A 57236-nucleotide genomic window follows, 5' to 3' on the forward strand; every position below is an offset into this window, starting at 1 on the left:
GACCGTAAAAGCCAATGCCCCGACAAGTCGGGGCATTGGCTTTATTCGCTGCGAACTGAGTTTTCACACGGTCTGATGGATGGCCCTTGTGCGGCGTGCCACCTCTTCAGGTGCCGGAGCGCGGGTACCCTGAGCCTAGGCGAAGGGCCAATGGGCAGGGCGCGCCGCACAGGCCCGCAGCAAAGGACCACCCCCCAACCTGAAAACCACCGATGCCCATGAAAAAAGCCCTGACACTCACGCATCAGGGCTTCTCTCGTCACAGCCTCGACATCATTCCAGCCGATCACCCACGTGCAGGATCTTCATGCCATTGGTGCCACCGATCGTGTGGTAGGTATCACCTTTGGTCAGGATGACCCAGTCACCGGGCTCGACCACACCGCGCTTGAGCAGCTCGTTGACGGCGGCCTGGCTGACCTCGCTGTGCGGCATCGACGACGGATCGAAATCCACCGGGTACACGCCACGGAACATCGCGGCGCGGGCCTGAGTGGCACGTTGCGGCGAGAACGCGTAGATCGGCACCGAGGAACGCAGGCGCGACATGATCAACGGGGTGTAACCACTCTCGGTCAAGGCGATGATGGCCTTGACGCCCTTGAGGTGGTTGGCCGTGTACATGGCCGCCAGGGCGATACTTTCGTCCGGGCGGGTGAACTCGGTGTACAGGCGGTGGCTGGACTTCTTGCCGGTCGGGTGCTTTTCAGCGCCCAGGCATACACGGGCCATCGCCTGCACCGCTTCGATGGGGTACGAACCCGCGGCGCTTTCGGCCGACAGCATCACGGCGTCGGTGTTGTCCAGCACGGCGTTGGCGACGTCCGATACTTCGGCACGGGTCGGCATCGGGTTCTGGATCATCGACTCCATCATCTGGGTCGCAACGATCACCGCCTTGTTGTGGCGACGGGCGTGCTGGATGATCTTTTTCTGGATGCCAATCAGCTCGGCGTCGCCGATTTCCACGCCCAGGTCACCACGGGCAACCATCACCGCATCGCTGGCCATGATCAGGCCGTCGAGGGCTTCGTCGTCGGCCACGGCTTCGGCGCGTTCGATCTTGGCCACCAGCCAGGCGGTACCGCCGGACTCGTCGCGCAGCCGACGGGCGTATTCCATGTCGGCGGCGTCACGGGGGAAGGATACCGCGAGGTAGTCGACTTCCATTTCCGCGGCGAGCTTGATGTCGGCCTTGTCCTTTTCGGTCAAGGCTGGCGCGGTCAGGCCGCCACCACGGCGGTTGATGCCTTTGTGGTCGGACAGCGGGCCGCCGACCAGCACCGAGCAATGCAGGGCATCGCCGGTCGCGGTTTCGACACGCATCACCACGCGGCCATCGTCGAGCAGCAGCTCGTCGCCCACACCGCAGTCCTTGACCAGGTCCGGGTAGTCGATACCGACGACTTCCTGGGTGCCTTCGGTCAGCGGATGGCTGGTGGAGAAGGTGAATACATCACCGACTTTAAGCTCGATACGCTTGTTGGCGAACTTGGCGATGCGGATTTTCGGGCCCTGAAGGTCACCGAGAATCGCCACATGCCGGCCGTGCTTGGCCGCGATTTCGCGAATCAGGCGCGCGCGAGCCTTGTGCTCGTCTGGCGTGCCATGGGAAAAATTCAGACGGGCGACATCCAGGCCAGCCAGAATCAACTGTTCGATCACTTCCGGCGAGTTGCTCGCAGGGCCAAGGGTGGCAACGATTTTTGTACGGCGAACGGTCATGCACTGACTCCTTTATTGAAGCGCAGCGCAAGGCTACTCCTCAATCGCCCTGTAGTCATTGTTGTGCTGCACTACGAGGCAATGATTGTGATGATGGATGTGGGCAACAGCGATTGACGCGCCATTATGGCTGAAGTTTTTCCCGGGTGAGTCGATACACTGCCAAGTACAGGAGAACCCTCATGCGCCTTTTTCTCGTTTTTGCCGTTACGCTCAGCCTGGTTGGCTGCACCCGCTATGCGATGAATACCCATCTGAACAAAGCCTATCAAGCTTACGACTCGGGTGATTGCGCGACTGTGACACTGGAATTGTCCAAGGTCGATCGCGACAGCCGCGCCCGTCCCTACGTGTGGCCGGAAGTCTCGATGCTGCGGGGCCAGTGCCTGGAGCGTCAGAACCTGTTCATCGACGCCGCGCAGACCTATCAATACATCATTACCCAGTTCCCGCAGAGCGAATATGCCTACCGTGCCCAAGCGCGGCTGGTAACGCTGGAACAGCTGGGGCACTATCATCCAGGCAGCAGCCCGGTACAAGTCCGACCAGTGGCGTACTAGACAGCTGCATTGGCAGATGGCATTAGGCTAGCTATACGCTAGGCTCTATATCGAGGATGCATTGAATCCGAGAGGGCACTTTTCGGTGGGCCGCAGGGTCCACTTTTCTATTCAGACCCCAACACAGTGACTCGAGCATGTTTATCGAACGCCGAATCGAACGACATCAGTTGCCGTATTTTCTGAAGGTCTTCAACCGTCATACCGATCAGCCCATGGGTTACCTGGGCAACGTGTCGGAAACCGGGCTGATGCTGATCAGCCAGTTACCGTTGCTGGTAGGGCCCGAGTTCGCCCTGCAGCTCAAGGTGCCTGGCAGCGATGGCAGCCTGCAGCTCATCGATCTGGATGCTCATTGCCTGTGGTCTCATGAAGATGCGACCCCCGGCAACTACGATTCCGGTTTCAAGCTGGTGAGCACGCCGCCGGAATACGACCAGTTGGTCAGCGCCCTGCGCGGATATTTCAGCTTTCGCCCCATGAGCGCCTCGGCCTGACGGGCGCTCGTTGCTTGGCTCACAGCAGTCCGGCTTTCTTCCAATTCAGATAACGGCTGATCAGCCCGGCTCCGAGCTCGGCTGGCCGGGCGTCCATGAGCGCTACGCCGTGGGCCTTGAGGCTGTCGTTGAGCATGTCGCGCTGTTGCAGATAGTCCACCGCGCCGCAGTAGTCCAACGCCTCCTGCCAGGTGTGCAGCGGGGCCTCCCTGATCTGGTCCAGTACGCCCTCGCGCAGGCTGGCCACCAATACCCGATGGTAGCGACCGATCTGCTTCACGGCGGTGAGCAGTTGTTCGTCGTCTTCGTCGCCGAGATTGCTGACCAGGACGACCAGCGCGCGACGGCGTTGGTGCTGAAGCAACTGACGGGCGGCCTCGCTGAAGTCGGCCTGATGGCGCGAGGTGTCGAGGTCGTGGACGGCGTCGAGCAGGATGTTGAACTGGCGTTGACCTTTGCGCGGCGGCACGAAGCGCGGCGGCTCGCTGGCGAACGTCAGCAGACCGACCGCGTCGCCCTGGCGCAACGCCACATGGCTGAGCAGCAGGCAGGCGTTGAGGGCGTGGTCGAAATGGCTGAGGCTGTCGTCCTGGCTGCGCATGCGCCGGCCGCAGTCGAGCAGGAAAATGATCTGCTGGTCGCGCTCGTCCTCGTATTCGCGCACGATCGGCCGGCTGTGCCGCGCGGTGGCTTTCCAGTCGATCTGGCGCAGGCTGTCGCCGTCCCGCAACTCGCGCAGTTGATTGAACTCCATGCCCTGACCGCGGCGCGGTTGCTGGCGCACCCCCAGTTGATTGAGCCAGCTGTCCACGGCGGACAGGCGATCGCCTTGCAAGCCGGCGAAATCAGGGTACACACGCGGCTGATCGGCCAGTGGCAGCACCCGCGCCTGGCGCCAGAGCCCCAGCGGACTGCGAAGCTCCACCTCGCAGTGGCTGAATGGCTGAGGGCCGCGTTGTTGTGGGCAGATGCGGTACCCCAGGCGAGTGGATTGGCCGGCCGGCAAGGTCACCGCACGGGGCAGGCCCTCGAACCGCAGGCCGGCGGGCACGTGGTCGAAGACGCTGACGTGCACCGGGCTTTTGCCGGTGTGTTGGAACGTCAGCTCGATTTCGCTCCAGCGCGCCAGCGCCAGGCTCGCCGGCACCTGGCGGCTGGCGCTGGGCGACGGCAGACGCATCAGGCACACGGCATCCATCAGCGCCGCCAGCAGCATTGCCGCCAACGCGGCCCAGGCGATCAGGTCTAGCGTAGTTTCAGCCATCCAGTCCAGGGCCTTGGCCAAGCCCATCAAGGTCAGCGCCAGCAACGGCACGAGCAACCAGGCGAGCAGCCGGCGAGCGGGTCGGATCAGCATGAGTGGTGCCTCACACCCGCGGCGCCGGCACTTGATCGAGCAACTGCTGCAAGAGCTGATCGACCTCCATGCCGTCGATCTCCAGCTCTGCCGACAGCCGCACGCGGTGGCGCAGTACCGCCAGGGCACAGCCCTTGACGTCGTCCGGCAGCACGAACTCGCCTCCGCGCATCAGCGCCCGCGCCCGGGCACCCCGGACCAGGGCGATGGAGGCGCGCGGGCCGGCACCGAGGATCAACCCCGGCCAGGTGCGGGTGGCGCGGGCCAGGCGCACGGCGTAATCGAGCACGCGCTCATCCATTGGCAATTCGCTGGCCAGGCGCTGCAGGATAGCCACGTCCTTGGCCACCAGCACCTGACGCACCGGCTGTACATCGAGCATGTCGGCGCGGGTCGAGCGGGTGACCTGGCGGACCATGGCCAGCTCCTGATCGGCATCGGGGTAGCCCAGGCGCAACTTGAGCATGAAGCGGTCGAGTTCGGCCTCGGGCAGCGGATAGGTGCCTTCCTGCTCGATGGGGTTCTGGGTGGCCAGCACCATGAAGGGCTGAGCGATAGGCATGGCCGTGCCTTCGAGCGTGACCTGGCGTTCCTGCATGGCCTCGAGCAGGGCGGCTTGAGTCTTGGCCGGCGCGCGGTTGATTTCATCGGCCAGCAGCAGGTGGGTGAACACCGGGCCCTTGCGCAGGTTGAATTGCTCGCTCTGGCGGTCGTACACGGCATGGCCGGTGATGTCGCTGGGCATCAGGTCGGGGGTGAACTGGATGCGCGCGAAGTCGCCGCCGAAGCAGCGTGCCAGCGCCCGCACGAGCAGGGTCTTGCCCAGGCCAGGGACGCCTTCGATCAGTACATGGCCGCCCGCCAGCAAGGCGGTCAGGACGTCATCGATCACGGCATCCTGGCCGATCAGCACCTTGCGCAGTTCGTGTTGCAGCGCATGGATACGCTTGGTGGCGCGTTGACGCTGCTGGGCGGCGTGTTCTTCTTCGGTTTCGGGGGCGGGGGGCTGCGCGGCCGGGGATTCGCCGCCGGAGTTATCCACAGCGTCTGCCGCCTCCGGTGGCGCATCGGCCGCAGGCGCGCCCGCTTCTGCGTCCAGGTGCTCGTCGGTGCTGGCCTGGTGGGTACCCACGCCAGCTTCGGTCAGGTGTTCGGGGTGCTCATCCTGTACGGCGCGCTCGCCGGGCTCATCGTGCTCGTCGAGGGGGGGCATGCGATCGTTGGTCATAGGGTATTCCTGATGCGTTGCAAATAGCCCACTTGGCGGGTGAAGTCGCTTTGGGACATTTTTTGCGCCGGACGCGGGCGCAAGGCCTGCCCCACCGCGCTGGGCGTTTCGCCGGTCAGTTGCGCCAGCGCGTGCCATTGTTCGGCGATTGGCAGGCGTTCGAAACCGGGGTGGCGCCGCCGCGCGCGGCGCAGGATATCCTGTTGCAGGCTGCGCAGCAGGCGCTGATGGCCGCCGTGGCGGAGCATGAATTCGGCGCTGGCGTGCAGGTATTCACGCAGTTGTCGACGGGCCAGGGGCGCGGGCTGGCGAACCGGGCCATGGCGGGCGCCGCTGTACCAGGCGAACAGCAGCAGCCATATGAGCAAGAGCGTCAGGGCCTGCGGGAAATATCGCCACAGCTGGCTGGCCAAGGTGTCGTGCTCGGTCTGATAGATCAGCGCCACGTCGCGGTTCTGATTGAGGTACCAGAGCAGCCAGGCGTTGTCGTAGCGGATGAGCGCCGAGTTGCGCCACAGATCGGCATCGGTGACGACCGTGATCAGGCCCGCGCCGTAATCCAGTTGCATCAAGTGGGTGGAGTCGCTGCTATTGGCCCACGAGCGAGTGATGTCGGTGGGATCTTCGAGGTGAAACGCCGGGTTGAAGCTGAAATAGGCGGGCGCCTCTTCGTTGTCCAGATACAGTTTGGTCAGGCGCGGATAGGGATCGTCGGTCGGCTCTGCGGGCGGCAGCGTGCGGGTCTCGTACTGGCGCAGTTGCAGGCGGTCGAGCAGCAGGTCGTCGCTGCGACCCTTGCGCGGATCCCAGATCGCCTCGGCAACGAACAACAGGCGCCCGCCCTGGCGCACCCAGGTCAGGACCTGCTCGACCTGGCGGGGTGTCATGCGGCTGCGATCCCCTAGTAGCAGCAGGCTGGTAGTGGCCGCTGGCAGGCGCGGCAGGATGTCGAGGCGGTTGGCCTGGTCGACCCGCAAGCCGCGCTGGCGCAGAAAGCTCTGCGCCGCCAGATAGGGATTGGCGGCCACTGCGGGGTCGGCGCCCTTGTCGATGGTTTCGCTGTAGCGCTCCAGATGTCGCGCCAGATAGATGCCCAGCACGAGCACCGCCACGGCGAGCACCAGCGTGGCTATCAGGTAGCGCGGCTGCAAGCGCCTCACGGAACCACTCATGCAGGTGGCCTCTCATCCAATGCTGGCGGGTCGAACAGCAGGCGCCAATCGACCAGCAGTTGCCGTTGCTGGTCGAGCGGAACGGGCCGGTGGCCATAGGCGAGTGCTTGCCAATGCCGGGTCAGGCGGCGGCTGAAGTCTTCCAGGGCCGGCTGTCGCAGGCGGGCGATCTGGGCGAGGACCTGGCCCTCGGTGTCCGCGCCGCGCAGCACCAACTGATGATCGGTCTGCAGGCGCGACAGCAGCCCGCGGTACAACAGGCTCAAGGCTTCCCGTGGCTGGCTGGCCCACAACCGCTCGGCGGTGCTTGCGATGTCTAGGGGCAGCACGCTGTCAGGCACCGTCACCTGATGTCGCAACGGGCTTGCAGGAGGAGGTTGCTGGCGTTTTGGCTGCAGCCGGCTGACCAGGGTGGCCAGCCATTCTCGACGGCGCCACAGCAGCAGGATCGCCAGCGCCAGCAGCAACCCCCACAGCAGCACCTCGACAACCTTGGCCAGCACTTGCGGCCACGCGGGCAAGTGGGAGGGCGGCATCGTCGCCGCGGCTTCGCTTGCTTCGCGCGGCTCAGTGTTTTTCCAGCGCCAGCGGTTGACGGTCTGCATGTTCTTGAACGGTGGCGCGAGCACGATGGCCTGCGCCGCCTGCCGCGCCGCCTGGCTGGTCAAGGCCTGATGCAGCAGGCGCGGGCTTTGCGGGCCGGCGACAGTAACGGCTGGGGCAAGGGGGGCTGGGGGCGTCTGTGTCGGTGTCGGTGTCGTGACGGGCGCGGGCAGCATCGACGGCGGCACCGTCATCAGTGGCACCGGGTCGGCCCAGGCGTCGTGCGTCGGAACCGTCAAGGCGCTCAACACCGCCAGAGTGGCGAGCAGGGCGGCGATTTTGCTGGCGCCGCTGCGCAGACGCTGGCGCAAACGCCGGAACTGCAACTCGATGTCCCAAGCTTCCAGTACCGTGCGCCGATTGAGGTAAAGGGTGAAGCCGCAGGCGACGTAGATCGGTTCCCAGATCAGCAGGATCAGCACATAAAAGGCGTTGCGCAGATGGATCAGCCAAGGCGCTTCGACATAGTGCGCATCGAGCAGCAACTGCTGGTCGGCGAACGAGCTCAAGGTGTGGGGCGTGAGCATGTACAGCAGGCCCACGGCACCGAGGCCCAGGACCAGTTCCAGATGAATGCCCACCAGCGTCAGCCAGCGCGCGGCGCCGCCGTTCTGCCGGCGCAGCACCGCCAGGCGGCGCAAGCGCTGCTGGCCGCCGAGGCCTTCGAGCTGCAGCACCGGCAGGGTGAAACTGCGGCTCAGGCTCAAGCGCCGCCAGGTCAGGCTGGCCAGCAATTGCGGGCGCAGCAGACGCAGCCACTGGCGTAAAGCCTCGGCAAGGCTGGGCGCCGAGCCGAACAGCGACTGCGCGAGGATGTGCAGCGGCAAGCGTTCGAAGGCCGGCTTGAGCCACCAGATGAGGATGATGACGATGCTCGGATGGTCCCACAGCAGCAGTGTCAGCAGCGCGTACAGCGGGACGGTGGCGATCGCCCAACTGCTCAGCAACAGCCGCCAGTGGCGTGCGGCAAGCAGCACGCCGAGGTCTATGGCTTCCCAGGGATTGCGCGGGCGGATGACCAGGGTGGTTTCATTCAGCTGCATGCGGACCTCGGCCGGCACGGCTCAGATACACCGCCAGCAGCAACCACAGCGTACCCCCCACGGTATATTTGAGTGCGGGTGCGATGGCGGTCTTGGCCGACCAGTAGGCTTCGAAGAACGCCGCCAGCAGCAACATCAGCAAGGCGCCGTAGACCAGTTGCATGCTGGCTTTGGCGGCAGTGCGCAGCGCTTCGCCGCGGGTCAGCTGGCCGGGGGCGACCAATGCCCAGCCGATGCCCAGCCCGCCGGCGCCGGCCAGCACGATGGCAGGCAGTTCGAACGCACTGTGGCCGATCACGAACGACCAGAACGTCTGCCCCGAACCGATGTGCGTGAGGTGGCCTGCGGCGGCGCCGATGGTCAAACCGTTGAACATCAGGAAAAACACGCTGCCCAGCCCGGCGAACAGGCCGCCGGCGAAGGTCTGGAAGGCGATGCCGACATTGTTCATCACGTAAAAGCCGAACATCTGCCAGTCCTCGCTGGCGGGGCGCTCGGCACCCAGGCCCAGACGGCTCGACTGCGGATCGTACTGATGTTCCATGGCGCTGACCTGAGCCGGGTCGAGCAGGCTGTAGACCTGCTCCGGCCAGAAATATATCCACAGCGCCGAGCCCAGCAGCGTCAGCCCCAGCAGCAGGCCGGCCAGCAGAACCAGGCGCCACTGGCTGCGCACCTGACGGGGGAAATCGGCCAGCACGAAGGCGACTATTTGCGCACCGACCCGGCTGCGGTGGCGATAGAGCTGGCGATGACCACGCAGCGCCAATTGCTCCAGATGGTCGATCAGGCGGCTGCTGTAGCCGCGCGAACGGGCCAGTGCCAAGTGCTGGCACAGGCGACGATAGTCATGGCTGAAGCCCTCGCTGTGGGCACTGCGGGCCTTGCCGCTTTCCAAGGCGTTCAGGCGCAGGGTGAAGGCTTGCCAGAGCGGCTGGTGGCGTGTTTCGAAGGGCTGCTGCTTCATGTCGGCCCCAGCAGGCCCTGCGCCAGGCCGTCGAGCCGGGTGCGGGCGAGGGATGCCGAGCTGACGCCCAGCGGCTCGGCCAGAATGATTGCCAGCTCGTCGGCGCGGGCCCGGCTCAGTTGCCCCTGGCGTTCGGCGAAGCCGAGGATGGCGCGCTGGTCGGCGAGGGTCAGGCTAAAGGTCGGCAGCAGTGGCGTGGCGGCAAGCCGGGGCGGTACCGGGCTGGGTGGCCGATCCTGATAGACCACCATGCTGCCCGCTGCCAGATCGCCCAGGCGCCGGAAGGCCGGCTGATACAGGCAGCACAGCGCGCCAAGGCAATAGCCGATGGGCAGCAGGTCGACCACGCGCAGCAGATTGCGAATCAGCGAGGCCGACCAGCCGATGGCGGTGCCGTCCTCCATCACCACGGCGAGCTTCATCCACTGCTTGCCGGGTGTACGTCCCTGATTGAGCACTTCGAACAGCACCATGTACCACCAGTTGAGCAGAAACAGCAGCAGGGCCCCCAGGCCCATGCCAGACTCCCCGAGCGCGCGCAACAGGAAGAACATGCCGATCAGCAGAGCGCCGCGAATCAGCAGGTCGAGGCTGAAGGCGATGGCTCGGACCACCAGACCGGCCGGCCTGAGGATCAAGTCGATGCCCTCTGGTGTTTCCACCGCCTGGCGGGTATCCAGGGGCAGCGTTGCATTCCTTGGCGTTGCTGAAGTGTGGGGCATCGGAGTCTTGGAGTCTGCGGATAGGGCACTCAAGTCACCGACGATACCCGTCTGCGCGTCCGCTGCCCAGCCCGCTGGCCCCGTAACCGGGCAAAGCCTAGAATTCCCGCAAACTTTGTACAGGACCACCCCGTGACCTCGAGCATTTTCTGGTACGACTACGAAACTACCGGTATCAACCCTCGCAGCGACAGGCCGTTGCAGGTGGCGGGTATTCGTACCGATGTCGACCTCAACGAAATCGCTGCCCCGGTCAATCTCTACTGCCAGCCCAGCGACGACATCCTGCCCCACCCCATGGCCTGCATGATCACCGGCATCACCCCGCAGCGCCTGGCCGAGTCCGGGCTGGGCGAAGCCGAGTTCATGACCCGGGTGCACGCCGAACTTTCCGCCCCGGGAACCTGTGGCGCCGGCTACAACACCTTGCGTTTCGACGACGAAATGACCCGCTACAGTCTTTATCGCAACTTCTTCGATCCCTATGCGCGAGAGTGGCAGGGCGGTAACAGCCGCTGGGACCTGATCGATGTAGTGCGTACTGCCTACGCCTTGCGCCCGGACGGGATCGAGTGGCCGCAGCACGAAGGGCGCGTCAGTCTCAAGCTGGAACTGTTGACGGCGGCCAATGGCCTTGAACACGGCCAGGCTCACGATGCGCTGTCGGATGTGCGGGCGACCATCGCCATGGCGCGGTTGATACGCGACCGGCAGCCGCGTTTATATCGATGGCTGTTCGAGTTGCGCAGTAAACACAAAGTGCAAGAGCAAATACGCCTGTTGCAGCCATTGGTACATATTTCCGGCCGCTTCTCGGCGGCCCGCCATTACTTGGGAGTGGTATTGCCACTGGCCTGGCACCCACGCAATCGCAATGCCTTGATCGTTTGTGACTTGCAGCTGGATCCGCAGGGCATTTGGCAAGACAGCGCAGCCTCTTTGAAAGCGCGCCTGTATACCCGTCGCGAAGACCTGCAAGAAGGGCAGTTGCCCGTGCCCTTGAAGTTGGTACAGATCAACCGTTGCCCGGTGTTGGCGCCACTCAGTGTGTTGCGCCCGGAAAATATCGAGCGATTGCAATTGGATCTGCCGCTGTATGAAGCGCGGGCCGCAGCATTGCGTGAGCATCAGGCAGTTTGGCAAGAGCATCTTGGCTTGATTTATCAGGACGAGAAGTTCGATGCCGTCGAGGACCCCGAGCAGCAGTTGTACGATGGGTTTATAGGGGATCGTGACCGGCGTCTATGCGAGCAGGTACGTGTGGCTGAACCGGAAACACTGTCCTCGTCGCGTTGGATGTTCGACGACGGGCGATTGCCGGAACTGCTCAAACGTTATCGGGCACGTAACTTCCCGACTACCTTGAGTACTGCGGAACTTGAGGCCTGGTCGGCATTTTGTCGTGATCGTCTGATGCGTCCGCAGGCAGGTGCGCCCCATACCCTGGAGGCGTTCGATCTGGCCATGCTGGAGGCGCTGCCCCAGGCCAGTGGCGAGCAGCAGGCGGTATTGCAGCAGTGGCAGGCCTATGCCCAGGCATTGCGCACAAAGTTGCAGATATGAACAGTGCCCTTAGCGGCAATAAAAAACGCCAGCGAGCTGGCGTTTTTTTGTATCGGCTGTATCGGTTGTAACCGGTTGAATCAACCCAGCAGGTTGGCCCAGCTTTCAACCACATCACCGCCCCACTTGGCTTTCCACTCTTTCAGCGTCTTGTGGTTGCCGCCTTTGGTTTCGATGATTTCGCCATTGTGCGGGTTTTTGTATTGCTTGACCTTGCGCGCACGCTTGGTGCCGGCGACTTTGACCGCGGCACCACGCGGCGCCTTGTTGAACTTGGCCTCTGGGTCCAGCAGCGCAATGATGTCACGCAGCGATTTTTGATATTCGCCCATCAGTGTGCGCAGCTTGCCTTCGAATTCCAGTTCGGTTTGCAGTTTGTCGTCTTGCGACAGGTTCTTCAAACGCGCTTGCAGTTCTTTGATGGCTTCTTCTGTGGCGCGGTATTCGTTGATCAGGGACATATTGATGACCTTCGCAATTCAGGGTGGCAGGGGAGTCGATGGCTCAATAATAGACAGAGTATTTAATGAAGTAAACATCCAATGCCTGATACGACAAAATGAGCGGCCGAGGCTAATTAAGGCGACCGTGTCGACAAAAGAATGTTGCTGAAAAAATAATTGCAAAAGTTTTCACGTTGCACTCCGCGCAGGCCGACGATTAATCCATCTGTTCAGATCGTTAATATGCCCAACCCTCAAGGCAATCGGGGTTGCCGAGTGCCTGGATGGCAGCGGGTCGTCGGCACCGCTGGAGTTTTGCCCCGCAGCCGCTAGAATGGCGGCCTTTGCGAAGTTCTGGAGTTTAGCTAATGCGCACTTTTCGGCTGGTCATCGCGTGCCCTGACCGCGTCGGCATCGTTGCCAAAGTCAGCCACTTTCTGGCGTCCCACAATGGCTGGATCACCGAAGCCAGCCACCACTCCGACGATCAGAGTGGCTGGTTTTTCATGCGCCATGAAATCCGCGCCGACAGCTTGCCCTTTGGTATCGAGGCGTTTCGAGAGGCGTTTGCGCCGATCGCCGAAGAGTTTTCCATGGTCTGGCGGGTGACGGATACCGAGCAGAAAAAGCGCGTGGTGCTGATGGCCAGCCGCGAATCCCACTGCCTGGCGGATCTGCTGCACCGCTGGCACAGTGACGAGCTGGACTGCGACATTGCCTGCGTGATTTCCAACCACGACGATCTGCGCAGCATGGTCGAGTGGCACGGCATTCCTTACTACCATATCCCTGTCGACCCGAAGGACAAGCAGCCGGCTTTCGCCGAGGTCTCGCGCCGTGTCGCCGAGCATCAGGCCGACGTGGTGGTGCTGGCGCGCTACATGCAGATCCTGCCGCCCCAGCTGTGCCAGGAATACGCACAGAAAGTCATCAACATCCACCACAGCTTCCTGCCGTCGTTCGTCGGCGCCAAGCCTTATCATCAGGCCTCGATGCGTGGCGTCAAGCTGATCGGCGCGACCTGCCACTATGTGACCGAAGAGCTCGACGCCGGTCCGATCATCGAGCAGGACGTAGTGCGCGTCAGCCATAGCGACAGCATCGAGGACATGGTGCGCTTCGGCCGCGACGTCGAGAAGATGGTGCTGGCGCGCGGCTTGCGCTACCACCTGGAAGACCGTGTACTGGTGCACGGCAACAAGACGGTGGTGTTCTAGACTAGCCGGACACCGAGCGAGGAGGCTGCGATGCATGATCCACGGGACAAGGCCGCCTCTAAGGCCCCGCCCACCCTGGGCGAGGGCTGCTTGAGCCGTTACGACCCAGAGGCCCTCTCGGAAGACGACGGCACTGACTTCCCCGGCGCCGCCGAACTGTGGCAGCGCACTCAGCAGGCGCCGCTGCCCGCCGATCCGGACAATACCGACGAAAGCGCCGACTAGCCGCGCTTGCGGCCCATCAATTTGCTCAGCAACGGGCGCCCCAGCATCAGCACGAAGATCGGTCCGCCGACGACCAGATAGAAGTAATAGGTCACGCTGCGCCAGATCAGAATGGCGGCCGCCGCGGTCGACTTGCCGACCATAGGCGCCAGCAACGCCGCGCTGGTGAGTTCGGCAGTGCCGGCGCCGCCGGGCAGCAGGCTGAACTGTCCGGCGCTGAGCGAGAGGATCTGGATCAGAAAGCTCCATGCCCACTGGAAATCCACGCCCAGGCCCTGCAGTGCCAGGTACAGGATGCTGTAGCGCAGCCCCCAGTGCACGCAGGTCAGGCTGAAGACCATGATCAGCGTGCTGCGTGGCAGTTTCAGGGCATTGGTGAACGCCGCGATGAACCCCAGCCATTTGCGCGTCCAGCGCCAGCGCGTCGAGGACTTGAGTCGCACCCGCTGCATCAGGCGGCCGATCAGCAGCATCACCCGGCGGTGCCAGAGCCCCAGTGCCACGCAACCCACCAGGCTGCCGGCAACCAGGGCGGTGCTGATCACCAGCATCATCTGCTGGCTTTGGCTGATGCTGTGGGCCAATGCATAAAACAACACGCCGATCAGCGCGCACAGGAAGAACAGCAGGTCGCTGAGCTGATCCATCGCGAACACCGCGCTGGCCTGGGCTGGGCGCACGCCGTAGCGGCTCAGCAGCGCCATGATGGTCAGCGGCCCACCGCTGCCGGCCGGCGTCGCGCACCAGGCGAACTCGGCGGACATCACCACCCCCAGGCTCTGCAGGCGCGTGACCTGGCCGCGCTGATCGCCCAGCAGCAGGCGCAGGCGCAGGGTATTGAGCACCCAGCAGGCGAGAATGATCCCAATCAGGCCGAGCATCCACGACAACGGGAAGCTGCGCAGGCGCGCGAAGATCGCGGTGCCGCCGAGCAACATCGGGATCAGTACCGCAGCGACGATCGCCACCAATAACCAGGGCAGGCGCCTCATGCGATGGTTCCGGTGATCGACACCGACCACGGCGTGGTCGGCGGACAGGCAAGGCAGGCAGGTATTAGAGGAAGAATCATCAGCACGGTTCGGCAAACTCTCGAGTCGGGGCGTCCACAGGATTGACCACCGGCGGACGTACATGTTCGCCATGATACAACGCTCCCGTCCCGGACGAATGCCCGGCTGTGCCTATAATCGGATATCGCTGCGGCGCGCCATTGACTGGCAAGCTGGTCTGTAAACCGGATACGAGGACTTGAGAGATGGCCGATCCCGCACAACTTCTGCTCGGTGCCGACCTTGATGGCGCGCCCGTGGCGCAGGCCATGCGCCTGAGCAATCGCCATGGCCTGATCGCGGGCGCGACCGGTACCGGCAAGACCGTCACCCTGCAGCGCCTGGCCGAGGCCTTCAGCGATGCCGGCGTCGCGGTGTTCGCCGCCGATATCAAAGGCGACCTGTGCGGTCTGGGCGCGGTGGGGCAGCCGACCGGCAAGATTGCCGAGCGTATCGCGGCCATGCCGTGGCTGGGCTATCAGCCCAAGGCGTACCCGGTGACCCTTTGGGATGTCCACGGCGAAAGCGGCCATCCGCTGCGTACCACCCTCAGCGAGATGGGGCCGCTGCTGATCGGCAGCCTGCTGGAGCTGACCGACAGCCAGCAGGCGGCCTTGTACGCGGCGTTCAAGGTGGCCGATAGCGAGGGCCTGTTGCTGCTCGATCTCAAGGACCTCAAGGCGCTGCTCAATCACCTCAAGGACAATCCGCAACTGCTGGGCGATGACGCCGCACTGATGACCAGCGGTTCCAGCCAGGCCCTGTTGCGACGCCTCGCGACCCTGGAGCAGCAGGGCGCCGAAGCGCTGTTCGGCGAGCCGGCCTTGCAGCTCGAGGACATCCTGCAAACCGATGCCGACGGACGTGGGCGTATTCATCTGCTGGATGCCAGCCGGCTGGTGCACGAGTCGCCCAAGGTCTACGCGACCTTTTTGCTATGGTTGCTGGCCGAGCTGTTCGAGCAGCTGCCGGAGCGTGGCGATGCCGACAAGCCCCTGTTGGCGCTGTTCTTCGATGAAGCGCACTTGTTGTTCGCCGATACCCCCAAGGCCCTGCAGGATCGGCTAGAACAAGTGGTGCGGCTGATCCGTTCGAAAGGCGTGGGGGTGTATTTCGTCACTCAGTCGCCCAGTGATCTGCCCGATGGCATCCTCGCCCAATTGGGCTTGCGCGTGCAGCACGGCCTGCGGGCGTTCACCGCCAAGGAGCAGAAATCCCTCAAAGCTGTAGCGGATGGCTTTCGGCCCAACCCGGCATTCGACACCCTGGCGGTGCTGACCGAGCTGGGGATTGGCGAAGCGCTGGTGGGCACCTTGCAGGACAAGGGCACGCCGGCGATGGTCCAGCGCGTGTCCATCGCACCGCCGCAGTCCCGCATCGGCGCGCTGACGGCTGCCGAGCGCGCGGCGTTGATCGCTGGCTCGCCATTGCGCGGACGTTATGACAAGCCCGTCGACCGCGAGTCGGCCTATGAAATCCTCACCGCACGCAAGCTGCAGCCACCCGCCGAGGAGACTGCGGCGCCTGCAGGTGACAGTCTGGTGGACAAGGCCACGGAGTTTCTCGGTACGGCGGCGGGGCAGGCGATCAAGTCGGCGGTGCGCCAGGCCGCTGGCCAACTGGGTCGGCAGTTGGTGCGCGGGCTGATGGGCTCGTTGCTGGGCGGCAACAAACGCCGATAGGCATGAAAAAAGCGCCTCTTTGGGAGTAAAGCTTGCTCGCGAAGAGGGCTTGGAGACGTGCACGAATAGCTATGGATGTACGGTAAGGCATCGGGCCTCTTCGCGAGCAAGCTTTGCTCCCACAAGAGGCCCTTTCACACCGGGGTCAGGTCCCGAGCACCTTGGAGGCCAGCCAGAACAGCCCGGCGGCCAATGCCATCGAGGCGGGCAGGGTCAGCACCCAGGCCAGCAGAATGGTCTTGATGGTGCCGCCCTGCAGGCCGCTCTTGTTGGCGACCATGGTACCGGCCACCCCGGAAGACAGCACATGGGTGGTCGACACGGGTAGGGCGAAGATATTGGCCAGACCGATCATCGAGGCGGTGACGATTTGTGCCGACATGCCCTGAGCGTAGGTCATGCCCTGCTTGCCGATCTTGGTGCCGATGGTCAGGACCACGCGCTTCCAGCCCACCATGGTACCGATACCCAGCGCCAGGGCGACGGCGACCACTACCCAGAAGGGAGCGTATTCGGTGGTCTCGGTCAGGTCCTTGCGCAGCTTGTCGAGGTCAGCCTTTTCCCGGGCATCGAGTACTGGCAGCTTGCTGACCTTCTTCGCCGTGTCGTCCAGGCACAGGAGGTAGCGACGCACTTCGATACGTTTGTCCGACGCCAGCGCGTGGTAATCGGAGATGCCGTCGAGGTTGTTCAGCAGGGCGTGAATGGTCGGCTCGGTCTGTTGCGGGTTGCAGCTGGATTGGGCTGGCAGATCACTGTCCGACGCCTTGCCCAGGGCCAGGAACTCACCCAGAGAGGCACTGTTGCGCTGATAGAACTGGTTCAGGTGCGCGGTGGCGTCACGGGTGCGTTCGATCTGATAGGTGGTGCTGTTGAGGTCCAGCACGAACTGGCTCGGCACGATGCCGATCAGTACCAGCATGATCAGGCCGATGCCTTTCTGGCCATCGTTGGAGCCGTGCACGAAGCTCACGGCCATGGCCGAGATCACCAAAACCAGGCGATTCCAGAACGGCGGGTGCTTTTTATCGTCGAGCTTTTTACGCTGGTCCGGCGTCTTGTGCATCTTCGACAGCGGGCGCCATTTTTTCAGGATCAGCAACACCACGGCAGCGGCCAGGAAACCGGCTACCGGCGAAAACACCAGAGAGGCGCCGATATCTATGGCCTTCTGCCAATTGACGCCGTCGGCCAATGGAATGTCATTGAGCAGTGCATTGGCAAGACCTACCCCCAATATCGAACCGATCAGGGTGTGAGAGCTGGATGCCGGAATGCCGAAATACCAGGTGCCCAGGTTCCAGGCGATGGCGGCGGCGAGCAGCGAGAACACCATGGCCAGACCGTGGCCGGTGTTGACGTTGATCAGCAGTTCCACCGGCAGCAGATGGACGATGGCATAGGCCACGCCGACGCCGCCCAGCAATACGCCGAGGAAGTTGAACAACCCGGAAAGGAGTACCGCCAGTTGCGGTGGCATGGCCTTGGTATAAATGACTGTGGCCACCGCGTTGGCAGTGTCATGAAAGCCATTGATGAACTCGAAGGCGAGGACGAACGTCAGGGCGAGAATGAGGCTTATCACCACCCAGGCGTCGAGACCGCTGAATAATTCGATCATGAAGGTTTTGTGACCAGTTCAAAGGGGGCGCGATTATGCCAGAAAACCTTTGCTTTCGATGCACCACTGACCGACCGTTCGCGCGGTTCATAGGCGTACGGGTGAAACGCAGCGCTGCATCGATACACAGCGCAGCCGACTCGTATACCTGAAATACCCCTTGAAATCGGGGGCGCGGCCAGGACGGATTATTTTCAAACGATCGTATGAAAAAAGTGCGAGCGCTGCCGCCTACACTGTTTTCAGAATGTTCCTACATTCAGCGGTCTGCACCGATCTCGCCATGGCAAAGGCGCGCAGGCCCGTCACCAGCGAGGCACCTTGTCAGTGCTCCGCAGGTTCCTGCTTGAGTTCCTGCTCGATCTTTTGCAGTTCCTGCTGGAACGCCTGATCCTGAACCGTAGCCCTTTTGCGCCAAGGTTTGCGCTCCGGGTCGGGTTGGGCCGCGTAAGTGGTGATCTCGCCGCCGTAAACATCCTTGTAACGTTGTTCCTGGCGCTCGAGTTCCGCGCGCAGTTCGTCTTTCGTCACGTTATTACCTGATAGATTAATAAGACCATTTCGGACGTATTGTCCTTGCGCCTGGCCAGTCCGCTGAATTATTGGCGGGAGTGGTCGAGGCTGCATGGGCTGCGGCGTCCAAAGGTATTGCTGTCGCAGCTACAGAGTGGGTCGTCGCCAAGAAACCATGAGCCATTCCATGGGTTTGCCATGAAGAGCAGCATGCCGACCGGTCGAACGTGCCCGCGATAACCAGTGTCGAGCTGATGATGAGTAATCGCGGGAGTTTGCCATCCAGGTGCCGATTGTAAGCATGGGCGTCGTGGAAGACTATCCTCTCTCCGGCATGGAGGGTAATTCAAACGCTGCATTTTGTTTCAGCGCGCCGGACAAGTCGTAACTTAATCCGTAAACCCTTGCCTTGTAAAGTTTGAGCCAGCAGGCATTTAAAAGTTTCAGTTTATTAGCACATGTTTCATAGGCGGCGAAAAACCGTCTTGATTCGGCGCTGCCGTCATCCGGGGCGGGGTGTTGCGATAATCGGTCGGCAGTTCGATAATCGCCCGCAGCAGTCAGGTGTCCGTCTTGGCATCTGAATGAAATCCGAGCAGTCAGGAATTGCGCATGAACGACAAACTACGTAGCTCCTTCACTTCGCTGGCGCCGCCCATCGTTGCCTCGGCGGCCAAGCGCATACAGGCGTTTGCCGGCGATCCGGACTTCATGACCTCCCTGGCCCGAGGGCTGGCCGTGGTGCAGGCGTTCCAGGAGCGCAAGCGCCATCTGACCATCGCGCAGATCAGCCACCGCACTGAAATCCCCCGCGCCGCGGTGCGTCGCTGCCTGCACACCCTGATCAAGCTCGGCTACGCCACCACCGACGGGCGTACCTATTCGCTGCTGCCCAAGGTGCTGACGCTGGGCCACGCCTATTTGTCTTCGACGCCGCTGGCAGTGTCGGCCCAGCCGTATCTGGATCGCACCAGCGAACAATTGCACGAGGCCTGCAACATGGCCACGCTCGAAGGCGACGACATTCTCTACATCGCGCGTTCCGCCACCACCCAGCGGCTGATTTCAGTGGACCTGTCGGTGGGTGGGCGTCTGCCGGCCTACTGCACGTCCATGGGGCGCATTCTGCTGTCGGCGCTGGATGATGCGACTCTGCAGGACTACTTGAGCAACGTCGAACTGCAGCCCAAGACCAGCCGCACCCTGACCGATCCCGAGGCACTGTTCGCCTGCTTGCAGCAAGTGCGCGAGCAGGGCTGGTGCATCGTCGACCAGGAACTCGAGCAAGGCTTGCGCTCCATTGCCGTGCCGGTCTATGACGCATCCGGGCAAGTGCTTGCGGCGCTCAACGTGAGTACCCATGCCGGCCGGGTCCCGCGCAGCGAGCTGGAAACCCGATTCCTGCCGATTCTGCTGAGTGCCAGCCGCGAACTGAGCGCGCAGCTATTTAGATAAACCTGCGCAAGGCCCCCGCGATCAGGGGGATAGCCAGCAGGCTACCGATAGATGTCCGATAAACGCACGGATATGGGTTTGTCGAATTGACGGCCCCGAGCCTGCCTCATTAATGTCCTCGCCACGGATCGGCCCTGCGCGATCCTCAATAATAATGAGCGAGAGGCAAGGCCTACCATGAACCATCCCCAGCACGTGTATCGCCCACGTACACCCTATATCGGATCCCCCGGGAGCTGATCGACACCCTTTGCATTGCAACACCCTGTGCCGCGCCAAGCTCGGTACCGACGCCCTGTGCGTCACACTATAAAACGGATAAAAACCATGAACAGTCCCGAAAACAGAGTCGGACAGTGCCTCGACGTACAGTCCTTCATCAATAACAGTCCGATTTCTCGCTATCAGTGGCGAGTGGTCATCCTGTGTTTCCTGATCGTCTTTCTCGATGGCCTCGACACTGCGGCCATGGGTTTCATTGCGCCTGCCCTGTCTCAGGACTGGGGCATCGATCGCGCCAGCCTAGGGCCGGTGATGAGCGCCGCGCTGATCGGCATGGTCTTCGGTGCCCTGGGTTCCGGGCCGCTGGCCGACCGTTTCGGGCGCAAAGGCGTGCTGGTCGGCGCGGTGCTGGTATTCGGCGTGTTCAGCCTGGCGTCGGCCTTCAGCGGCAATGTCCAGGAGTTGCTGATCCTGCGCTTCCTCACCGGGCTCGGCCTGGGCGCGGGGATGCCAAACGCCACGACGCTGCTGTCCGAATACACCCCGGAACGCAAGAAGTCGCTGCTGGTGACCAGCATGTTCTGCGGCTTCAACCTGGGGATGGCTGGCGGCGGGTTTATCTCCGCCAAGCTGATTCCCGCCTTTGGCTGGCATGCGCTGCTGCTGATCGGCGGCATCCTGCCGTTGATCCTGTGCGCGGTGCTGTTGGCCTGGCTGCCGGAGTCGGCGCGTTTCCTGGTGGTGCGCAACCGTGGCGCCGACAAGGTGCGCCAGGTGCTGGCGCCGATCGACCCCGCCCAAGTGGCGCAAGCCGGCAGCTTCAGTGTGCCGGAACAGCAAACGGTCAAATCGCGCAACGTGCTGGCGGTGATCTTCTCAGGCACCTACAGCACCGGCACCCTGTTGCTATGGCTGACTTATTTCATGGGCCTGGTCATCGTCTATCTGTTGACCAGCTGGCTGCCGACGCTGATGCGCGACAGCGGCGCGAGCATGGAGCAGTCGGCCTTCATCGGCGCCCTGTTCCAGTTTGGCGGCGTGTTGAGCGCGGTGGGCGTGGGCTGGGCCATGGACCGTTTCAACCCGCACAAGGTCATCGGCACCTTCTACCTGCTGGCAGGCGTGTTCGCTTATGCCGTGGGGCAGAGCCTGGGCCATATCACCGTGCTGGCGACGCTGGTGCTGGTGGCCGGGATGTGCGTCAACGGTGCGCAGTCGGCCATGCCGTCGCTGGCCGCGCGCTTCTACCCGACCCAGGGCCGCGCCACGGGCGTATCGTGGATGCTCGGTATCGGTCGCTTCGGCGCCATTCTCGGAGCCTGGATCGGCGCTACGCTGTTGGGGCTGGGCTGGAATTTCGAGCAAGTGCTCACCGCCCTGGTCGTGCCTGCGGCAGTGGCCTGCACCGCTGTGGTGATCAAGGGGCTGGTCAGCCACGCCGACGCTACTTGATTATCTTTGTTCGATAATCGAACTGATAGTCGATTATCGGATTGTTTGACGTGCGGCAGACGCTTACTCTGCTGCACTTTGCGGCGCATGCCTCGCGCCTTTTTTATTCTGCACTGTCTAATCTGCCTCAGGCCTGCGAAGGCCCGGTAACAGGAGAAGCATGATGCGTGATGTCTTTATCTGTGATGCCATTCGTACCCCTATCGGCCGCTTCGGCGGCGGTTTGTCCGGCGTGCGTGCCGATGACCTGGCCGCCGCACCGATCAAGGCGTTGATCGAGCGCAACCCCTCGGTGCAGTGGGATCAGGTAGACGAAGTGTTCCTCGGCTGCGCCAACCAGGCCGGTGAAGACAACCGCAACGTCGCGCGCATGGCGGCCTTGCTTGCCGGCCTGCCAGAGAGCATCCCCGGTGTGACCCTCAACCGTCTGTGCGCCTCGGGCATGGATGCGGTCGGCACCGCCTTCCGCGCCATTGCCTGTGGCGAGATGGAGCTGGCGATCGCTGGCGGCGTCGAGTCGATGTCCCGCGCACCGTTCGTGATCGGCAAAGCCGATGCGGCGTTTTCGCGCAACATGAAGCTCGAAGACACCACCATCGGCTGGCGTTTCATCAACCCGCTGATGAAGGCCCAATATGGCGTCGACGCCATGCCGCAGACCGCCGACAACGTCGCTGACGATTACCAGGTTTCACGCGCCGACCAGGACGCGTTCGCCCTGCGCAGCCAGCAGCGCACCGCCGCTGCCCAGGCCGCGGGCTTCTTTGCCGAAGAAATCGTACCGGTGCGCATCGCCCATAAAAAAGGCGAAACCATCGTCGATACTGATGAACACCCTCGCGCCGATACCAGCCTCGAGACCCTGGCCAAGCTCAAGCCCGTCAATGGCGCGGACAAGACCGTTACCGCCGGCAACGCTTCGGGCGTCAACGATGGTGCCGCGGCGATGATTCTGGCGTCGGCCGACGCGGTGAAAAAACACGGCCTGACCGCCCGCGCTCGCGTGCTCGGCATGGCCAGCGCCGCTGTTGCCCCGCGCGTGATGGGCATCGGCCCGGTACCGGCAGTGCTCAAGCTCACCGAGCGCCTGGGCCTGGCGGTCAGCGATTTTGATGTCATCGAGCTCAACGAAGCCTTCGCAAGCCAAGGCCTGGCGGTACTGCGCGGCCTGGGCCTCGCCGACGACGCGCCGCAGGTCAATCCCAACGGCGGCGCCATCGCCCTGGGTCACCCGCTGGGCATGAGCGGCGCGCGCTTGATCCTCACCGCCCTGCATCACCTGGAAAAGACCGGCGGCAAGAAAGGCCTGGCGACCATGTGCGTCGGCGTGGGTCAGGGCCTGGCCCTGGCGATCGAAAAAGTTTAAGTGTTCAGATGGCAGGGCAGGCGCCTTCGCGAGCAAGCTCTGCTCCCACAGGTGAACCGCGTGTGGGAGCAGAGCTTGCTCGCGAAGGGGCCCTCGAGTCCACCGCATGATGAGCAGTAATAACACCGGTGCCATCAGGCGCTGGTGTGTTCGCCCCGGCTCGATCAGGGTGAGCTAGTCGATCACCCAGACCCACTCTTGCCTCCACGCAAGGCAGAAATGGGTCTGGGTAATTGCCTTGTGCTATGAGGATGTTACGGTATGTGTCTAAACCGTTAGTACCCTCAACGAGTGAGCAAAAAATGACAACAACTCATTACACGGGAGAAGAGCGCAAGAAGCGCATCTTCGCTATCGTCGGTGCCTCTTCGGGCAACCTGGTGGAGTGGTTCGACTTTTACGTCTATGCCTTCTGCGCCATTTATTTCGCCCCTGCGTTCTTCCCCTCCGACAACCCGACGGTTCAGCTGGTCAACACCGCCGGAGTGTTCGCCGCTGGCTTTTTGATGCGGCCTATTGGCGGCTGGCTGTTCGGCCGCGTGGCCGACAAGCACGGGCGCAAGAATTCGATGATGATTTCGGTGCTGATGATGTGCTTCGGCTCGTTGGTCATCGCCTTTCTGCCGACCTACGGCACCATCGGCGTCTGGGCGCCGATCATTCTCCTGCTGGCGCGCCTGTTCCAGGGCCTGTCGGTGGGGGGTGAATACGGCACCACTGCCACTTACATGAGTGAAGTGGCGTTGCGCGGCCAGCGCGGCTTCTTCGCCTCGTTCCAATACGTGACCCTGATCGGCGGCCAGTTGCTGGCGGTGCTGACCGTGGTGATCCTCCAGCAGTTCCTCGACGAGCCCGAGCTCAAGGCCTGGGGCTGGCGCATTCCGTTCGTGGTCGGCGCCGTCGCCGCGGTGATCTCGCTGCTGCTGCGTCGCACGCTGGAAGAAACCAGCACCGCCGAAACCCGCGCCGACAAGGACGCGGGCAGCATCGCCAGCCTGTTCAAGCACCACACGGCAGCCTTCATCACCGTGCTCGGCTACACCGCCGGTGGTTCGCTGATTTTCTACACCTTTACCACTTACATGCAGAAATACCTGGTGAACACCGCCGGTATGCACGCCAAGACGGCGAGCTACATCATGACCGGTGCGCTGTTCTGCTACATGTGCATGCAGCCGCTGTTCGGCATGCTGGCCGACCGTATCGGCCGGCGCAACTCCATGCTGTGGTTCGGTGCCCTGGGCGCGCTGTGCGTATTCCCTATCCTCATCGCCCTGAAAACCGTCACCAGCCCGTTCCTGGCATTCGTGCTGATCACCTTGGCGTTGGCCATCGTCAGCCTCTATACCTCGATCAGCGGCCTAGTCAAAGCCGAGATGTTCCCGCCGCAAGTACGGGCGTTGGGGGTTGGCCTGGCCTACGCGGTGGCCAACGCGATCTTCGGCGGCTCGGCGGAATACGTTGCCTTGCAACTCAAGGCCGGGGGCAGCGAAAACAGCTTCTACTGGTACGTGACGGTGATGATGGTGATCGCCTTCCTGTTCAGCCTGCGCTTGCCGAAACAGCCCACGTACCTGCATCACGATCATTGATCCATCCGCGCGCCCGCTATTGGGGCGCGCCTTGAGAGGTTGAGTTATGAGCGACAGACCGAGCAATCAGTTGTTCGATGCCTACTTCACCCGCCGCGACATGCGCGAGGTGTTTTCCGACCGCGGGCGGGTCCAGGGCATGCTGGATTTCGAGGCCGGTCTGGCGCGCGCCGAAGCTGAGGTGGGGGTGATCCCCCGTGAAGCTGTGGCATCCATCGAGGCGGCGTGCGACGCCGGCCTCTACGATTTCGAGGCACTGGGCGAGGCGATCGTCAGTGCCGGCAACTCCGCGATTCCACTGGTCAAGATGCTCGGCAAGCGCATTGCCGAAAAGGACGCCGGCGCCGAACGCTTCGTGCACCTGGGCGCCACCAGTCAGGACGTGATGGACAGCGGCCTGGTGCTGCAACTGCGCGCCGCGTTGGTGCTGCTGGAAGCCGACCTGGGCGAACTGGCCACGGTGCTGGCCGCGCAAGCGCAACGCTACGCCGCCACACCGATGGCCGGGCGCACCTGGTTGCAGCACGCCACACCCGTGACCCTGGGGATGAAGATCGCCGGCTGGCTGGGCGCCATTACTCGTCACCGCGAGCGCTTGGCGCAGCTCAAGCCGCGGCTGCTGGTGCTGCAATTCGGCGGCGCCTCCGGCAGCCTCGCGGCGCTGGGCGATCAGGCCTTGCCGATCGCGCAAGCGCTGGCCCGTACGCTGGACCTGACCCTGCCCGAGCAGCCTTGGCACACCCAGCGCGATCGCTTGGTGGAGTTCGCTGCGGCGCTCGGGCTGATCGCCGGCAGCCTTGGCAAGCTGGGCCGCGATGTCAGCCTGCTGATGCAGACCGAAGCCGCCGAGGTGTTCGAGCCCTCAGCGCCGGGCAAGGGCGGCTCGTCGACCATGCCGCACAAACGCAACCCGGTCGGCGCCGCCGTGCTGATCGGCGCCGCCAGCCGCGTGCCTGGGCTGGTCTCGACGATGTTCGCCGCCATGCCTCAGGAGCACGAGCGCAGCCTCGGCCTGTGGCACGCCGAATGGGACACCCTGCCGGAGATCTGCTGCCTGGTCTCGGGCGCGTTGCAGCAGGCCTTGCTGTTCGCCAAGGGCCTGGAAGTGGATGCCGAGCGTATGGCCAGGAACCTCGACCTGACCCAGGGGCTGGTGCTGGCCGAGGCGGTCAGCATCGTCCTGGCCCAGCGCCTGGGCCGCGATACCGCCCATCATCTGCTGGAGCAATGCTGCAAGCGCGCGGTGGCCGAAGGTCGGCACTTGCGTGCGGTGCTGGGCGACGATGCGCAGGTCACGGCCGAGCTGTCGGCTGGTGAGCTGGACCGTCTGCTCGATCCGGCCCACTACCTCGGTCAGGCGCAAGTCTGGGTCGAGCGCGCGGTGGCCGAACACATCCGATTCAATGCCTGATTCTTTGCCTGAAGGAGACTGCCCGTGGGAAGCGTACAACTCGCCGATGGCGAACTGAACTACCAACTCGATGGCCCGAGCGATGCACCGGTGCTGGTGCTGTCCAACTCACTGGGCACCAACCTGCACATGTGGGACACCCAGATTCCGGCCTTTACCGAGCATTTTCGGGTGCTGCGCTACGACACCCGCGGCCATGGCCAGTCATTGGTCACCCCCGGCCCGTACAGCATCGAGCAACTGGGCAAGGACGTGCTGGCGCTGCTGGACGCGCTGAACATCGACCGCGCGCATTTCTGCGGCCTGTCCATGGGCGGCCTGATCGGCCAGTGGCTGGGCATCAACGCCGGCGCGCGCCTGCGCCGCCTGGTCGTCTGCAACACAGCCGCCAAGATCGGTACCCCGGACATCTGGAACCCGCGTATCGAAATGGTCCTGCGTGATCGCGAAGCCGCCATGGTCGGCCTGCGCGACGCATCCATCGCCCGCTGGTTCACCCCGGACTATGCCCAAGCGCATCCGGATCAGGCCAAGCGCATCACCGACATGCTGGCCTCGACCAATCCTGAAGGCTATGCCGCCAACTGCGGTGCAGTGCGCGACGCTGACTTCCGTGAGCAACTGGGCGCCATCAAGGTGCCGCTGCTGGCCATCGCCGGCACCGAAGACGCGGTCACGCCGCCCGCCGGCAGCCTGTTCATCCAGGAGCACGTCAAGGGCGCCGAATACGCCGAGTTCCACGCCGCGCACCTGTCCAACGTGCAGGCCGGCGATGCCTTCAGCCAGCGTGTCATCGAATTCCTGCTGGGCAAGACCCACTAACGCGATTCCAGGGAGACTCTTGTGGACGAGAAAGAACGTTACGAAGCCGGCATGCAAGTGCGCCGCGCGGTGCTGGGCGAAGCCCATGTCGATCGCAGCCTGAAGAACCTTACCGAGTTCAACTCGGAGTTCCAGGAAATGATCACCCGCCACGCTTGGGGTGATATCTGGACCCGCCCGGGCCTGCCGCGCCATACCCGCAGCCTGATCACCATCGCCATGCTCATCGGCATGAACCGCAATGAAGAGCTCAAGCTGCACCTGCGCGCCGCGGCCAACAACGGGGTGACCCGCGCCGAGATCAAGGAAGTGCTGATGCAGAGCGCGATCTACTGCGGCATCCCGGCCGCCAACGCGACCTTCCACCTGGCTGAATCGGTGTGGGACGAACTGGGCGTCGAGTCCCGCGAAGGCTGATATCCTTCGGTGCGTTACCCGCAGCCCGCTCCCGCGCCACCGTGGGGGCGGGCTGTTGCGTTTGCGGGGCAGACTTTTTGGATATTCGAGAGTGAGTGCACGACCATGGATGAACCACAGGCCCTGAACCAGGCCGATATCTTGATCATCGGCGGCGGCCTGAGCGGCGCCTTGCTGGCCATGCAGCTGTTGCGACTGCCAGGTGCGCGGCACATCGTCGTAGTCGAGCCGCGGCCGGAGCTGGGGCGCGGCGAGGCATACAGCGCGACGGAACTGGGCCATACCCTGAACGGTAACGCGGCGCGCATGAGTGTCGATCCCGATGACGCCGACGATCTCACCCGCTGGCTGCAGGCCCACATTGCGGCAGGCGGCTGGCCGGAGTCGGCCGAACAGGAGGTTGCCATCGCCCATCTGTTTCCGCCGCGCGGGCTGTTCGGTGTGTATGCCCAGCAGCGTCTTGCCGAGGCGCTGGTGACGGGCACGGCCCGGGGTTCCAGCCTGCGCCATGTGCGCGACGAGGTGGTGGACCTGTACACCGATAGCCGCAGCGTTACGGTCACGCTGCGCGGCGGTGAGCAATGGCACGCTGGAGCGGCAGTGTTGGCGACCGGTATGTTCGCTGCCGCGCACACCTCGCAGCGCGATTCCAGCGGGCTCAATGCGGTCGCGCTGTCGCCGTGGAATGTGCAGGCATTGCGCGGTTTGCCCGTCGATGGCCGGGTGCTGATCATCGGCTCGGGATTGACCATGATCGATGCCTTGGCCTCCCTCGACCAGGCCGGACACCGCGGGCCGATCGAAGTGTTCTCGCGCCACGGCCTGTTGCCCCAGGTACGGCGCCAACCGCCCGCATGGGAAGACTTCCTGGCCCGGTCGCCGGAACTGCGCACGCCCTTGCAACTGCTGCGTGAGCTGCGCCGCCAATGCCGCCTGGCGATGCAAGCGGGTATCGATTGGCAGGCGCCGCTGGATACCGTGCGGGTGCATATCGCGCGGCTGTGGAGTCAGGCCAGCGATGCGCAGAGACGGCAATTCGTGCGTCACGTCCGGCCTTGGTGGGAAAGCCATCACCATCGTTCACCGCCCCAGGGCAACGCGTTGCTTGAACGCCTGCTTGCCGAAGGGCGCCTGAATATCCATGCAGCGTTTCTGCAAGGGCTGGAGGCGGGTGAGCAAGGGCGTCAGCGGATTCTTCTGCGTTATCGCGGGCAGGCCGGCACTAGCCTGGTGGAGGGCGATGGCCTGATCAATTCCAGTGGCATCGAATATGACTGGCGGCGGGTCGACAAAGCGCTGCCGCGGCAACTCTTGAGTCGTGGTCTGATCACGCCTGGCAATCTGGGCTTGGGGATCGCTGCGGATACGCAAGGTGCGGTGCTGAACGCGGCATTGCAACCGGCTCGGCGACTGTTCGCCATGGGTCCGCCATTGCGCGGCATGTGGTGGGAAAGCACCGCCGTGACCGATGTCGCCTTGCAGGCCAAGGCGTTGGCAGCGCATCTGGTGGCGCTGGAACGGGATTAGAACCGAACCCGCGCGCCATAAAACAACCCCCGCCAAGAGCGGGGGCTGTCGATTCAGCCCTGGGGTTACAGGAACGAAATCGGGTACTGGATGATCACCCGGTTCTCGTCGAAGCTGTTGGTGTTGCCATAGTTGCGGCGCAGGGTGGAGTTCCTCCAGCGCAGCGACAGGTTCTTGAAGGTACCGCTTTGCAGCACGTAGGCGATCTCGGTTTCGCGGCCGCGGTCCTCGCCATCGGTAACGCCGTTGGAGTGCACGTTGCTGCCTTCGATGAAGCGGTTCATCAAGGTCAGGCCCGGAACGCCAAGGCCGGCAAAGTTGTAGTCATGGCGGACCTGCCAGGATTTTTCATCCTTGAGCTCGTAGCTCCAGCCGTAACTGTCGTTCGCCAGAGTGCCGCCACTGGTACCGGCGATACGCTGCCAGGCGGCTTCGCCCATGACCTTCTGCAAACCGACGTAGAAGGTGTTGAAGCCGACCTTGAGCGAGAACAGCCCGGACATGGTGCGGTTGTCCTGATCGCCTGCCAGCCCCGAGCCATCGGTATCGCCGATGAAGTAACCGAGGTTGGCGCCTGCGGTGATGTTGTCGGTGATCGGCTGCGAGTGCAGGACCTGGAAGTATTTCTGGTGGTAGATATCTTCAAGCTGACCGTACCAGGCCCCCACCAGGGTACGTTTTTCGTTGAAGGTGTACTCGGCACCGGCGAAGTTATAGTGATCGCCGCTGATGCTTGGTTTGCCGTGGACCGTGGTGCCGGCGGTGTTGAGTGACAGGCGCTCCATGCTCGCATCGTTACGCTGGCTGTTGCCGCTGAACTGGCCCGCGTACAGGGTCACGCCCTTGATTTCCTTGGAGGTGATCTGGCCACCGCGAAGGGTTTGCGGCAGCGCACGGCCATCGTCGGCACGGACGATCGGCAGCACTGGCATCCACTCACCGATTTTCAGTTCGGTCTGGGAGATCTTCGCCTTGCCGGCGACTGCCAGGCGGCCGAAGTCATCCGCCGGCGTGTTGTTGTCGTGTACCGGCAGCAACTGGGTGCCGTAGGTGCCTTTGCCGCCATCGAGCTTGACCGCCATCAGGCCCAGCACGTCGAGGCCGAAGCCAACGGTGCCGTTGGTGAAGCCGGACTTGGCGTCGAGGATGAAGCTTTGCGTCCACTCGGCCGCTTGGCCACGTTTGGTCGGGCCCGGCACGGCGATCGACTTGCCGTTGTCGACGAAGTTGCGGTTGAAGTAGAAGTTGCGCAGGTTGAGGTTGACCTTGGCGTCTTCGAGGAAGCCGTGGGCGTCGTCGGCGAAGCCCGGAGCAGTGGCGCCCAACGAGGCCAGCGTCAGGAGGCTGAGGGTAACGCGGTGTTTGCCTGTGTGTTTGCTCATTTTTATTGTGTGCTCTTTTGGTGATCTGAATGCAGGTGCAAGCCGCAACGCCTATGTCGCAATCATGTGTTCAATGCGTTCGGATGCCGTCAGCGCTGCACGCTGGCGCATCTTGATGGGATCAATCGGGTAGGGGAGTGCGCATGGACATGGGGCTCAACCTGTTGTTATTTATTGTTGGTTATCGTGTGTTTCGACGCTTTCTTTAGCCTCTGCCCCGCGAAGGTACAGGAGGGCGTTTCTGTAAGCGGATGTTGCAAGCTTGACCCGGAGTGGGTCAATTCGCCGCACCACAATCTGGGCGATAAGCGAACACTAACTGTTTGGTTAATTTTGTGTCAAGTTGTCGGACAGGCGCGGATGTGGAATTTGTAGCAGGTGAATCTGGCGACGTCCAGTTTTTACTTTGAGAATGCAGTCCGCCCGTGGTTATAGGTTTTTGTCCAAATTGATACAGTTGCCAAGCTGGACTTGATCGTCGTACAAGCAAAAAAAAGCCCACCAGAAGGTGGGCTTTTTTAGTCAGCAAAGGCCGTTATCAGGTCTTTGGCGGCTGCGCTTGCGCAGCCTGGATCGGTTGCCCGGTCTGTTCGACCCAGCCACCGCCCAGTGCCTTGTACAGCGTGATCTCTGCGCTCAGCTGCGACAGGCGATCGGTGATCAGTGTCTGTTGAGCACTGAACAGCGAGCGCTGCGCATCGAGGAAGGTCAGGTTGCTGTCCACGCCGATACGGTAGCGACGCTCGGCCAGGCGGTAGTAATCCTGGTTGGCCTGGACGAAATCACGCTGGGCTTGCAACTGATCGTTGTAAGTCTTGCGTGCGGTCAAGCCGTCGGAGACTTCCTGGAAGGCCGTCTGGATGGCTTTCTCGTAGTTGGCGACGTTGATGTCTTTCTGCAGCTTGGCGTAATCCAGATTCGCTTCCAGCTGGCCGAAGTAGAAGATCGGCACGTTGATGGTCGGGGTGAACGACCAGCTGCCTTGTCCGCCCTTGAACAGGTTGCCCAGCTCGGCGCTGGACGAACCGGCGCCTGCAGTCAGGGTGATGCTCGGGAAGAACGCAGCCCGGGCGGCACCGATGTTGGCGTTGGACGCCTTCAGGGTGTACTCGGCCTGGAGGATATCCGGACGACGGGTCAGCAAATCCGACGGCAAGCCAGCAGGGACTTCGGTCAGCAGATCGCCGTCCAGCGGCTGGGAGGGCGCCAGGTTGGCCGGCAGACCGGTGCCCAGCAGCAGGACCAGGGAGTTTTCGTCCTGGGCGACCTGGCGCTGGTAGCGCGCCAGGGAAGCGCGGGCGCTCTCGACCGAAGTCCGCGCCTGAGCGAGGTCCAGCGCCGAGGACACGCCGACTTCGCTACTGCGCGAGGTCAGGCGCAGACTCTCTTCGTACGTCTTGAGGGTGTCCTGAGTCAGCTTCAGCAGCTCGCGGTCGGCTTCCCAGGTCATGTACGCCGTGGCCACACTGGCGACCAGACTGATCTGCGTGGAGCGTCGCGCTTCTTCGGTGGAGAAGTAGCTCTGCAACGCTTGCTCGGTCAGGCTGCGTACCCGGCCGAACAAGTCCAGCTCGTACGAGGAAATACCCACTTGCGCCGAGTAGCTGCCGCTGGTGGTGGTCTGTTGCGAGATGCTCAGGTCGGCAGGGGTGCGCTGACGCGTCCCGGTGACCGTACCGGCGATGGCCGGGAACAGGTCAGCCCGCTGAATGCGGTACTGGGCCTGAAAGGCTTCGACGTTCAGGGCCGCGACCTTGAGGTCGCGGTTGTTGGTCAATGCCACCTGGATCAGCTGCTGCAACGCCGGGTCGCGGAAAAACTGCCGCCAGCCCTGTTCGGCGGCGGCGACGTTGGCCGCCTCGGCTGGCGCGTACGCCGGCCCTTGCGGGTACTGATTGACGACCGGCGACTGCGGCGTCTTGTAATCGGGGATCAACGAGCATCCGCTGAGGATGACGGCGGTCACCGCGATGGAGATCAGTGACTTGCTCATTGGCCAGCCTCATCGTGTGAAATTTCGTTCTTTGGCGCCTTGTGCTTGTCCTTGCCCTTGAAGAGCGACGACACCGCCACGAAGAACATGGGCACCCAGAAGATGGCCAAGGTAGTGGCTGTGAGCATACCGCCGATCACGCCGGTACCGATGGCGTGCTGACTGCCTGAACCGGCGCCAGAGGAGATCGCCAACGGCACGACACCGAGGATGAACGCCATGGACGTCATCACGATCGGACGCAGTCGCATGCGGCAGGCCTCGGCGGCCGATTCGACCAGGCTCTTGCCCTGTTCATGCAGTTCCTTGGCGAACTCGACGATCAGGATGGCGTTTTTCGCCGCCAGCCCCACCGTCACCAACAGACCGACCTGGAAGAACACGTCGTTGGACAGCCCGCGCAAGTGCGTTGCGATCAGCGCACCGACCACGCCAAGCGGCACCACGAGGATGACCGCGATCGGGATCGACCAGCTTTCATACAGCGCCGCAAGACACAGGAACACCATGAGTACGGAAATCGAATACAGGACAGGTGTCTGCGAACCGGAGAGCTTTTCCTCGTAGGACAGGCCGGTGAACGAGTAGCCGATGCCGGCTGGCAGCTTCTTGGCGATGGCTTCGACTTCATCCATGGCCTGACCCGTACTGTAGCCCGGCGCCGGCGTACCGAGAATCTCGACCGCCGCGACACCGTTGTAACGTTCCAGTTTTGGCGAGCCGTACACCCACTTGCCGGTGGCGAAAGCCGAGAACGGCACCATGGTCCCGGAGGAGTTGCGTACGTACCACTTGTCCAGGTCTTCCGGACTCATGCGTGCGCTTGCAATGCCTTGCACGTAAACCTTCTTGACCCGACCACGGTCGATGAAGTCGTTGACATAGGCGCTACCCAGAGCGGTGGAGATGGTGGTGTTGATGTCGGCGATGGAAAGGCCCAATGCACGGGTTTTTTCGTCATCGAGTTCCAGCTGGTACTGCGGTTCGTCGGCCAGGCCGTTCGGACGGGTAGCGGCCAGGATCTTGCTCTGAGCCGCCAGGCCGAGGAACTGGTTGCGCGCTTCCATGAGTTTTTCATGGCCCACGCCGCCCTGGTCCTGCAGATAGAAGTCGAAGCCCGTGGCGTTACCCAGTTCGAGTACCGAAGGCGGTACCACGGCGAACATCATCGAGTCGCGGAACGAGAAGAACTTCTGCTGGGCGCGCTTGGCTACCTCGAACACGCTCATGGTGGAATCGCGATCTTCCCACGGCTTGAGCAGCACGAATGCCAGGCCCGAACTCTGGCCACGACCGGCGAAGTTGAAGCCGTTGACGCTGAATACCGAACCTACCGCTTTACCTTCACCGTTTTTCTCGTCCAGCAGATACTCGCGCATCTTGTCGAGTTGTTCCTGGGTACGCTGGGCCGATGAGCCGGCGGGCGTCTGGACCTGGGCGAAGATCACGCCTTGGTCTTCATCGGGCAGGAAGGCTGCCGGGATAATGGTGAACATGTAGATCATGGCCGCAACAATGCCGCCATAGACCAGGAAGGCCGGGATCCGGTGGGTCACGATCTTGCGAACGCCGCCTTCGTAGTGGTCCACGCCGCGATCGAACGTGCGGTTGAACCAGCCGAAGAAGCCCCGCTTGGGTTGCCCGTGCTTGTCCGCGTCAACGGGCTTGAGCATGGTGGCGCACAGCGCCGGGGTGAAGATCAGCGCAACCAGCACCGACAACGCCATCGCCGAAACGATAGTGATGGAGAACTGCTTGTAGATCACACCCGTGGAACCACCGAAGAAGGCCATTGGCAACAGTACCGCCGAGAGCACCATGGCGATACCCACCAACGCGCCCTGGATCTGCCCCATGGACTTCTTGGTGGCCTCCTTGGGCGACATGTGCTCCTCTGCCATGACCCGCTCGACGTTCTCCACCACGACGATGGCGTCATCCACCAAAAGACCGATGGCCAGGATCATGCCGAACATGGTCAGGGTGTTGATGGTGAAGCCTGCTGCGGCGAGGATACCGAAGGTGCCGAGCAATACGACCGGTACCGTCATGGTGGTGATGATGGTGGCGCGCAGGTTTTGCAGGAACAGGTACATCACCAGGAACACCAGGATGATGGCCTCGACCAGGGTGTGTACCACACCGGTGATCGATTCCTTGACCACTGGCGTGGTGTCATACGGGTAGACCGCTTTCATGCCTGGCGGAAAGAACGGCTCCAGCGTGGAGATGGTCTTGCGGATGGCAGCGGCGGTGTCCAGAGCGTTGGCGCCCGGCGCCAGTTTGATCGCCATGCCTGAAGCCGGCTTGCCGTTGAACTGCGCATCGATTGCGTAGTTCTGGCCTCCCAGGGCCACGTCGGCGACGTCCTTGACGCGTACCTGGGAACCGTCGGGATTGACCTTGAGCAGGATGTTCTTGAACTGGTCAGCCGTCTGCAAACGGGTCTTGCCGATGATGGTGGCATTCAACTGCTGACCGGGGACAGCCGGCAGCCCGCCGATCTGGCCGGACGAAACCTGTACGTTCTGAGCAGAAATGGCGGTGGTGACATCGCCGGGGTTGAGCTGATAGTTGTTCAGCTTGGCCGGATCCAGCCAGATACGCATCGCGTACTGCGAACCGAACACCTGGAAGTCGCCCACGCCATTGGTACGCGAGATCGGGTCCTGGATGTTGGATACGATGTAGTTGGACAGGTCGTCCTTGGTCATGGTGCCGTCAGTGGAGACCAGGCCGATCACCAGCAGGAAGTTCTTCACTGCCTTGGTCACCCGGATGCCTTGCTGCTGTACCTCTTGCGGCAGCAGCGGGGTGGCCAGGTTGAGCTTGTTCTGCACTTGAACCTGGGCGATGTCGGGGTTGGTACCCTGATTGAAGGTGGCGGTGATGGTCATGCTGCCATCGCTGTCACTTTCCGACGATACATAACGCAGGTTGTCGATACCGTTAAGCTGCTGCTCGATGACCTGCACCACGGTGTCCTGCACGGTTTGCGCGGAGGCACCCGGGTAGGTGACCTGGATCGCGATGGCCGGCGGGGCGATCGAAGGGTATTGGTTGATCGGCAACTTGACGATCGAGATCCCCCCGACCAGCATGATCACCAGGGCGATTACCCAGGCGAAGATGGGGCGGTCGATAAAAAATTTCGACATGGTTTACTTCCCTTGGCCGCCGACGGCATTACCGTCTGCGGGGGTGGCTGCCTTGGCGTTGCCGGCTTCGGTAGCCTTCACTTCAACGCCGGGCTTGACGTACTGCAGGCCTTCGGTAATGACGCGGTCGCCCGCGTTGAGGCCTTTATCCACCAGCCAGAAGGTCCCGGCAGTCTGGGTGGCTACCAGCTCGCGCGACTCGACCTTGTTGTCCTTGTTCACCACCATCGCGGTAGGCACGCCGCGGATGTCGTGGGTGACGCCTTGCTGCGGCACCAGGATGGCCTGGGCGGCGACGCCGGTCTGCAGGCGGGCGTGAACGAACATCCCCGGCAGCAACTGGTGATCCGGGTTCGGGAACTTGGCGCGCAGGGTCACGGAGCCAGTGGTCTGGTCCACCGAGACTTCGGAGAACTCCAGAGTGCCTTCTTGAGGGTACTCGCTGCCATCTTCGAGGGTCAGCTTGATCTTCGCGCCGTTGGCGCCGGCTTTCTGCAGCTGACCGCTGGCCAGTGCGCGGCGCAGCTTGAGCATGGCCGTGCTCGATTGGGTCACGTCGACGTAGATCGGGTCCAGCTGCTGAATGGTCGCCAGCGCGGTGGTCTGGCCATTGGTCACCAGTGCGCCTTCGGTCACGGCGGAGCGGCTGATGCGCCCGGAGATAGGCGCCAGCACCTTGGTGTAGCGCACATTGATCTGGGCGGTACGCAAGGTGGCTTCGGCTTGCAGGGAAGTGCTGCGCGCGTTGTCGTATTCCTGACGGCTCACGGCCTGTTCATCGATCAGCTGCTTGTAGCGATCGGTCAGGGATTTGGCCGACTGCAGGCTGGCCTGCGCGCTTGCCAGCGTGGCTTCGTAGGTCGCCGGATCGATCTGATAGAGCTGCTGACCTTCCTTGACGTCGGTACCTTCGGTGAACAGACGCTTGAGGATGATGCCATCCACCTGCGGCCGTACCTCGGCGACGCGGAAGGCCGTGGTGCGGCCCGGCAGATCGCTGGTCAGGGTGTAGGACTGGGGTTGGAGGGTAACGACGCCGACCTGAGGAGCGGGAGCGGGGCCGGGGGCGGCCGCTTCTTCCTTCTTACAGCCACTTAGCACGGAGGCCAGGGCGATGGCGGATACCAAGGCGGTAACAGCTGGCTTGAATTGCATGAAGATCCTCGGTCATGAGCACGCAGGGGGCCCATAGGATAATGGAATTATGTAAAAAAATGTTTCAACTAGATAAGTAGCTTACTAACGAATATACTTACGTTCACGGCTGTTTGTAAACACCTTTGTCGGTTCCATGCACCAGCCGTAACAGCTTGTTGAAAAAGCCCGGGAAGAAAGCGCGACAATGGCTCACCCGGTTCCGATCTCAGGGCGCTTCAAGGTCCGCCGGAGATCTCCTGATCGAGGTTCTACTGCCATGGTTCGTCGTACCAAAGAGGAAGCGCTGGAAACTCGCCGGCAAATTCTCGAAGCGGCAGAAAAAGCGTTCTACGACCGTGGTGTCGCACGCACGACGTTGGCCGATATCGCTGCCATGGCGGGCGTCACGCGCGGGGCCATCTATTGGCATTTCAGCAACAAGGCGGATCTGGTGCAGGCAATGCTCGACAGCCTGCACGAGCCATTGGATGAACTGGCGCGCGCCAGTGAAAATGAGCAGGAGCTTGACCCGCTGGGATGCATGCGTCAGCTGCTGGTGCAATTGTTTCAGCAAATTGCCACGGACCCGCAGACCCGACGTATCAACGAAATCTTGTTTCATAAGTGCGAATTCACCGATGAAATGTGCGACTTGCGTCGTCAGCGCCGCGAAGTGAGCGCAGACTGTAATGTGCGCATCGATTTGTCATTGCGCAATGCGGTCAATCGCGGCCAATTGCCGCGGGACCTGGACACGGCGCGCGCTGCGATGAGCCTGCATGCGTTTATCGACGGCAACATCGCACAGTGGTTGCTGCTGCCCGATAGCTTTGATTTGTACGTCGAGGCCGAGCGATTGGTCGGCACGGCGCTCGACATGCTGCGGTTGTGCCCGTCGTTACGCAAATGAATGTTTTTGTCCAGATGTAACATTTTCCTACGCGGCGTGCCTCGCGCCAGCGAAAACGCCGCCCGCCGAGTTCACGGCGGGCGGCGTTTTGCGTTCAGCGGCCAGAGTTTTCAGTCGTTCGCCGGGTCCACGGCCTCGTAGGGCAGCCCCACGTAGTTTTCCGCGATGGTGGTGCGACCGGCGGCGGAACTCACGAAATAATCCAGTTCGGTCTGCTGGATGCGCTGCGTGAAGGGGTCGGCATCCGGGAAGCGGTGCAGCATCGAGGTCATCCACCAGGAAAACCGCTCGGCCTTCCACACGCGTCGCAGGCAGATGGCCGAATAGCGTTGCAGCAGGTCGGTACGGCCGTGCCGATAGACCTTGCAAAAGATATCGAACAGCGTGCTGACATCGCTGGCGGCGAGGTTCAAGCCCTTGGCGCCGGTGGGCGGGACGATATGGGCCGCGTCCCCCACCAGGAATAGCTTGCCGTACTGCATGGGTTCGACCACGAAGCTGCGCAGCGGGGCGATGCTTTTCTCGATCGAAGGGCCGGTCACCAGGCGCTCGGCGAGGTCCGCCGGCAAACGGGCCTTGAGTTCGTTCCAGAAGCGTTCGTCCGACCAGTCTTCGACTTTTTCGTCGGCGTCGACTTGTACGTAGTAACGGGTGCGTGTGGGCGAGCGCATGCTGCACAGGGCGAAGCCGCGCTCGTGGGTGGCGTATACCAGTTCTTCGTTGACCGGCGGGGTATCGGCGAGGATACCCAGCCAGCCGAACGGATAGACGCGCTCGAACGTCTGCAGTACCCCGGCCGGGATCGATTGCCGGGCAACGCCGTGGTAGCCGTCGCAACCGGCAATATAGTCACAGTCGAGGCGGCAGTTTTCGCCGTCCTTTATATAGGTCACATACGGCTGTTCGCCTTTCATGTCGTGCAACTGCACGTCGCTGGCTTCGTACACTGTCTGGGCGCCGACTGCCTGGCGGGCTGCCATCAAGTCACGGGTGACCTCGGTCTGGCCGTAGATCATGACCGATTTGCCACCGGTCAGGCCGGCCAGGTCTATGTGCACGCGACGCCCGTTCAAGGCCAGTTCGACACCGCTGTGGGGCAAGCCCTCGGCGTCCATGCGTTGGCTGACGCCAGCTTTGCGCAACAAGTCGACCATGCCCTGCTCGAGCACGCCGGCACGGATGCGACTCAGCACGTAATCGGGCCCCTGGCGTTCGAGGATGATGTTGGATATCCCGGCGTTGTGCAGCAGCTGGCCGAGCAGAAGTCCGGACGGACCGGCACCGATGATTGCGACTTGAGTCTTCATTATTGTTGTCTCGTGCGATTTCGCCGTGGGCATGTCGCGGCCCGGCGAAGGTATTTTTATGATTGGACTGTCGGTATTTTTCGCTTGTGGGTAGGGCTTTAAAAGGGGAAATTGGCGTATTAGTCTGTACTTTTCGCCAATCGGGGCGATTATCGGATGGGAGGTTGGGCGGTGCTGTCGACAGTGATCCCGGTGTTCAAGCTCTATGGCGAGGGGCAGGATTGGGCCACGCCTGACCTGCTGCATTGCGAAACCATCCCCAAGCGCAGCCGCGTGCACCATTGGGAGATTCAGGCGCACCGACATGCCGATCTGTGCCAACTGTTGTACCTGCACAAGGGTGTCGCGCGGATCGAGATCGAAGGGCAATCCTTCACCTTGAACAGGCCGGCCGTGCAGGTCGTCCCACCGTTGTGTGTGCATGGTTTCCGCTTTTCCGAGAACGTCGACGGCTTCGTCCTGACGCTGGCCGCGCCGCTGGTGACGCAGTTGCAGGCGCAACCTGGCGTGAGTGGCGATGTGCTGGGCAGCGCGGCGACCTATCCGGCCGGTCGCGATCGCGCTTATCTGAGTCGGTTGTTCAGCACCTTGCAGCATGAGTATCAGAGCGAGCAGCCGGGGCGTGATCTGCTCATGCTGTCGCTGGTCAACGTCCTGGGTGTGTGGGTTGGGCGGCAGTTCATCGAGCGTCGCGCGGCGGCCCAGGCACCCGAACGCGGGCGAGAATATTTCAGCCGCTTCAGTGCGCTGGTCGAACGCCGTTATGCGCAGCATCGCAGCATCGAGCAGTTGGCCCACGAAGTCGGTATCTCGGTGGCGCACCTGAATGTCATCTGTCGCGAGCTGGCGGGTCAGTCAGCCTTGCAGGTGGTGCATCAGCGGCTGTTGCTGGAGGCCAAGCGCAACCTGATCTACACCAACATGACCATCAACCAGTTGGCCGAGCGTTTGGGTTTTGCCGATCCGGCTTATTTTTCGCGGTTTTTTCGGCGTTTGACCGGGGTGTCGTCCAAGGTGTTTCGCCAGCAGGACGTCAGCCAGCGACGTTAGCGGGGCATCGTGCGGCGGCCTTCGGGCAGGTAGAATGCGCGGCAATTTCCCGGTCAATGGTGGAGCACACAGATGGCACGCAGAGCATTCACGCGGCATGAGGCTGTATCGGCGGTCGTCCCCAGCGAGGGCGTCTACCGCGCCGCGATCGCGGTGAAGACCCTGGAAGGCGGTGGGGCCCCGCAGTTCCACAAGGTGCTGGAAGGGCAGACGTTCAAGACCGCTCATGATGCCGACATGGCCGCCTGCGAGGTGTTGCTGCAACTGGCCGATGTCGATGATGACGGCCAGTTGCAGTGGCACCCTTGATCGATCAGGCCTTGGGGCGGTGCATCTGGAACAGTGCCTCGGGCCCCAGCTGGAAATAATCCGCCGGGCCACCGCCACGCAGAATCGGCTCGGCCGCTGCGGTGTCATAGATGCCGTCCTTGAGCAGCGACTGAGCGATATGCACGGCGACCACCTCGCCGAGGATCAACCAGCTCGGTACCAATTGCCGATCGGCGCGTTGTAGCTGGACGATCTGGGTGACCTTGCACTCGAACGCCACCGGCGTCTCCTTGACCCGCGGCACGGCGACGATCTGCGAGGGCGCTGCGGTCAGTCCGCTCAATTCGAACTCATTGACCTCCGGAGCCACCGGCGCACAGCTCTGGTTCATTGCCTCGGCCAGCGGCCGCGTCGCGAGGTTCCAGACGAATTCGCCGGTGGCTTCGATGTTGTTGAGGCTGTCTTTGCGCCCGATGCTGCAGAAACCGATGATTGGCGGAATGTAGTTGAAGGCGTTGAAGAAGCTGTACGGCGCCAGATTGAGCTTGCCGTCCGCACTGTGGGACGAGATCCAGCCGATGGGGCGCGGGCCGACGATGGCGTTGAAGGGATCGTGGGGCAGGCCGTGGCCGTTGGCGGGTTGGTAGCTGTAGATGCTGTCTGTCACGGTGACTGATCCTCATGGCGGCGAATGCCCCAGTGTACGCCAACATTGGGGCAGACGACGCTCAGGCGCGGGTGATCAGTCGGTATCGATGCGCGAGTGGTCGCGGGTGTCCTTCATGAACACGTACACCAGCAGCGAGCAGCCAATGCAGGCCGTGACGTACCAGTAGTAACCGCTTTCCATCCCGGCCTGCTTGAACCACAGGGCGATCAGCTCGGCGGTGCCGCCGAAGATCGACACGGTCAAGGCATAAGGCAGGCCGACGCCCAATGCGCGGATCTGGGCCGGGAACAGCTCGGCCTTCACTATTGCGTTGATCGAGGTGTAACCGCTGACGATGATCAACGCCGCCATGATCAGGAAGAACGCTCCCCACCAGGTTTCGATGGTGTGCAGGGTGGTCAGGATCGGCACCGTGAACAGCGTACCCAGGATGCCGAACGCGATCAGGATCGGACGCCGGCCGATCTTGTCCGACAGCGCGCCGATCAACGGCTGCAGGCACATGAACAGGAACAGTGTGGCGGCGGAAATGGCCGTCGACTCGCCCTTGCTGAAGCCCACGGTGTTGACCAGGTACTTTTGCATGTAGGTGGTGTAGGTATAGAACGCCAGGGTACCACCCATGGTCAGGCCGACCACGGTGAGCAATTCCTTGGGATGGCGCATGAGGATAGCGATGGTGCGTTCCTTCTTTTTGCTCTGTTGAGTCTTGGTGAAGGATTCTGTCTCTTCCATGCCGCGACGCAGGTACAGGGCGACCACTGCGCACATCGCCCCGATCACGAAGGGCACACGCCAGCCCCAACTGATCAGTTGCTCTTCGGTGAGCGTCTGTTGCAGGACGATCAGGACCGCCAGGGCAATCAGTTGCCCGGAAATCAGCGTCACGTACTGGAAGCTGGAGAAGAACCCGCGGTGTTCCTTGCTGGCCATCTCGCTCAGGTAGGTGGCCGAGGTACCGTATTCACCACCTACCGACAGCCCTTGCATCAGGCGCGCGAGCACCAGCAGGATCGGCGCGGCGACGCCGATGGTTTCATAGCCCGGGGTCAGGGCGATGACCAGCGAGCCGAAGCACATCAACAGCACCGAGGCCATCAGCGCCGCCTTGCGCCCTTTGCGGTCGGCATACAGGCCCATCAGCCAGCCGCCCAGAGGGCGCATCAGGAAGCCGACGGCGAAGATGGCAGCGGTATTGAGCAGTTGTGCGGTGAGGTCTCCCTTGGGGAAGAACACCTGAGCGAAGTACAACGAAAAAGCCGCGTAGACATACCAGTCGTACCACTCGACCATGTTGCCCACCGAGCCGCTGAAGATCGAGCGCAGGCGGCTCGAGGTGGTGCGGGTGGCTGTCGCATCGGCAGATGCAGGTGCAGAGCTCTGCATGGAATTCCCCAGTGTTGGTTTCTTGTAGGGCGCGCAAATTAGCACGGCGCTCGCGACGACCCGGGCAGGCATATTTACAAGGTATTTCAGGGGATGCCGAAAGCGGCCGAGTAGAGAGCTTTGCCGCCGCTGGAGTGGGGGCGAGAGGATTTGTAGCTAATTATGTAATGAGGTCGCCGGACCGCTCGAGCAAGCGCAGGATGGCCTGCGCTGGCTCGTGGCGGCTTACATCAGTTCGAAACTCTGCTGCTTGACGTTCTGCGAATCCAGACCGATCTGCACGTTGAACTGCCCAGGTTCGGCGACGTACTTGAGCTGGCTGTTGTAGAACTTCAGGTCGTCCGCACTGATGCTGAAATGCACGACCTTCTGTTCGCCTGGCGCCAATTGCACCTTCTCGAAGTTTTTCAGCTGCTTGACCGGGCGGGCGATGGAGGCGGTGACGTCGCGCAAGTACAGCTGCACCACGGTGGCGCCGGCGACCTTGCCGGTATTGGTGACGGTCACGCTGGCATCGAGCTTGCCGCCCTTTTTCAGCGTCTGCGCCGACAGGGTCACGTCCGACAGGCTGAAGTCGGTGTAGCTCAGTCCGTAGCCGAACGGATACAGCGGGCCGGTTTCATCGTCGAAGTATTGCGACTTGTAGTTGCCCGGCTGCCCCGGCACCACCGGGCGGCCAATGCTCATGTGGTTGTAGTAGGTGGGAATCTGGCCGACGGAGCGCGGGAAGGTGATCGGCAGTTTGCCCGAGGGGTTGTAGTCGCCGAACAGCACGTCAGCGATGGCGTTGCCCCCTTCGGTGCCGCTGAACCAGGTCTCCAGCATCGCATCGGCCTGGGTGCGCTCGTTCACCAGGGATAGCGGCCGACCGTTCATGAGCACCAGCACCAGGGGCTTGCCGGTGGCCTTGAGGGCCTTGATCAGATTGCGCTGAACCTCGGGGATTTCCAGGGTCGTGCGGCTGGCGGATTCGTGGGACATGGGCCGCGCCTCACCGACCGCGGCGACGATCACGTCGGCCTGCTGGGCGGCCTGCACTGCTTCGGCGATCATCTGCTGGTCGGAGCGCGGATCGTTCTGGACCTCGACACGGTCCTGGGTGATGCCGTTGAGGAAGTCGATGGTCTTTTGATCGTCGGTGATATTGGAGCCGCGTGCGTAGATCACCTTGGCCTTGTCGCCGACGGCATTCTGCACGCCTTGCAGCAAGGTCACGGTCTGCTCGTAACGACCCGCGCCCGACCAGCTGCCGAGCATGTCGGCGTGGGAGTCGGCCAGCGGCCCGACCAGAGCGATGGTGCCTTGCTTCTTGAGCGGCAACGTCTGGTTGCGGTTTTCCAGCAGCACCATGCTCTTGCGCGCGACCTCGCGGGCGGGCTCGCGGTGCAGGCGGCTTTCGGCATTGATGTCCACCGGGTCGTCGCTGGCCTTGCCGATGCGCCGGTAGGGATCGGCGAACAGGCCCAGGTCCCACTTGGCGCCGAGGACTTCGCGCACGGCGTTGTCGAGCTGGCGCTCCGGCACCTTGCCGGACTTGATCAGCGCTGGCAGCTCGGAGCCATACAGCGAGTCGTTCATGCTTTGATCGATACCGGCGGTGATCGACTGCTGCGCGGCATCGGCGCCATCGCGGGCGACACCGTGCTTGATCAGCTCGGCAATGGCGCCGTGGTCGCTCACGGTCAGGCCCTTGAAGCCCCAGTCCTTGCGCAGCAGGTCCTGCATCAGCCAGGTATTGGAGGTGGCCGGCACGCCGTTGATCGAGTTCAGCGCCACCATGACCCCGCCGGCACCGGCGTCGAGCGCGGCGCGGTAGGGCGGCAGGTAATCGTTGTACATGCGCACCGGGCTCATATCGACGATGTTGTAGTCACGCCCACCCTCGACCGCGCCGTACAGGGCGAAGTGCTTGACCACCGCCATCAGGCTGTCGGGATCGCTGAGCCGTTTGCCCTGATAGCTCTGCACCATCACCTTGGCGATGCGCGACACCAGGTAGGTGTCCTCGCCGAAACCTTCACTGGTGCGGCCCCAGCGTGGATCGCGGGCGATATCGACCATCGGCCCGTAGGTCATGTCAAGGCTATCGGAAGTGGCTTCGATCGCTGCGGTGCGGGCGCTCAATGCGATGGCGTCCATATCCCAGCTGGCCGCCAGGCCCAGGCTGATCGGGAACACGGTTCGCTGGCCGTGGATCACGTCATAGGCGAACGACATGGGGATTTTCAGGCGGCTGTGCTTGACTGCCGCGTCCTGCATCATGCGGTTGTCCGGTCGGTTGACCGAGTTGAAGGTGGCACCGATGCGGCCGGCGGCGATTTCCTTGGCGATCTGCTCGCGGGTCATCTCCGGGCCGATACTGATCAGGCGCAGTTGCCCGATCTTTTCGTCCAGGGTCATGCGTTTCAACAGATCGTCGATGAACGCCTCCTTGTTCTGGTTCGCAACGGCAACGGTCGAGACAGCAGCCTGGACCGGTTGAAACGCCAGACCCACGCACAGGGCCAGCAAGCACAACTTGTTCATTGAGTATTCTCGGGGCGTACAGCGGTATCGGCAGAAGATACGGCGCCGCCAAAGTCAAAAGGGAAGCGGTTGTTATTGTTCGAAGCTGGGCATCTTTTAGCCGATTGCGCGGCTGCAATCCAGCCCCGGTGCATCATGGCAGGCGTTGCAGGGCCTTGCGGCCCGTAAACACGGCACCTTGAATACGGCATTCTGCTGCGAGTGAAATGCGACAGCACGTCGGAGCAAAGCATTTACTCCGTGCTCGCGAACGCGCAGCGCCGTAAAATACTCGGCTTTACCCGTGCGCGGGCGTCCGAGGTTTTGCTGTATATGTCTGCTTCCTTGCCTTCTGCCAACAACAGCGCTGCCCAGAACCGCAGCGTCGACGATTCGCGCGCGCAGTTTATGGCGGTGCTCGACATCAGCCTGCAACAGAACGCCCTGATCAAGATGGTGTTTTCCCGTCATGTCGGCGCAGAGGCGGATTTGCAGCGCGTCAGCGTCAAGCCGCTGATGGTCAAGGAGCAGCCTTGCCTGTCGTTCGTCTATCGCTACAAGACCCGCGACATCACCCGCAACCTGAGTCTGGCCGAAGGCGTGGCGCAGGTAGCCGAGTGGTTGCCGCAGGTGTTCAAGACCGCGCACCTGCTGACCCTGACCGATGAGCTGCAGTTGGAATTCAGCAAGAAGGGCAAGGCCATGCTCCATCGCAGCAAGGCCGCCCAGGCCCGCACCCTGCCTTCGGCCGAGCATGATCGGGAGAAAAAACGCTATCTGGAGCTGTCGCGGCCCTTTCTGCAGGATCTGGGCGTGACCAATGCCCAGCACGAGCTGATTCCGGCGATGTCGCGCAAATGGAAGCAGATCAACAAGTTCATCGAAGTGTTCGCTCACGCTTTGAGCACCTCCAACCTGGCCGCCGGGGCGCCGCTCAAAGTGGCCGACTTCGGTTCGGGCAAGGGTTACCTGACATTCGCGATCCACGATTACCTGCGCAACACCCTGCAGCGCGAGGCTCAGGTCACCGGTGTGGAGTTGCGCCAGGACATGGTCACTCTGTGCAACAGCGCCGCCGCCCGGCTGGATCACCCCGGACTGGTGTTCGAATGTGGCGACGTGCGCAGCGTGGTGCCCAGCCAGATCGACGTGATGATCGCCCTGCACGCCTGCGACATCGCCACCGACTATGCCATCCATACCGGCATCCGCTGTGGGGCGGCGATCATCATGTGCTCGCCGTGCTGCCACAAGGAGATCCGCCTGCAGATCCAGAGCCCGGGGCTGCTCAAGCCGATGCTGCAATACGGCCTGCATCTGGGGCAGCAGGCCGAAATGGTCACCGATGCGCTGCGAGCCTTGTACCTGGAGGCCTGTGGCTACGAGACCAAAGTCTTCGAGTTCATCTCGCTGGAGCACACCAACAAGAACAAGATGATCCTGGCGGTCAAGCGTGCGATGCCGCTGAACGTCGCGGCGCTGCTGGAAAAGATCCAGGCGTTGAAGGCGTTCTATGCCATCGAATCGCAGTCCCTCGAATCCTTGTTGCGCGCCGATGGCCTGCTGCCAGGCGCGGTGGTTTTGTCGCCAGCGCACTGACAAGCCTCGCCGATGGGAGTGGCCTGGCGGGTTGTTCAAGATGATCCGGTCTTGAACAACAGGGGGCCAGGCTCATGGCATCTCGACTTATCGAACCTCGCGACACCGTGTACCTGACGCCTCGAGAACGCGAGGTGCTGTATTGGTATGGCAAAAGCAAGACATCCTGGGAAATCGCTTTGATCCTGGGATGTGCTGAAACCACGATCAACTTTCATTTCGCCAATATCCGTAGCAAGTTCGCCGTAGGCAGCCGCGGTGCCGCCTGGCATCTGGCCCAGGCGCGGGGCATGCTGCGCACCGATTGACGCCGTGTCACACCAACGCCAACGCCCATCACCCGATGGGCGTTGGCGTTTTTGCGTGGGTCATCGAACCTATTTGTACCCTGGGCGGATACAAGGCGGCAGCGTTGTCCGAGGGACGAGCGGACAACACTATAGGGGCATGCGGCGCCGCATCCGGCGCCCCCTTCGTTTGGTGAGCGTCAAGCATGCAGACCTTATTCGAGGACGTGTCGGCACTGGTCCCGCCTTGCCGCTTGCGTCATGACCCGTTCTGGCCTTCGGTCCATTGCGCAGAAGTGCGCCAGGCCTTGAGCCTGGATGAAATCATCAGTGACCTGCGCCTGGAGGTGGCCCTGCACAGCGCGATCATCCAGCTGGAGCGCGATCTGGCCGGCGCCCGCTTTCTGTGGCGGCGCGAAGGCTTCACGGCACTGGAGCAGGTATCGACAAATGCGGACAAGGTGTTGAGCCAGTACCGCGAAACACTGTACGAATGCGTCCGGGTGTTGCTGGCGGAGCAGTTACAGGTCAAGGAGTGCAGTCATGGCTAGCAATCTAGCGACCCTCTACGTCGGCCTGGGCATGGCCGCGCTGGTGCCGTTGATCGATGGCGATGCGCTGTTCGGGGCCTTGCTCGGCGGCTGGCTGGTCACCACGACACAGCAGGAGCTCAAGGCCTGGCAACGGCTGGCATCATTGTCTCTGTCGGCGGGTGTGGGCTATTTGTTTACCCCGGTGGCACAACCTTTGTTACCGGTGTTGTCCAACGGCGCCGCAGCGTTTTTCTGCGCGATGCTGGTTATCCCGGTCAGCGTGAAAATCATGCACTGGACCCATTCCGCCGACCTGCGCGACATCCTTCACAAACTACGAGGTGGCCGGCCATGACGCTTGGATTACTCGTGCCGCTGATCACAGCCTGCGCGTTTCTGCTGAGCGCGTTGCTGCTGGTGTGCGGCCGGCAGACAACGCCACGGCCGTCGCGGCGGGTCACGCTGTTCAGTAGCCTGCTGGGCGTCTCTCTCTGCCTGGCAAGCCTGGAAATCCTGCTGTTCCAGCCTTCGGTGAGTGTGTGGCACGCGACCACCAGCGTGCTGCTCTGTAGCTTGATTTTTCGAGTGCGGGGGCGGATGGCGCTGCTGCTGGAAGGTGTGGGCGATAAGTGATCGCCGACCATGACGCCTGCTCAGGCGTTTGGTGCCAGGGCGCTTTGCTCGTAGAGCCGGTCCAGGCGTCGCTCGAGGTCGCGCAGGCGCTGGCGTTCTTGCGCCATTTGCTGAACGAACTGTTGATCGGCCACCGTCAGCGTCCGAAAGACCGCCAGCATGCGCTGCTCTGGCTCCGAGGACAATTCATCGAACACGGCCGTGCGCTGCATGGGGCCGACGCCGGTCAGCAGCCAATCGAGGCTGATACCGTGCTGTTCGGCCAGATCTATGCAAACTGAGTAAGGCATGCGCTCCCTGCCTTTCCAGCTGCTGAGCGTCTGCGGGCTCACCCCTAACCGCTCGGAAAGCCCACTGTCAGTATTCGTGGCGGTTATCTGCTTGAGCCGGACAATGATCTCAGACGATTTGGAAATACTCATTTTGGATACACTCGTTTGACTTATCCGTATTTTGTAGCATAATTTTACTCATAATGAGTAAATTCTCCAGTCCATGGATAGACTGAGAGAGCAGGGAGGCACTGGATGGAAACTTACTACGACAGTTGAAGAAAATTCCTACAGGTTCCGGGGAAAAGTCTTGTAAGCAAAATCGGCTTAAAGGCCTTTGCTTGTTACAGCTTACAAGAGACGACTCATCGGAAAAAGAAAACTTGGGGGCCATGAATATGGCCCCGCAGTACTGACTCATCAATCGGAGCTATCCATGAGCACATACAAGATGGTCTGTCCGCATTGCGCCAGCCGCATGCGTATTCGTACCAGTGAAGGCCGTCATATCTTTCTGCGGGTGGCTTACCTGCAATGCACCACCGAGGCCTGTGGCTGGTCGGTGCGTGCGGAGTTTGAAATGACCCATGAGCTTTCACCCAGTGGCATGCCCAACCCCGAGGTCAGGCTACCGCGTGCCGACTGCGATTTGCGCCGCGCGGCACTCAAGCCTGTCGCGCCGGCTCCGCTCTTGGAGGTAGTTGATTAGCACTCGGCCTTCAACGCCGGGGGCGGAGCGGTTTTTCCTTGATCACCGGGACGTTGAGCTCTGGCAGCCCCAGAGGATGGGATGTCGCATCAAAGAATTCGAGGGCCGTGGCGGACTCGCGAAACAGCGTCGCGTAATGCCGCTTCTGGCTGATGATCCAGGCATCGCTCAGCGGGAAAATGGCAATGGCCAAGCGTTCGATGTTGGCATTGAGCAAGCTGTCGATGATGTGTTGATCCTGCGCGTTGAGGTTATGTCCGAACAGGCAGAGCGGACCTTGGTGTTGCCGCAACTGTTGCAGGCATCCGCTCAGGTAGGCCGAGTCACGAATGCTCGCCAGCTTGTCGCGACTCGGGCCCTCGGCGACGAACAGCGGAACGTCCCCGGGCGTGTTGATGGCAAAGCCGTCAAGCAGAGCGCTGTCGACCGCGCTCCGTCGCCGCGTGCTGCCGTCGGCATGCTTGATCAGGTGCAGCCCGCCGTGCAGGTACAGCAAGCGTGTGGTGCCGGATTGACCCGCCTGCGGATCGAACTCGCCCTCGGCGCCCATCCAGTCGTCGAACCCTTGCGGCGAGTGCAGCATGGCCCAATGGCAGAGCAGGTCGTAATTGCTCGAATAGACGGTCGAGTACTGGCGCAGTGCCTGATTCAGATGGGCGAGAGTCTTGGTGCTGACCAGTTGCCACGGAATATGCACGCTGCGCATGGCATGGATCAGCGCTTCCTTGATCGCGTAATAGCGATTGAGCGGCGCGGTCGAACTGATGGCCAGCGCCGCGTTGATGCGTACCGTGGTATTCAAACTGCTGAGCACGCGTTCGAAGTTCTCGGTGTTCAGGTGTTTGAACAGCGCCAGATCGGACTGCCCCAACGGCCGATTGCGCACTTTCTGCGCCCGTTCGAACAGCGAGTCATAGCCGAAGTTGCGCCATATCGCGCGGCTGCCACCGTTCCCCAGAAGCAGGCCGGTACATGCGTTGGCGAGGGGCAGGCTATGCCACTGAGGCAGAAGGGCGTCGAAATCTTGCTGATCCATGGGCGGGTTCGTCGGGCTCGGCAGTGGGCGAGGCGCGACTTTACCATGGGCAATGGCGCACACGCAGACTCTTCAGGCGAAGAGTCTGGCGCTGGGTGCGCAGGGCTCGGTCACGGTGTGGCCGGTAGCTCCTTGAGCTGATGGATCATCTTGCCGATCTGCTCGGCATTGCGATCCAGTGTCTCCAGAGCGCCACGTATATTGTCTGCGACGGCTGTATCCTCGCCGCGCACTTCGACCCAGAGCGCCAGTTCTTCGATGGCCGCTGCCAGAGCGAACTGATTTTCATAGAGCTTGTCCATAACCGCCGGGACTATGTGCTTTTCCGTCATGGGTCACATCTCAAGAGAGTCGACAAATGTTATTGAAGAATGACCAGGCAGTCAGTGCGGTAGTTCTATTTGTTTGCAACAGCCACAAAAAAGTCCATCGGCATCGCACCGATGGACTTGAATGACGGCATACGTGATCACGGCATCCGAGGCAGTTCCTGTGGGCGAAGATCGAACACCAGTACTTCGGCATCGATGCCCCGCGCCAGATGCAGCGCGGTTTCTTCGCGCACGCGCACGCCATCGCCTTCGTCGAGCCGCTCACCATTGAGCTCGATGCTGCCGCAGGCCACGTGCACGTAGGCATAACGACCGGGCTCAAGATCGAGCGTAGCCTGCTCTTCGCCATTGAACAGCCCCGCATAGACGCGTGCCTGCTGACGAACGGTCAGCGAGCCGTTGGCGCCGTCCGGTGAAATGATCAGTTGCAGACGGCCACGTTTCTGCTCGGCGCTGAAGTGTTCCTGCTGATAGCGCGGCTCGGCGCCGGCTTCGTTGGGCACGATCCAGATTTGCAGAAAGTGCACCCCCTCGGTCTGCGAATGGTTGTACTCGCTATGCGCCACGCCAGAGCCGGCACTCATCAGTTGTACGTCGCCGGGGCGGATCACCGAGCCGGTGCCCAGGGTGTCCTTGTGCTCCAAGGCACCTTCCAGCACGTAGGAAAAGATCTCCATGTCGCGGTGCGGGTGTTGGCCGAAGCCCTTGCCAGCGATGACCCGGTCATCGTTGATCACCAGCAGGTCGGAAAAACCCTGCTCGCGGGGATTACGGTAATGACCGAAGGAAAAGGTGTGGAAGGATTTCAACCAACCGTGGTTGGCAAGGCCGCGTTCAGAAGCTTTACGAAGGGTCAGCATGATCATCTCCAGATTGGGTTTGCGGGCGGCCGAAGCGTTTCGCAGGTTCGACGGCAAGTGGTTTTGCGTCGCGTTGGAAGAAGATTAATGCTTTGCGTGATTACCAATAAGTAGATCGAACCGGTCTCACTGTCTCCCCAAGGTTGACAGTGACGCGTTCAGCCTTCCCAAGGTATCTACAGGGATAATTGCGGCCGTGCGTTCAGCGCTCTAACCTGCCACATCAATCGATGTTGTCGGCGCGGGGCGGGCCGTTCTCACCCCTCTTTATTTTGCGAGATGCCCATGATCCGCATCGCACAGGTGACCGTGTCACTGGAACGGCGCGAGCTGTTCGCCGGTTCCCAGCCGATCAAACTGGGCAGCCGCGCCTTCGATATTCTCGAATTGCTGATCAATGCCAGAGGACGGCTGGTCAGCAAGGATGAACTGCTGGCGAGGGTGTGGCCGCACTCGGTGGTCGAGGAAAACAACCTGCAGGTGCACATTTCGATGTTGCGCAAAGTGCTGGGGGGCGGTCGGGACTTGATCAAGACGGTCCCCGGGCGCGGCTATCGGTTGCTGCTCGACGACGAGCCGCCATCGGCGCCTGCCGCGGCCGAACGGCCGCCCGTCAATGCGGCGCTGCCGGCGACAGAGGCCACTGGCCGCGATCACTTGTTGATCGCTCTGCTCGAACGCCTGGGCTTGCAGGACATGCTCGACGAAAGCCGTGGCCAGCCCAGCGCTGTGCCACTCCCCGCAGCACAAGAGCCCGCCGGACCCTGGTGGCAGGGCCCGGGAGCCACAGTGAACACGCCTTTGAACAGCATGGATGCGCTGGTCTATATCGTCGACGATGAAAGCTCGGTGCGCTCGGCGCTGGTGCGCTTGCTGCGCTCGGCCGGTGTCGCGTCGAAAGCCTTCGCCTGCGCCGAGGATTTTCTTCAGGAACCCTACGCCGAGCAGTTGGCGTGCCTGGTGCTCGACGTCAACCTGCAGGCCAGCAGCGGTTTCGATCTGCAGCAGGAATTGCGTCGACGTGGCTGCGAGATGCCGATCATCTTCATGACCGGTTACGGCACCATCCCCATGTCGGTCAAGGCCATCAAGGCCGGGGCCCAGGAGTTCCTCACCAAGCCCTTCGACGAGGGGCAATTGCTCGAGGCCGTCGATAACGCCCTGGCCTACGCGCGCCGCACTTATGCGCTGACCGTCCGCACCCGCGAGATCCGTCGGCGCTTCGAAACCCTCACCCCGCGTGAGCGGCAAGTCATGGCGCTGTTGATCACCGGGCGTATCAACAAGCAGATCGCCCATGAGTTGGGCACGCGGGAAGTCACCACCAAGGTCCACAAGAAACACATCATGACCAAAATGCACGCCGCCACGCTCATCGAGCTGGTGCAGATGTGTGAGTTGATCGGTTTCGACGCCGCCCTGCAGCGGCCCAATGTCATCTGATGCCCAGGTTGTGCGGCGCCCGCCATCAGCCCGCGATCACCTTTGCTGCCGTGAAGATCCCGCTATGATTCAAGTCTGTATCGTCGACGACGATGCCTCAGTGCGCAAAAGCCTGGCCAACCTGCTCAAGTCGGCGGGCTTCGCGACCTTGTCCTTCGCCTCGGGTGAAGCCTTTCTGGCGTCCACGGCGGTCGACGAGTCGGCCTGCGTGCTGCTCGACCTGCGCATGCAGGGCATGCAGGGGCTCGAAGTGCAAAAGCGCCTGAACGCGGCGCACAAGGCGATCGGGGTGATCTGCATGTCGGCGCACAACGATGAAGAGTCCATCGATGCCGCGTTGCAGGGCGGTGCCGCGTGCTTCCTGCGCAAGCCGTTTTCCGAAGAAGTGCTGCTGGCGGCCATTGCGCGGCTGGTCGAGGCCGGCTGAGTGACCATACCCTCCACCCCCTTGGGTGAAGCCGCGGCGCGCGCTGCCGGCCTGGCATCGATCCGGCGTGATGTCGGCGGTTTCAACGACCACTGGCTGCAGCACTTGTCGTGGACCTTGCTGCTGGTGGACGGCGAGGTGGCGCGCTACCGCGTGCGTTCGCCGATTTCGGTACGCGACTGGTTGATCGTGCGGCCTGCGGCAACGCCGTCCGAGCAGGTATTCCGGCGCATCCAGCATGAGTACGGCTTTCGCCAGTATCTGGATCCGGCCTGGGCGATCGTCCCGGTGGCCCTGATCAGTACGGTGGACGGGCCGTTCATGGTGCTCGATGAAACCGCCGGTACCGGCCTGCACGAGGTGCTTGGCGAGCGGCTGTCGATCACCCGCTTCCTGCGCCTGGCCATTGGCGCCGCGCAAGCGCTGGCCAGCGCCCACGCCGCCGGACTGCTGCACCACGATATCAAGCCTTGCAACCTGATCGAGGGCAGCGACGGCGTGGTTCGCCTCACTGCGTTCGCGCTCAGTCGCTACCGGCATGCCGCCCCTGTCGATACCGGGGAGGCTATCTCGGGCAGCTTCGCCTATATGCCCCCCGAGCAGGCTGGGCGCCTGCAGCAGCAGGCCGATGAGCGCAGTGACCTGTACGCCCTGGGGGCAAGTTTCTACGAGCTGCTGACCGGCCGCTTGCCCTTCGAAGGCAATGACCCTGTGGAGTCGCTGCATCAGCATCTGACCCAGCCACCGCCGCCCATCGAGCAGCTGCGCGCCAGCGTGCCGCCACCCTTGCGGCGTGTGGTACTCAAGCTGCTGGCCAAGGAACCGGCCGCTCGCTACGCCAGTGCGGGCGACCTGGCCGATGACCTGCGCCTGTGCCTGGTGCAGTGGAGCGAGTTCCAGCATATCCGCCGCTTCGAACCGGGCGGCAAGGGCCCTCGCGGGCTGGACCTGCCGGTGGCGGTGCTGGTGGGGCGCGAGCGCGAGCTGGCGCAGTTGCATGGGGCGCTGGCGCGTTGCATGGCCAGCGGGCAGGGCGAGATGGTCCTGCTCAGTGGCCAGACCGGCTCCGGTAAAAGTGCCCTGGTGCGGCAACTGCATCAGGACCTGATCATTGGCCGCGTACTGTTCGCGACCGGCAAGTTCGACCAGTCCAGCAAGACCACCCCCTATGCATCGCTGTCCCTGGCCCTGCGGTCGCTGGCCTTGCGCGTGCTGGGCGAGCCGCCGCTGGTGCTCGATCAATGGGGCGCGCGTTTGCGTGAAGCACTGGGCGCCGATGGCGCGCTGGTAGCGCCGTTGGTGCCAGAGCTGCAACTGATCACTGGCCCCATGCCGGCACTCACCGAAGCCGCCGCTCACGGCGCCCGTCACCGTTTCGACGACGTGCTGCGCACCTTCATGGGCGCCTTCGCTCGGGTCGACACGCCATTGGTGCTGTTTTTCGACGACGTGCAATGGCTCGATCATGACACCCTGGGCTTCATGCGTTCGTTGATCGAAGCGCCGCTCCCACATTTGCTGCTGATCGCTGCGTACCGCGAAGTCTGCAGCGAGCCGACCCAGGCGTTCTACGGTTTTGTCGAAGCCGCCAGGGCGCGGCCGGCGCACCTCACCGAGTTGCACCTGAGCCCCCTGAGCCCGGCGGCGCTGCATGACATGGTCTGTGCCTTGCTGGGCTGGAATGCGCCACAACTGGCGCCCTTGAGCGTCGTCATTCACGACAAGAGCGCTGGCAACCCGTTCTTCGTTCACCAGCTGTTGCGCACCTTGCTCGAAGAGCGACTGCTCTGGCCCGATCCCGCGGGCGAGGGCTGGCAATGGGACGCCGGCGGCCTCGCGCGTTTCCCCGTGGCCGACAATGTCGTCGATCTGATGGTCGCCCGTATCGGTCGTTTCCCGCGCCGCACCCAGTATCTGCTGGGCCTGCTGGCGATGGTCGGCAATCGCGCCGACAGCAGCGACATCGCCCGCATCAGCGAATTGAGCCTGCTCAAGATCCAGCGCACTCTGGCGCCCGCCGTCGAGGCCGGGCTGTTGATCGAGGATCGCCAGGGCCTGACCTTCAGCCACGACCGGGTGCGCGAAGCCGCCTATCAATTGATCGCCCCTGAACGTCGCGCCGCCGAGCACACGCGCCTGGCGCGCTTGCTGCTCAAGACGCTGCCGGCGCAGCGGGTGCAGGGCGATCTGTTCCGTATCGCCCTGCACATCCAGCAGTCGGCCCACGACGCGTTGATGGAGCACGAAAGGCCACAGTTCATCGACGCATTGCTGAGCGCCGCCGAGCGCGCCCGGGAAACCGCCGCGCTGCCCTTCGCCTTGCAATACCTGCGCTTGGCCAGGGAGCTGGGCGGCCTGCAGCGCTGGAGTGACAACCCTGCCCAGAGCCATGCCGTCGATTACCTGCATGCGCAATGCCTGGTGCATACCTGCGACTACGCCAACGCCCATGCCTGCATCGACCAGTTGCTGGAGCGGGTCTCGTCGCTGGCGCAGGTATCGGCGCTGTACGTGCTCAAGATCGAGGCCTTGTCGCTGGCGGGCGATTACGCCGCCGCGTTGCAGACCGGTCTTGGCGGCTTGACGCTGTTCGGCATCGACTTTCCGACACCGCAGTTGATGGTCGATCTGCAAGGGCCCTACCAGCAGCTGCGCCAGGCCCAGGGCGAGCGGTCGATCTTCTCGTTCATCGATCACTTTGCGCTGGACAACGGGTTCATCAAGGCCGCGCTCGACCTGATGGCGGCGATGCTGATACCGGTCTCGTTCAGCGATCGCGACATGATGTTTCTGCTTAGTTGCCGGATGGTCGAAATGACCTTGCGCCATGGCGTCTGCACCTCGGGTGTGCGCGGCCTGTCGTGGTTCGGCGTGGTACTGGCCGAACGCTTCGATGCGCCGGAGGACGGGCTGCGGTTCACCGACCTGGCGGCGCGGCTGGCGGGGCAGCCGGTCTACGCCGCCGCGCAGGCGTCCACCGACCTGGCGCTGGGGCGCATCAGCCTGTGGCTGCGCGCCCCCAGCTTCGCTCTGGAATGCAGCGAGCGGGCCTTCAATGCCAGCCGTGCGCAAGGACGCCCTGGCCTGGGCTGCTACGCCAGCCATCAGGCGGCGGCCACGCAGCTGTTCATGGGCGCACCGCTGGCGCAGGTACAGGCGCAGCTCGAACGCGGTCGCGCGCTGGCTGGCCAGCTGGATTTTCGCGACAGCCAGTTGCTGCTGGACCTGCTGGGTTGGTGGCTGCGTGCGTTGCGCGAGGGGATGATTGCCGACGCCCAGCGGCCTGCTCTGGCGGACGAGATCGAGGCGCTGGAGGCGCGGGTGCAAACCAGCAGCATGACCCCCGCACATTTCTGGCTGTGGCTGGTCAAGGGCATGCACGCGTACTTCGCGGGCGAACACCTCAAGGCGCGGGGCTATTTCGCCCAGGCGCAAAGCGCCAGCTGGAGCGTACCGGGCCACGTGCCCTTGGCCGACCTGGCCCTGTACAGCGCACTCAACCATGCGCAGCTGTGCGCTGGAGCAGAGGGACTCGAGCCGACCTTGCAGGCCATCGCCCCGCACTTGCGCCTGTTGCAGCGTTGGGCGCATCTGAACCCGCAAAGTTTTCGCGATCGCTTTTTGCTGGTCGATGCCCAGGTTGCCAGTCTGCGTGGCGACGGCCTGCGCGCCTTGGGTCTGTTGGAGTCAGCCGTGGCCCAGGCGGCGGGTGCCGGCTTCGTGCACCTGCAAGCGCTGGCCCATGAGGTGGCGGCGCAGTGCAATGCCGCGCTGGGCCTGAGCACGGCGGCGCGGGCCCACCGGGTCAATGCCCGCGACAACTGGCAGCGCTGGGGCGCGGCGAGTCAGGTCAAGCGCCTCGAAAGCGCCCATCTGTATCTGCAGAGTCGCACGCCGGATTCCCGTGCATCCGTCGACCTGTTGCGCGGCCAGCAGTACCTGGATCTGGTCTCGGTGACCAAGGCGTCGCAGGCCTTGTCCCGGGAAATCGTGTTCGAGCGGTTGGTGGAAACCCTGGTCGCCAACACCCTGGTGCATGCCGGTGCGCGCCGGGGCCTGTTGATGCTGGTGCGCGATGGCGAGCCGTGGATCGTCGCCAGCGGGCGCAGCGCCGGCACCGGGGTCGAGGTGACGCTGGCGCGCAGCGCGGTGCAAGGGCATCTGCCGCTGTCGATCCTCTACCGGGTCATGCGTACCGGCCAGACGGTCGCGCTGGAGCGTGCCGAGCGCGACGACAGCTTTGCCGCCGACCCGTACTTTCTCGACCATTGCGGCGGCTCGGTGCTGTGCCTGCCGTTGCTCAAGCAGGGCGAAGTGATTGGGGTGCTCTATCTGGACAATTCCTTGGCGGCCGGCGTGTTCACCCACGCGCGAGTGGCGATGATCGAGCTGCTGGCGGCGCAGGCGGCGATCTCCCTCGAGACCTCGCGGCTGTATGGCGAGCTGCTGGAAGAAAACAGCCGGCGGCGCGAGACCGAGGCCTCGTTGCAGATGGCTCGGGCCGAGTTGGCCCAGGTCAGCCATTCCACGGTACTGGGCGAACTGGCGGCGTCCATCGCCCATGAAATCAACCAGCCGCTGGTGTCGATCGTGTCCAACGCCAGCGCCAGTGTGCGCTGGTTGCAGCGCGCGCAACCGGAGGTTCAGGAAGCCCTCGAGGGGCTGCGCGACATCACCAAGGATGGCAAGCGCGCGGCGGATATCATCCACGCCTTGCAGGCGCTGGCGCGGCAGAAAGCCTCCAACCGGCGGTTGCTGTCGATCGACGAGGTGATCCGCCATGTATTGCTGCTCACCGCCGTGGAAATCGAGCAGCAGGGCATCACCGTCAAGGCACGGCTGGACGCGGGTGATCGTCAGGTCATGGCCGATGGCGTGCAGAT

At 62.7% G+C, this 57236-nt stretch carries 49 protein-coding genes (1 of these 49 running past the window's edge); 26 read left to right on the forward strand and 23 right to left on the reverse strand.

Translation table 11 applies throughout. The features are described from left to right. Positions 1-273 precede the first annotated feature (273 nt). Complete coding sequence (pyk, locus tag AC3WJP_RS18185) at positions 274-1725, reverse strand: pyruvate kinase (RefSeq protein WP_493721955.1); 1452 nt, start codon at positions 1723-1725, stop codon at positions 274-276. Positions 1726-1907: 182 nt separating this feature from the next. Between pyk and AC3WJP_RS18190 the strand changes: the two genes are divergently transcribed. Further along, positions 1908-2285, forward strand: coding sequence for a tetratricopeptide repeat protein (locus tag AC3WJP_RS18190; RefSeq protein WP_493721956.1), 378 nt, complete (start codon positions 1908-1910; stop codon positions 2283-2285). 137 nt (positions 2286-2422) lie between these two features. Further along, on the forward strand, positions 2423-2782 hold the full coding sequence (locus tag AC3WJP_RS18195) for a PilZ domain-containing protein (RefSeq protein WP_493721957.1): 360 nt from the start codon (positions 2423-2425) through the stop codon (positions 2780-2782). A 19-nt stretch (positions 2783-2801) separates the two neighbouring features. Here the strand turns inward: AC3WJP_RS18195 and AC3WJP_RS18200 are convergent, their stop codons facing one another. From AC3WJP_RS18200 to AC3WJP_RS18225, 6 genes are read right to left on the reverse strand one after another with little or no spacing between them, the layout of a single operon-like run. Then, the gene (locus tag AC3WJP_RS18200) at positions 2802-4133 is read right to left on the reverse strand and encodes a DUF58 domain-containing protein (protein WP_493722081.1); all 1332 of its coding nucleotides are present in this window, start codon (positions 4131-4133) and stop codon (positions 2802-2804) included. Between the two features lie 16 nt (positions 4134-4149). Further along, positions 4150-5367, reverse strand: a complete 1218-nt coding sequence (locus AC3WJP_RS18205) for an AAA family ATPase (RefSeq protein ID WP_493721958.1) — start codon at positions 5365-5367, stop codon at positions 4150-4152. Beyond that, a complete protein-coding gene (locus AC3WJP_RS18210) occupies positions 5364-6539 on the reverse strand; it encodes a DUF4350 domain-containing protein (protein ID WP_493721959.1) in 1176 nt (391 codons plus the stop codon). The genes AC3WJP_RS18205 and AC3WJP_RS18210 overlap by 4 nt, the downstream gene beginning before the upstream one ends. Then, a complete protein-coding gene (locus tag AC3WJP_RS18215) occupies positions 6536-8185 on the reverse strand; it encodes a DUF4129 domain-containing protein (protein WP_493721960.1) in 1650 nt (549 codons plus the stop codon). Before AC3WJP_RS18215 ends, AC3WJP_RS18210 begins: the two co-directional genes overlap by 4 nt. Further along, complete coding sequence (locus AC3WJP_RS18220) at positions 8172-9152, reverse strand: stage II sporulation protein M (RefSeq protein ID WP_493721961.1); 981 nt, start codon at positions 9150-9152, stop codon at positions 8172-8174. Before AC3WJP_RS18220 ends, AC3WJP_RS18215 begins: the two co-directional genes overlap by 14 nt. Beyond that, positions 9149-9874 (reverse strand): RDD family protein, encoded by a 726-nt coding sequence (locus AC3WJP_RS18225; RefSeq protein ID WP_493721962.1) that lies wholly within the window; start codon positions 9872-9874, stop codon positions 9149-9151. Before AC3WJP_RS18225 ends, AC3WJP_RS18220 begins: the two co-directional genes overlap by 4 nt. 132 nt (positions 9875-10006) lie before the next feature. Between AC3WJP_RS18225 and sbcB the strand changes: the two genes are divergently transcribed. Further along, on the forward strand, positions 10007-11437 hold the full coding sequence (gene sbcB / locus AC3WJP_RS18230; RefSeq protein ID WP_493721963.1) for an exodeoxyribonuclease I: 1431 nt from the start codon (positions 10007-10009) through the stop codon (positions 11435-11437). Positions 11438-11517: 80 nt separating this feature from the next. Here sbcB and mvaT read toward each other — a convergent pair whose 3' ends face one another. Further along, positions 11518-11898 carry a histone-like nucleoid-structuring protein MvaT gene (gene mvaT / locus AC3WJP_RS18235; RefSeq protein ID WP_493721964.1) on the reverse strand — a complete coding sequence of 127 codons (381 nt, stop codon included), beginning with the start codon at positions 11896-11898 and terminating at the stop codon, positions 11518-11520. 350 nt (positions 11899-12248) lie between these two features. Between mvaT and purU the strand changes: the two genes are divergently transcribed. Beyond that, positions 12249-13097 carry a formyltetrahydrofolate deformylase gene (gene purU, locus AC3WJP_RS18240; RefSeq protein ID WP_493721965.1) on the forward strand — a complete coding sequence of 283 codons (849 nt, stop codon included), beginning with the start codon at positions 12249-12251 and terminating at the stop codon, positions 13095-13097. A 30-nt stretch (positions 13098-13127) separates the two neighbouring features. Then, positions 13128-13322 carry a hypothetical protein gene (locus tag AC3WJP_RS18245; RefSeq protein WP_493721966.1) on the forward strand — a complete coding sequence of 65 codons (195 nt, stop codon included), beginning with the start codon at positions 13128-13130 and terminating at the stop codon, positions 13320-13322. On the opposite strand, the gene gpgF is transcribed toward AC3WJP_RS18245, so the two are convergent. Beyond that, entirely contained in the window at positions 13319-14314 is a 996-nt protein-coding gene (gpgF, locus tag AC3WJP_RS18250; RefSeq protein WP_493721967.1) for a glucosaminyl phosphatidylglycerol flippase, read from the reverse strand. The genes AC3WJP_RS18245 and gpgF overlap by 4 nt on opposite strands. Positions 14315-14580: 266 nt before the next feature. Between gpgF and AC3WJP_RS18255 the strand changes: the two genes are divergently transcribed. Further along, positions 14581-16056: a helicase HerA-like domain-containing protein gene (locus tag AC3WJP_RS18255; protein ID WP_493721968.1), complete on the forward strand. Its 1476-nt coding sequence runs from the start codon at positions 14581-14583 to the stop codon at positions 16054-16056. A gap of 145 nt (positions 16057-16201) precedes the next feature. Here the strand turns inward: AC3WJP_RS18255 and AC3WJP_RS18260 are convergent, their stop codons facing one another. Beyond that, positions 16202-17677 (reverse strand): inorganic phosphate transporter, encoded by a 1476-nt coding sequence (locus AC3WJP_RS18260; RefSeq protein ID WP_493721969.1) that lies wholly within the window; start codon positions 17675-17677, stop codon positions 16202-16204. 324 nt (positions 17678-18001) lie between these two features. Then, positions 18002-18208: a hypothetical protein gene (locus tag AC3WJP_RS18265; protein ID WP_493721970.1), complete on the reverse strand. Its 207-nt coding sequence runs from the start codon at positions 18206-18208 to the stop codon at positions 18002-18004. A gap of 594 nt (positions 18209-18802) precedes the next feature. Here AC3WJP_RS18265 and pcaR point away from each other — a divergent pair. The 8 genes from pcaR to AC3WJP_RS18305 all read left to right on the forward strand — a co-directional run bounded on the left by pcaR (position 18803) and on the right by AC3WJP_RS18305 (position 28454). Next, positions 18803-19645, forward strand: coding sequence for a pca regulon transcriptional regulator PcaR (gene pcaR, locus AC3WJP_RS18270; protein ID WP_493721971.1), 843 nt, complete (start codon positions 18803-18805; stop codon positions 19643-19645). A gap of 327 nt (positions 19646-19972) precedes the next feature. After that, entirely contained in the window at positions 19973-21319 is a 1347-nt protein-coding gene (gene pcaK / locus AC3WJP_RS18275) for a 4-hydroxybenzoate transporter PcaK (protein WP_493721972.1), read from the forward strand. 160 nt (positions 21320-21479) lie between these two features. Further along, the gene (pcaF, locus tag AC3WJP_RS18280; RefSeq protein ID WP_493721973.1) at positions 21480-22685 is read left to right on the forward strand and encodes a 3-oxoadipyl-CoA thiolase; all 1206 of its coding nucleotides are present in this window, start codon (positions 21480-21482) and stop codon (positions 22683-22685) included. 302 nt (positions 22686-22987) lie between these two features. Further along, positions 22988-24277, forward strand: coding sequence for an MFS family transporter (locus AC3WJP_RS18285; RefSeq protein WP_493721974.1), 1290 nt, complete (start codon positions 22988-22990; stop codon positions 24275-24277). A 46-nt stretch (positions 24278-24323) separates the two neighbouring features. Beyond that, entirely contained in the window at positions 24324-25688 is a 1365-nt protein-coding gene (locus tag AC3WJP_RS18290) for a 3-carboxy-cis,cis-muconate cycloisomerase (protein ID WP_493721975.1), read from the forward strand. A 24-nt stretch (positions 25689-25712) separates the two neighbouring features. Next, positions 25713-26510, forward strand: a complete 798-nt coding sequence (gene pcaD / locus AC3WJP_RS18295) for a 3-oxoadipate enol-lactonase (protein WP_493721976.1) — start codon at positions 25713-25715, stop codon at positions 26508-26510. A 21-nt stretch (positions 26511-26531) separates the two neighbouring features. Next, on the forward strand, positions 26532-26927 hold the full coding sequence (gene pcaC / locus AC3WJP_RS18300; RefSeq protein ID WP_493721977.1) for a 4-carboxymuconolactone decarboxylase: 396 nt from the start codon (positions 26532-26534) through the stop codon (positions 26925-26927). 105 nt (positions 26928-27032) lie between these two features. Beyond that, positions 27033-28454 (forward strand): FAD/NAD(P)-binding protein, encoded by a 1422-nt coding sequence (locus AC3WJP_RS18305; protein ID WP_493721978.1) that lies wholly within the window; start codon positions 27033-27035, stop codon positions 28452-28454. 65 nt (positions 28455-28519) lie between these two features. On the opposite strand, the gene AC3WJP_RS18310 is transcribed toward AC3WJP_RS18305, so the two are convergent. The 4 genes from AC3WJP_RS18310 to AC3WJP_RS18325 all read right to left on the reverse strand — a co-directional run bounded on the left by AC3WJP_RS18310 (position 28520) and on the right by AC3WJP_RS18325 (position 36142). Beyond that, on the reverse strand, positions 28520-29836 hold the full coding sequence (locus tag AC3WJP_RS18310; protein ID WP_493721979.1) for an OprD family porin: 1317 nt from the start codon (positions 29834-29836) through the stop codon (positions 28520-28522). A gap of 538 nt (positions 29837-30374) precedes the next feature. Beyond that, entirely contained in the window at positions 30375-31829 is a 1455-nt protein-coding gene (gene adeC / locus AC3WJP_RS18315; RefSeq protein WP_493721980.1) for an AdeC/AdeK/OprM family multidrug efflux complex outer membrane factor, read from the reverse strand. Further along, the gene (locus AC3WJP_RS18320) at positions 31826-34987 is read right to left on the reverse strand and encodes an efflux RND transporter permease subunit (protein WP_493721981.1); all 3162 of its coding nucleotides are present in this window, start codon (positions 34985-34987) and stop codon (positions 31826-31828) included. The genes adeC and AC3WJP_RS18320 overlap by 4 nt, the downstream gene beginning before the upstream one ends. A gap of 3 nt (positions 34988-34990) precedes the next feature. Next, positions 34991-36142: an efflux RND transporter periplasmic adaptor subunit gene (locus tag AC3WJP_RS18325; protein ID WP_493721982.1), complete on the reverse strand. Its 1152-nt coding sequence runs from the start codon at positions 36140-36142 to the stop codon at positions 34991-34993. Between the two features lie 259 nt (positions 36143-36401). Here AC3WJP_RS18325 and AC3WJP_RS18330 point away from each other — a divergent pair, with 259 nt between their 5' ends. Further along, positions 36402-37034, forward strand: coding sequence for a TetR family transcriptional regulator (locus tag AC3WJP_RS18330; RefSeq protein ID WP_493721983.1), 633 nt, complete (start codon positions 36402-36404; stop codon positions 37032-37034). A gap of 110 nt (positions 37035-37144) precedes the next feature. Here the strand turns inward: AC3WJP_RS18330 and pobA are convergent, their stop codons facing one another. Continuing rightward, positions 37145-38341: a 4-hydroxybenzoate 3-monooxygenase gene (pobA, locus tag AC3WJP_RS18335; protein ID WP_493721984.1), complete on the reverse strand. Its 1197-nt coding sequence runs from the start codon at positions 38339-38341 to the stop codon at positions 37145-37147. 174 nt (positions 38342-38515) lie between these two features. On the opposite strand from pobA, the gene AC3WJP_RS18340 reads away from it, so the two are divergent. Together AC3WJP_RS18340 and AC3WJP_RS18345 are read left to right on the forward strand one after the other, a co-directional pair. Beyond that, on the forward strand, positions 38516-39391 hold the full coding sequence (locus AC3WJP_RS18340) for a helix-turn-helix domain-containing protein (protein ID WP_493722082.1): 876 nt from the start codon (positions 38516-38518) through the stop codon (positions 39389-39391). A 72-nt stretch (positions 39392-39463) separates the two neighbouring features. Next, a complete protein-coding gene (locus AC3WJP_RS18345; protein WP_493721985.1) occupies positions 39464-39700 on the forward strand; it encodes a hypothetical protein in 237 nt (78 codons plus the stop codon). A 4-nt stretch (positions 39701-39704) separates the two neighbouring features. On the opposite strand, the gene AC3WJP_RS18350 is transcribed toward AC3WJP_RS18345, so the two are convergent. The 3 genes from AC3WJP_RS18350 to bglX form a co-directional block, all read right to left on the reverse strand. Continuing rightward, positions 39705-40328: a flavin reductase family protein gene (locus AC3WJP_RS18350; RefSeq protein ID WP_493721986.1), complete on the reverse strand. Its 624-nt coding sequence runs from the start codon at positions 40326-40328 to the stop codon at positions 39705-39707. 75 nt (positions 40329-40403) lie between these two features. Further along, positions 40404-41717 carry an MFS transporter gene (locus AC3WJP_RS18355; RefSeq protein ID WP_493721987.1) on the reverse strand — a complete coding sequence of 438 codons (1314 nt, stop codon included), beginning with the start codon at positions 41715-41717 and terminating at the stop codon, positions 40404-40406. A gap of 225 nt (positions 41718-41942) precedes the next feature. Beyond that, on the reverse strand, positions 41943-44243 hold the full coding sequence (gene bglX / locus AC3WJP_RS18360; RefSeq protein WP_493721988.1) for a beta-glucosidase BglX: 2301 nt from the start codon (positions 44241-44243) through the stop codon (positions 41943-41945). A 312-nt stretch (positions 44244-44555) separates the two neighbouring features. Between bglX and AC3WJP_RS18365 the strand changes: the two genes are divergently transcribed. The 5 genes from AC3WJP_RS18365 to AC3WJP_RS18385 all read left to right on the forward strand — a co-directional run bounded on the left by AC3WJP_RS18365 (position 44556) and on the right by AC3WJP_RS18385 (position 47274). Beyond that, on the forward strand, positions 44556-45821 hold the full coding sequence (locus tag AC3WJP_RS18365) for a class I SAM-dependent methyltransferase (RefSeq protein ID WP_493721989.1): 1266 nt from the start codon (positions 44556-44558) through the stop codon (positions 45819-45821). A 74-nt stretch (positions 45822-45895) separates the two neighbouring features. Further along, positions 45896-46129: a helix-turn-helix domain-containing protein gene (locus AC3WJP_RS18370; RefSeq protein ID WP_493721990.1), complete on the forward strand. Its 234-nt coding sequence runs from the start codon at positions 45896-45898 to the stop codon at positions 46127-46129. Positions 46130-46314: 185 nt separating this feature from the next. Next, positions 46315-46659: a head completion/stabilization protein gene (locus AC3WJP_RS18375; RefSeq protein WP_493721991.1), complete on the forward strand. Its 345-nt coding sequence runs from the start codon at positions 46315-46317 to the stop codon at positions 46657-46659. Then, positions 46652-46996 (forward strand): putative holin, encoded by a 345-nt coding sequence (locus tag AC3WJP_RS18380; protein WP_493721992.1) that lies wholly within the window; start codon positions 46652-46654, stop codon positions 46994-46996. The genes AC3WJP_RS18375 and AC3WJP_RS18380 overlap by 8 nt, the downstream gene beginning before the upstream one ends. Continuing rightward, positions 46993-47274: a phage holin family protein gene (locus AC3WJP_RS18385; RefSeq protein ID WP_493721993.1), complete on the forward strand. Its 282-nt coding sequence runs from the start codon at positions 46993-46995 to the stop codon at positions 47272-47274. The genes AC3WJP_RS18380 and AC3WJP_RS18385 overlap by 4 nt, the downstream gene beginning before the upstream one ends. Before the next feature lie 20 nt (positions 47275-47294). On the opposite strand, the gene AC3WJP_RS18390 is transcribed toward AC3WJP_RS18385, so the two are convergent. Continuing rightward, entirely contained in the window at positions 47295-47696 is a 402-nt protein-coding gene (locus AC3WJP_RS18390; RefSeq protein WP_493721994.1) for a helix-turn-helix domain-containing protein, read from the reverse strand. A gap of 286 nt (positions 47697-47982) precedes the next feature. Here AC3WJP_RS18390 and AC3WJP_RS18395 point away from each other — a divergent pair, with 286 nt between their 5' ends. After that, positions 47983-48255 (forward strand): Ogr/Delta-like zinc finger protein, encoded by a 273-nt coding sequence (locus AC3WJP_RS18395; RefSeq protein ID WP_493721995.1) that lies wholly within the window; start codon positions 47983-47985, stop codon positions 48253-48255. 10 nt (positions 48256-48265) lie between these two features. Here the strand turns inward: AC3WJP_RS18395 and AC3WJP_RS18400 are convergent, their stop codons facing one another. From AC3WJP_RS18400 to AC3WJP_RS18410, 3 genes are all read right to left on the reverse strand, one after another. Next, the gene (locus AC3WJP_RS18400; protein WP_493721996.1) at positions 48266-49291 is read right to left on the reverse strand and encodes a DUF4917 family protein; all 1026 of its coding nucleotides are present in this window, start codon (positions 49289-49291) and stop codon (positions 48266-48268) included. A gap of 110 nt (positions 49292-49401) precedes the next feature. Further along, positions 49402-49623 (reverse strand): hypothetical protein, encoded by a 222-nt coding sequence (locus AC3WJP_RS18405; RefSeq protein WP_493721997.1) that lies wholly within the window; start codon positions 49621-49623, stop codon positions 49402-49404. A gap of 137 nt (positions 49624-49760) precedes the next feature. Next, on the reverse strand, positions 49761-50483 hold the full coding sequence (locus AC3WJP_RS18410) for a pirin family protein (RefSeq protein ID WP_493721998.1): 723 nt from the start codon (positions 50481-50483) through the stop codon (positions 49761-49763). Positions 50484-50768: 285 nt separating this feature from the next. Here AC3WJP_RS18410 and AC3WJP_RS18415 point away from each other — a divergent pair, with 285 nt between their 5' ends. The 3 genes from AC3WJP_RS18415 to AC3WJP_RS18425 form a co-directional block, all read left to right on the forward strand. Beyond that, positions 50769-51926 (forward strand): response regulator, encoded by a 1158-nt coding sequence (locus AC3WJP_RS18415; RefSeq protein ID WP_493721999.1) that lies wholly within the window; start codon positions 50769-50771, stop codon positions 51924-51926. Between the two features lie 64 nt (positions 51927-51990). Beyond that, on the forward strand, positions 51991-52353 hold the full coding sequence (locus AC3WJP_RS18420; protein ID WP_493722000.1) for a response regulator transcription factor: 363 nt from the start codon (positions 51991-51993) through the stop codon (positions 52351-52353). After that, positions 52354-57236 carry the 5' portion of a trifunctional serine/threonine-protein kinase/ATP-binding protein/sensor histidine kinase gene (locus AC3WJP_RS18425; protein WP_493722001.1) on the forward strand. 316 nt of this gene lie beyond the right edge of the window, so 4883 of the gene's 5199 nt are visible here — the first part of the coding sequence; the start codon lies at positions 52354-52356; its stop codon lies beyond the right edge, outside the window.

The organism is Pseudomonas sp. GW821-FHT01A09 (assembly GCF_058986725.1).

Excerpts from the sequence above, each read along its gene's own strand:
- AC3WJP_RS18205 (WP_493721958.1), bottom strand. The coding sequence starts at position 5,367 with ATGACCAACGATCGCATGCCCCCCCTCGACGAGCACGATGAGCCCGGC.
- AC3WJP_RS18245 (WP_493721966.1), top strand. The coding sequence starts at position 13,128 with ATGCATGATCCACGGGACAAGGCCGCCTCTAAGGCCCCGCCCACCCTG.
- adeC (WP_493721980.1), bottom strand. The coding sequence starts at position 31,829 with ATGAGCAAGTCACTGATCTCCATCGCGGTGACCGCCGTCATCCTCAGC.
- pobA (WP_493721984.1), bottom strand. The coding sequence starts at position 38,341 with ATGAAGACTCAAGTCGCAATCATCGGTGCCGGTCCGTCCGGACTTCTG.
- AC3WJP_RS18410 (WP_493721998.1), bottom strand. The coding sequence starts at position 50,483 with ATGCTGACCCTTCGTAAAGCTTCTGAACGCGGCCTTGCCAACCACGGT.
- AC3WJP_RS18325 (WP_493721982.1), bottom strand. The coding sequence starts at position 36,142 with ATGCAATTCAAGCCAGCTGTTACCGCCTTGGTATCCGCCATCGCCCTG.
- AC3WJP_RS18195 (WP_493721957.1), top strand. The coding sequence starts at position 2,423 with ATGTTTATCGAACGCCGAATCGAACGACATCAGTTGCCGTATTTTCTG.
- AC3WJP_RS18375 (WP_493721991.1), top strand. The coding sequence starts at position 46,315 with ATGCAGACCTTATTCGAGGACGTGTCGGCACTGGTCCCGCCTTGCCGC.
- AC3WJP_RS18330 (WP_493721983.1), top strand. The coding sequence starts at position 36,402 with ATGGTTCGTCGTACCAAAGAGGAAGCGCTGGAAACTCGCCGGCAAATT.
- gpgF (WP_493721967.1), bottom strand. The coding sequence starts at position 14,314 with ATGAGGCGCCTGCCCTGGTTATTGGTGGCGATCGTCGCTGCGGTACTG.
- AC3WJP_RS18215 (WP_493721960.1), bottom strand. The coding sequence starts at position 8,185 with ATGCAGCTGAATGAAACCACCCTGGTCATCCGCCCGCGCAATCCCTGG.
- AC3WJP_RS18290 (WP_493721975.1), top strand. The coding sequence starts at position 24,324 with ATGAGCGACAGACCGAGCAATCAGTTGTTCGATGCCTACTTCACCCGC.
- AC3WJP_RS18405 (WP_493721997.1), bottom strand. The coding sequence starts at position 49,623 with ATGACGGAAAAGCACATAGTCCCGGCGGTTATGGACAAGCTCTATGAA.
- AC3WJP_RS18220 (WP_493721961.1), bottom strand. The coding sequence starts at position 9,152 with ATGAAGCAGCAGCCCTTCGAAACACGCCACCAGCCGCTCTGGCAAGCC.
- AC3WJP_RS18390 (WP_493721994.1), bottom strand. The coding sequence starts at position 47,696 with ATGAGTATTTCCAAATCGTCTGAGATCATTGTCCGGCTCAAGCAGATA.
- mvaT (WP_493721964.1), bottom strand. The coding sequence starts at position 11,898 with ATGTCCCTGATCAACGAATACCGCGCCACAGAAGAAGCCATCAAAGAA.
- AC3WJP_RS18190 (WP_493721956.1), top strand. The coding sequence starts at position 1,908 with ATGCGCCTTTTTCTCGTTTTTGCCGTTACGCTCAGCCTGGTTGGCTGC.
- AC3WJP_RS18370 (WP_493721990.1), top strand. The coding sequence starts at position 45,896 with ATGGCATCTCGACTTATCGAACCTCGCGACACCGTGTACCTGACGCCT.
- AC3WJP_RS18385 (WP_493721993.1), top strand. The coding sequence starts at position 46,993 with ATGACGCTTGGATTACTCGTGCCGCTGATCACAGCCTGCGCGTTTCTG.
- purU (WP_493721965.1), top strand. The coding sequence starts at position 12,249 with ATGCGCACTTTTCGGCTGGTCATCGCGTGCCCTGACCGCGTCGGCATC.
- AC3WJP_RS18380 (WP_493721992.1), top strand. The coding sequence starts at position 46,652 with ATGGCTAGCAATCTAGCGACCCTCTACGTCGGCCTGGGCATGGCCGCG.
- pyk (WP_493721955.1), bottom strand. The coding sequence starts at position 1,725 with ATGACCGTTCGCCGTACAAAAATCGTTGCCACCCTTGGCCCTGCGAGC.
- pcaF (WP_493721973.1), top strand. The coding sequence starts at position 21,480 with ATGATGCGTGATGTCTTTATCTGTGATGCCATTCGTACCCCTATCGGC.
- AC3WJP_RS18395 (WP_493721995.1), top strand. The coding sequence starts at position 47,983 with ATGAGCACATACAAGATGGTCTGTCCGCATTGCGCCAGCCGCATGCGT.
- AC3WJP_RS18305 (WP_493721978.1), top strand. The coding sequence starts at position 27,033 with ATGGATGAACCACAGGCCCTGAACCAGGCCGATATCTTGATCATCGGC.
- AC3WJP_RS18260 (WP_493721969.1), bottom strand. The coding sequence starts at position 17,677 with ATGATCGAATTATTCAGCGGTCTCGACGCCTGGGTGGTGATAAGCCTC.
- AC3WJP_RS18210 (WP_493721959.1), bottom strand. The coding sequence starts at position 6,539 with ATGAGTGGTTCCGTGAGGCGCTTGCAGCCGCGCTACCTGATAGCCACG.
- AC3WJP_RS18320 (WP_493721981.1), bottom strand. The coding sequence starts at position 34,987 with ATGTCGAAATTTTTTATCGACCGCCCCATCTTCGCCTGGGTAATCGCC.
- AC3WJP_RS18400 (WP_493721996.1), bottom strand. The coding sequence starts at position 49,291 with ATGGATCAGCAAGATTTCGACGCCCTTCTGCCTCAGTGGCATAGCCTG.
- pcaR (WP_493721971.1), top strand. The coding sequence starts at position 18,803 with ATGAACGACAAACTACGTAGCTCCTTCACTTCGCTGGCGCCGCCCATC.
- AC3WJP_RS18420 (WP_493722000.1), top strand. The coding sequence starts at position 51,991 with ATGATTCAAGTCTGTATCGTCGACGACGATGCCTCAGTGCGCAAAAGC.
- AC3WJP_RS18225 (WP_493721962.1), bottom strand. The coding sequence starts at position 9,874 with ATGCCCCACACTTCAGCAACGCCAAGGAATGCAACGCTGCCCCTGGAT.
- pcaK (WP_493721972.1), top strand. The coding sequence starts at position 19,973 with ATGAACAGTCCCGAAAACAGAGTCGGACAGTGCCTCGACGTACAGTCC.
- AC3WJP_RS18345 (WP_493721985.1), top strand. The coding sequence starts at position 39,464 with ATGGCACGCAGAGCATTCACGCGGCATGAGGCTGTATCGGCGGTCGTC.
- AC3WJP_RS18415 (WP_493721999.1), top strand. The coding sequence starts at position 50,769 with ATGATCCGCATCGCACAGGTGACCGTGTCACTGGAACGGCGCGAGCTG.
- AC3WJP_RS18285 (WP_493721974.1), top strand. The coding sequence starts at position 22,988 with ATGACAACAACTCATTACACGGGAGAAGAGCGCAAGAAGCGCATCTTC.
- AC3WJP_RS18255 (WP_493721968.1), top strand. The coding sequence starts at position 14,581 with ATGGCCGATCCCGCACAACTTCTGCTCGGTGCCGACCTTGATGGCGCG.
- AC3WJP_RS18310 (WP_493721979.1), bottom strand. The coding sequence starts at position 29,836 with ATGAGCAAACACACAGGCAAACACCGCGTTACCCTCAGCCTCCTGACG.
- AC3WJP_RS18365 (WP_493721989.1), top strand. The coding sequence starts at position 44,556 with ATGTCTGCTTCCTTGCCTTCTGCCAACAACAGCGCTGCCCAGAACCGC.
- AC3WJP_RS18355 (WP_493721987.1), bottom strand. The coding sequence starts at position 41,717 with ATGCAGAGCTCTGCACCTGCATCTGCCGATGCGACAGCCACCCGCACC.
- bglX (WP_493721988.1), bottom strand. The coding sequence starts at position 44,243 with ATGAACAAGTTGTGCTTGCTGGCCCTGTGCGTGGGTCTGGCGTTTCAA.